This window comes from Nostoc sp. UCD121 (assembly GCF_014222285.1).
Taxonomy (GTDB): domain Bacteria; phylum Cyanobacteriota; class Cyanobacteriia; order Cyanobacteriales; family Nostocaceae; genus Nostoc.
In genome coordinates, this window is sequence record NZ_JACKZS010000014.1 from 1 (window position 1) to 57,671 (window position 57,671).

Here is a 57,671-nt window from a genome sequence, read left to right on the forward strand (position 1 = left end):
CGAAGACACCGTTCGACTTGCATGTGTTAAGCATACCGCCAGCGTTCATCCTGAGCCAGGATCAAACTCTCCGTTTTAATTTGGAAAGCTTTATAGCTCAATTTAGCTGCTCTTTTTTAACTTCAGCTTAGTTATCTTATTTTCTTGACGCAACACACTTGCTGTATTATTGCTTTCAAACTATAATATTTTCAAGGTTCAGTATCCCTTTTCGCGAGTCGCTTTTAAGCTCTCCGCTTCAGGCACTTATTCAATATAGCGAACACAACTCCTTGTGTCAACTATTTTTTCCAAAATTCTTTTGGACTGCTTTTCTGTCCCCTCTAACTCCCCACCGTACAGGCTTCTAGGCAACAATGGTTTATGCACTGTGTCGAGTAATAAGGGGGAAGTGTGAATTTTCAATCGGTTATAGCTTTGTTGCATCAGTTCTGGGGTGAGCGCGGTTGTCTCATTGCCCAGCCCTACGATATTGATATATCTAATGTAGTAATGCAGGTGGTGCATCTAAATAATAGATAGATAGTTGTAGATAGTTGCCGGAGTATTAGGATTACTGTTTCATTTTTGAAAAAGCACTATATATATATTGATGGCATCCATCTGTACTTAACCTTGTGGCACCGATTTAATAATATAAATTTATACAAGTAGTATGCCCTTTGCTTGGGTATTGATAACTCATATCTCTTGCCAAAAGCCGATCGCTCAATTTCACTCATTTCAGAATTTGGGCAGCTTACAGCTATGATCTGACAAAAATTAATATTGACTTAATATTAAAAATACTGTCTGCAATAAGCCGATAACAAAACCTAAAACACCACCTAAAGTCACAATGGCTTGCAATTCATTTTTGACAATTCCCTCGATAGCAGCTTCTAGATCCGCAGGTGAAGTTGATTTCACGCGGTCAACTATCACTTGATCTATCGATAAAATCGGAATTGCCTGTGCCACAATTATTTCTAAATCTTTTTCCAAATACTTGTCTAAAATTAGAGCCAACTCTTGACTCATCACTTCTAAAGAAGTACTGACAACCGGTGAAGTACTAAGACGATTCAGTAGCACTACAGCAATATTTTCCCAATCAACAGAATCAGTTAATCCTTGTAAAAAATCGCTGCCACTGTTTTGGAGGTAATGGCGGACACTTTCGCGGGTGGTCTTTCGCAGTTGGCGCACCGTACCCATCGGCAAGTTTTGTAATGATAAATTTTGCAGGAATTTCCTGATGCGATCGCGTATTTGCAAATCTTGAGTCAATTCCTGCAAACGATTATTGGTAGCTTCTTTCTCATCTAAGCAAAAAGTTCGTAGCCGTGTAAGAGTGTTACGTAAGCCAAACAAATTTGCTACAACCCAATAAGTACCACTGGTTTTTTCGCGGAACCCTTCATCAATAATTTGAATCGTGCGATCGGTCAAAAAATCAACTATCGCTTGGCGCAGCATATCCGGTGGTAAAACTACTTCTAACAACCAATCAGCAAGCCTTGTCGCTTGTTCTTCACTCAGTTGAAATTCCAGCAATATCTGGTCAAAAATCTGATTGATTTGCGCTTCCAAAAAGTCTTCACGTCGCGCTAAAACCTTGAGTAACCGAGGTAAGGATTCCCCTAGCAAATCTCGCAAAATTCCCGCGACAATTTTGGCACTTTTCTCGTTTTTTTCTGTGTTGATTTGTTCAATCGCCAAACGCAACAGCCAGAGAATTGCTGCTTGCACGCGTTCTGTTTGCAACAAACGCCGCGCCAAATTTTGTAATTCTTGTGGTGTCAACAGTGACCCCATAATGGTCTTGGAAATGTTCAGAGCTAGACGTTCCTGGTTGCGGGGAATCAAGCCAGGCGTGAAGGGTACTCTTCGTCCAGCAATGTAAATTGCTTTGTAAGGACGGAACAACATTTTGATGGCTATATCATTTGTGAAATAGCCAATAATTCCACCCAGTACCGGGGGAGACACATAAAGCCAAAGATGAGACCAGTCCACAGGATTTTGGATTTTGGATTTTGGATTGTGAATTCTAGATTAGAAATTAGGGATTGGGGATTGGTAATTGGCGGTTATTAGTTATAAGTTGTTTTTCCACTAACTACTAACGATTTTCCATTAGCCATTACCTACTCCGCAGTCCCCAATCTAAAAGACGTTCGCAGACTCGCTCTAAGCGAATCTATGCCATTGGCAAAGCCTCTCGTTCGCGTTAGCGTCTCTGAAAGAGAAGAGAAGGCTTTACGCCACGCTATCCCAAATCTAAAATCTAAAATTTGCTGACTACCAGCACTCCCATCATACCGTTCGCAATGGGGTAGTGTGTGGCAAGAGCAAAACCAACTTGACGCGCTAACTCTATTTGCTCTTGGCCTATGGGAAAGCGGTCTAAGCTGGGACTGATGTAAGCATATTCTTCTTTTAACCCTAAATAATTGGCAACTGGCACCACGAAACTATCCAGATACAACTGCTGAAAGGCACGTAACTGAGGATTGCTCGGTCGATGAAAGTCCAAAATTGCAGCTTTAGCACCCGGTTTCAAAACACGGTATAACTCTTGGAGACTGCGAGGAATATCTTTAACATTCCTTAAACCATAGCCCATTGTTGCGGCATCAAATTGGTTGTCGTCAAAGGGTAAATTTAGTACATCTGCTTCTACCCAGGCGATGCCTACGGCGGGCAAAGCCAACGCAGGTTGAGGGTATTGTTTTTGGGAACGTTCTTTAGCAGTTTCTAGTAGGTTGCAGGAAAAGTCCACTCCATATACATATCCTGTAGCTCCCACGCGCCTTGCCAAACGTAAAGCTAGATCGCCACTACCGCAGCACAAATCTAATGCAGTATCACCCGATTTAGCTGCACTCCATTTAACTGCCATTTCCTTCCAAATTCGATGCTGTCCCAAACTCAACCAATCGTTCAATTGGTCATAAACTGGAGCAATACGGTTAAAAATGGATTGAACTTCGTTAGTCATTGGTCAATAATTCATTGGTCATTGGTCATTAGTCATTCGTCATTTGCCAAGGGTAAAAGACAAATGACAAAGGACAAATGACAACTACACAATGGTTTGATGGTATCCACTGCTAGTCAGAGCGATCGCTACCAGTTGTGCTGATAAATTAATTAGCATTAATTCATCTTCCCGCAAAGTGCAAGGTTGTTTCCACTGTAGCGATAATACGCCCAAAAGTTGATTATGGTAGCTAATTGGGATAACTAAATGTGCTTGCACACCAGTATTTTGGTAGTGAGTAGCATCAATTAGTTTAGTGTCTTTAGGTATATTTAAAGAAACTTGCATTTGCCCAGTGGCGATCGCTTGCGTTGTTAGTGGATCAAGAGATAGCCAATTCTCTATTTTACCTGTATCGCTGTAAGTTCCTTGAGTTGCAATCAGAGTATTTCCATCTGTAAGTTGTAAGATACAGCCTTCTGTCCCAAAAGTATCACTCACAGCCTTAGCGATTGGAGCGAGAGTTTCCTCTAAACTAGAAGCTGCTTGAGTTACCTGCACCAAAACACTCAGCAGCGCCATTTGAGCATGAGCGCGGCGTAATTCTTCTGTACGTTGCTTGAGCAAGTCGTAGGTTTCTGCTGCTCTTTGCACCACTGCCTTGAGTTCTCCTGGGTCCCAAGGCTTGGTGATATATTTGTAGACTTGTCCAGCATTAATTGCCTCTACCAAGTCTTCAATATCAGTAAATCCAGTGAGAATTATCCTCACCGTATCGGGAAACTGAGGTACAGTTTTGCTCAGAAATTCAGTTCCTTTCATTTCTGGCATCCGTTGATCGGAGATAATCACAGCTACCTCCCCTTCTGCTGCCAAAACTTGTAGAGCGTTCACTCCACTATCAGCTTTCAGAACATTAAAGTCGCGTCGAAAGGTGCGATAAAGGAGATCGAGATTATCTGGCTCATCGTCAACTACCAATATTTTCAGCTTTTTTGGCCGTTCGAGAGTCATTACTTGATATTGGACTTTATCAATTTCGACACTGGGATTATCCATAAGATATTTCCTTTAAATATTCACTATCTTGTTATATTCCATACCAAGCTTAGTTGAGAATAGCTAAAAATTGCCAAGGGTTTATACGGAGCTATTTTGCATATTTTAAAACTATAACAGTGAGCTATACAGAGAAAAATTACCTGCCAAAATATCTGAATTAGGAAAGACCGCACCAGAAGAACCAACTAAATCAGCGTCACTATGGCGATTTTCATCATAGTAGGGCTGACGCAAAACTACACGCGGTAGGGGCTAATACCCTGTGGGAAATTCTACGCCCAGGGCTACGCTAACGCCAGTTCCTTGATGCTGGCGAACCCGTCCATCGGACTAGCTCATCACTTTGCGTCTACATGAATTGCTCTAAGAAGAAAATTAGGGTTTCAGCTAAAGTTTTGCATAGATTAAGGTAGGTTTATAAATCTCCTTTGGATACAACACGCAGTAGAGGCGCACAGATGTGCGTAGTGTTACTTGTAGAAGGGCTTATAATTATATGGGTTGAAATTCCAACCTCCTGGCTTTTTCTAAACTCAAGGCAGTAGGTCTGGGTAATTCTATAGATTAGAATAAGACTTGCTCATGAGGTGTTAATCATCCTCTCAAGTTGAAGCTCGCATCCCGATTATGACTGATCTACCACCCAACGCTCAGAATCCCGAAGACAATGCTACTAACGATGTAGCACAAGAGTTACTACGAAGACTGAGGCAAAAACAAGGCAACTGGGTGGAATGGGGAACGGCGATCGCCTCGTTGCTAAAAACCGGTTACAACCCCCAAGAAATTTTTGAGGCGACTGGATTTGAGCCAATTCAACAAAATCAGGTAGTTGTTGGTTCTCAAGTTTACAATTCTTTGGAAAACTCTGGAGTATCGGAAGAAACGCGATCGCACTATGCCACACGCGGCAGTGATGTTTTATACGAACTCCGTTTGCTCACCCAAGAAGAACGCGCCGCCGCTGCCGAACTGATCTTTTTCCATAATGTTGATGCTGATGAGGCACGGGATATAGCAAAAGCACTTAAAGAGTTCTCTTATTACCGCACTTTGCCAGAAGGGTTTTCTGCCCATCCTGGAGATGCTGTTGCTCATCAAGTTTGGAAACTGGCACGCCAAAATGCAGATTTACAACAGCGATCGCGCCTGATCGCCAAAGGTTTACGTTTTGCTCACACGCCAGCAGCAAGGCAAAAAATCGAACACCTACTGACTGATTTTACTACCGTTCCCCAGCGTCCAGCGCCAATTTTACCCTTTTACCGCCTGGAATTCGAAGAACAATTACCCCGAATTTTGCCCGTAGTAGGTGAGTTGCCATTATCACGGCAAGATTTGCAAGCTGTGCCGATATTGACAGAAATTGAACCATTTCGTCTGGTTAAGTTTTCTGGAGAGCAAGCTTGGGTTCCATTACCAGGATGGCAAGTGCTATTGGCGGCAGAAGATCCAGTAGTGATTTTAGCGAATAGCGATCGCTTTCCCATCCAAACCCAAAGCCAAGTCGGGCCCGTCGTAGTTGTGATAGATCGTGCCAAACGAGAATGGGATGCCTCTAGCTATTTTGTTGTTGAAAAGGGTGGTGAATTAGATTTTCAGTGGTTTGAAACTGAGCCAGAAATTCCTTTACTAGGACAAATTATTATCATTGTGCGTCCTAAGAAAATTCTGGATGAAGAATTAACTAAGGATTCCTGGCAGATTGACGAATAATTGCAGAAGAATTCAGAATTCAGAATTCTGAATTCTGTTTCGATAAAATTTCGTGTTAATTTTCTAAATCTTTACTGATAACAGTTGTGCTGCCCATTTGTTCTCGCAGAATTGCAACTTGAGAAATCATGATTTTCTCTAGTCCCCCAGTTTCCATTGCTCCCATCCAACTAATCATTGACGAGAGAAATAATTCTTTGAGGTAGGCAAAAGAAAAGCCTTCTGTCAATGCAGCCATCTGACTTACAACCTCCTCAGATAATCCCATTCCACTGTTTAATTTATCATTCCACAATGTGATGTAGGTTTCTCGTTCGGGAAACGCTGGCAGATCAAAATGATATTTCCGATCAAAGCGGCTGGGGCGATCGCTAATTGCTGAATCTAAACGTTCTGGATGATTAGTGGTTGCAATAGTCACAATTCCTTGATTAGAGGCAAACCCATCAAGCTCATTCAAAAAGAAAGAGCGGTTTTCATCATTCAATAGAGAGTCAATATCTTCTAATACCAAAACACAAGGGGCAGATTGCCGTGCTTGTTTGAATACTTTACGGATATTGTCGCTATCAGTAGCATACTCAGACTTAAAGCTTTTAACGTACAAGCAAGGCTGCTGCATTTGATTAATTAATGCTTTCACCGTATGCGTTTTTCCATTTCCTGGTGAGCCAATAAATAAAATGCCACGTTTCCAAGGAACACTGTAATTTGCGTAAGTTTCGCGGGAGGCAAAGAAGTTTATTAGGTCATCTTGAATATCTTGTTTAAGGGTTTTATGCAAAACTAGATTCTCAAAAGTTGAGTCTTGAATAGATTGAAAAAGTTCGGGATTTTTATCCCAGTAACCATCTTCAAAAACTAACAGTTCATCACGAATTTCTGAGTTCCACTCACAAACTGCGGCGAAAAAGTTTTCAGCTACTTCTGAACTATCTGCCAAAATCCAAGAATAACGAGTTTTACAATAACCTTCATTCCAACTCATTAAGACGACATCAAGTTTATTTCCTTGCCATGAAACTTGAAATCTGGCATTTTCATTATATTTATAAATCTCGTTATACATGCCATTCCAACCAGTAAGTATCTGGTTATGGATATGATTATCATGTTTAATTTTGCAGAAATTTGCCTCAGCGTACTTTTCTAAATTGAAAGAACTATCATTACTTTCTAACAATGCTTTTTTAGGATAAATAGCTGCTAGCTCCTGACTAACATGATAGGAAATAGCATTATTAGATAAGCTAAGACCTTGTGTAATTATTTTTTGAATTTTCATCTTTATTTATTTTTCTGGTTAGTTAGAGCTTAGAAAGATATCAAATTAAGCTAATCTAACATTAAGATGGCTGAATTGCGAATTCCGGCTTAAAGAATTATTCTTCCAAATATAAAGTTTGATATGTCAGACTCTAAATTTACTACTCCAATAGCTCAATCACTCCATTCAGAATTGTCTGAGCGATCGCCTGTTTCTAACCTGGGGGAGAAGATTCTCGCAATTCGTAATAGTCTACGCCCTGGACAACAACAAATGGCTGACTGGGGATCTGGCCCTTTGGCTATTTCTGCCGTTCCTGGTGCAGGCAAATCTACTGGGATGGCGGCGGCGGCGGCGATCGCAATCGCGCGTCAATATGAACGTTATGCCCAGTCGCGCCCATCCTCGCGTCGTCATTTGGTAGTCGTCACCTTTACTCGCTCTGCTGCTGCCAATATTAAAGCGAAGATCCGCAAATTCTTACGAGATGATTTATCTCTCCCTCAGACTGGATTCTTTGTCTATACCCTACATGGTCTAGCGTTGAATATTGCTAGCCGCCATTCTGATTTATCCGGTTTGCAGTTAGAAAATGTCACATTAATTACACCGACCCAAAGCCACCGTTTTATCCGAACAGCCGTAGAGCAATGGATTGCAAATAATCCAGGAATATATTTGCGGTTATTAGAAGGTCATCAATTTGATGGAGAAGAGACAGAAAGATTGCGTCGCCAATCGGTGCTACGAACAGAAGTATTACCGGAATTGGCGAATACGGTAATTCATGAAGCCAAAAGTTCGGGGATATCACCAGAAAAACTGCGGGAGTGGAGTAAACAAACCACAGATGAATATACAATTTTGAGCGTAGCGGCGGGATTGTATGAACAATATCAAAACTTAATGCGATCGCGTGACTTCATCGATTACGACGATATGATTTTAGCCGCACTGCGCGTTTTAGAAAACGACAGCGCCCGTCGCATTGAGCAAAACCAAGTTTTCGCCGTCTTTGAAGATGAAGCCCAAGATTCTAGTCCCCTACAGACGCAACTGTTAGAAATTTTGGCGAGTGATGGGTACAAAGGTGATAAATCCTCAATCCTGGCTCCTCACACCTCACTCAATCTAGTCCGAGTCGGCGACCCCAACCAAGCAATTAACTCTACCTTTACCCCAGCCGATCCGATTTATTTCCGGCAATTTTGCGAAGAGTGCGATCGCATTGAACGATTGGCAACGATGGATCAAGCCGGTCGCAGTACTAGAATTATCATTGAAGCTGCTAACTTTGCCCTCAAATGGATCAATAATCAATCTTTAGCAAAAACGAATAACGGACAACAGATTCCTGACAACCGACAAGTACCATTTCGCTTGCAGACAATTCGCCCTGTTGAAACTGGCGATCCACAAAAGAACGCCAACCCAGCACCTATAGGACGGGGATTAGAACTTTATACACCACGTGATATTCATCACACCGTTGAATTGTTATCTCAAAGAGTAATTGAGTTATTTGGTGAAGACCCAACACAAAATAGTGCAGCGATTTTAGTGCGAGAAAATCGCCAAGGAAGATGGCTATCAGAGGCTCTAGCACCTGTATGCAAAGAGCATAATATTACACTCTACGATGTGGGAGAACGCGATCGCCGTTCTCATGTTCCTCAAGAGATTTTAGCATTGCTGCAATTTTGCGATCGCCCTCACTCCCCCGATTACCTCAAAGCCGCCTTGGAAGCATTAGTACAGCGCCAATTAATTCCTACTCAAGACCTCAACGCCCTTGCTAGTCTACCAGAAGAATTTTTGTATCCTGGCCCCCTAGCAGCACCCCAGACAGAAACAGTCCAAAAGGCTGCACGCTTGTGTCGCAATTTACTTCGCGCCCGCTTGGAATTGCCCCTGTATCAGCTAATTTCCTTTCTTGCCTTGACCTTAAATTACGACCAGGCAGAATTAGCAACTGCTGACAAACTTGCAGAACGGGTAAATCAGCAGATAGCTGGCAATAGTTCAATGGGGGGAATGCTGTCAGCTTTAAGTGAAATCGTCAGTTCCGAAAGGTTTGAACCAGTGGAAACCGAAGATTCGGAAGAACGTTACACTCGTCGCGGTCAACTGACCATTATTACCATGCACAAAGCCAAAGGGCTAGATTGGGACTATGTATTTCTTCCATTTCTCCACGAAAACTTGATTCCTGGTAGATTTTGGGTTCCTCCCCAAAGCCAGTTTTTAGGTGATTTTACCTTATCAGAAGTAGCCCGCGCCCAAATTCGTGCTGCTCTCCACGGAGAATCCACCATACCAGATGTTACGCAAGCATGGGAACAAGCAAAGCACTTGAAAATATCTGAGGAGTACCGTTTACTCTACGTTGCGATGACACGGGCCAAACGTCTGGTATGGATGTCAGCAGCGCAGAAAGCTCCATTTACTTGGAGTAAACCAGATAATTTACAAGAACAAGCGCCTTGCCCAGTATTCCCAGCATTAAAGCGCCAATTTCCTGAATGTGTGGCGAATTTAGCGGTAATGGCTAAATAAAGGCGATCAAAATTTTTAAGAAATTGAAGAAATTTAAAGTGATTAGCGATCGCAGCATCCCAGAATATCTGTATAAAATAAATTATCTCTTGTGGAATTTGCCATTTCAAAATTGGTGTTATACATTGGTGTTCAGCTTTTAATCAGAAATATATTTATCAATGAAAACCCAACAAATCAGTTCCACCACAATAGTAAATAGACCCACCAAAACGAAAAAACAGTCTTTTCCTGGCATGAATATTGGTAGCCCCAAAGCACCATTCCGCCAATGCAAGAAAACAGTACAACAGCATGAATTACTCAGTGATTGGGAACATGCGAGTTAATTTATTGACATAATTTTATGCCAAATTACGGTTATCATGTTGACTTCTGTGCAACTCCCAGTATTTGATTGGGCATTAACTAAGAAACCATTTTAAATTAGGGGTGCAACGAATTTTTTCGGTCTATTGCCATAAGCCAACAATCAGAGTATTTCCCTTCATGCAGTTCATGTGCCGGCAATAACTTTAATTTCACAAAACCACATTTTTCATAGCAGCGAATGGCGCGAGGATTGTCAACATGCGGGTCTATGACAATTTTATGAGCTTGCAGATGTTCAAAAAGATAGGTGATAATTGCTGACAGGATTTTTGTACCAATTCCCTTGTTCCAATAGTCGGTTTCGCCTATGAACAAATCAATTCCGTAGACATAATCAGTATGTTCGAGATGATACAATCGCCTGTCAGTTTGGGATAAGTCATTGAGCGCACAATACTGCAAATAACCAATGGGAATATTTTGATAGTAGAACACGCACGGAACAACCGGATCATTTCCCTCGATCATAGGTTTGTAAGTTTCTATAATTCTTTCTAAAGGAAAAGGATTATCTCTTCCTTCATAAAATTCCAAAACTTGTGCATCAGTTAACCATTTTGCTATCAACTCATAATCATAGATTTCATCTTGCATTAGACGAATAGTTATTTCGTCTTGTTGAATTAACATATCCTGTGTAGATTTTTCTAGACCGTATTTAAACAATTATAGTTTGTTCAAAATGTTTATTGTTTTCTAAAAATTATGAAAAAGCAAATATGAAAAAGCAAAAGGGAATTCCATGCCCGCTTTGTAAAAATGGAATTCCCTTGAATTTTGCCTTATCTCTACCAAAAGATACCTATGATGAGCTTAAATTTACTCAATTACCACCAGACGTAACAGCTTTATTATGTATAGCAGTGTCTTCAGCCTTTCTCTGCCATTTGCCATCGCTGCCTGGTTCGTATTCATTCTTCACACTATTCCAAGCAATTTCACGCGCACCCTCTTCATTTGAACCATTACTTTGAGCAGCATTAAATGCAGCTAGAAAAATCTGCTGTGCGTGTTCAGGCAACTGCTCTCTAATATCATTGGGCAATTCATTTATTGTTTTATCAGCCATAAACTTATCTCCAATTATTTCAACTTAAGTTCATACTAAAAAACTTGCAGTATGATTTCCTCTTTCTAGAAGAATAGAAGTAAATAATCATACTTTTGGCTGAGTCAGACAATTTTAAATCAGCGATGCAATGATATTGATACTCATGGCTAAAATGGTGGTATTGAAAAAGAATGATAATATGCTATGTAACAAAGTCAAGCGTCTCATCTCGTGCGATCTCGTCTCCACATCTGAAACTTGGCTTGTCATGCCAATTACAAACGAATAATATAAAAATTCCCAATAGTCTGGAGAGTCGTTATTAGGAAAATCTAAACCTGCGGTAATTTCTTCACTATGATTACGATTAATATATTTGTAATAACTGTGTGCATATTGCACTGCAAACATTGTATGCACTAATAGCCAGGAACCGACAATGGTTATAATTGCAAGTATGACATGTAGAATAAGCAGAATTGTTGACAACTCTTTTTTATCAGTTAGCAAAAACCCAATGGCTAAAACACTCGCACAAGCCGCAGCTATCACTAGCATGAATATAGCCAAATGTCCTTCATATTCACTCTCCGCATAACGGCGAATTTTTTCTGGTGTAGCCTCGATCATTTTCCACCAAGTTACGGCTAAGAAAAAGTCAGCACCAAAATTCCAAGCGCAGAGAGTGCGAGTTGCTAAGTGCAGCCAACGGGGAAGTATTACTGAAATTAATACAGCGAGTGCGACAGCAATTATAAGTCTGGGTCGAGGGTCAAAGTTTTTAAATAAGTTAAGTTTCACAAATATTGCGATCGCAGATGTTATCCAGTTAAATTTAATTAATTTGTAATCTCTCTTAAAAGGCTACGGTGTAAACACAAGTAAGATCCAGAAAGCCCTCATGTAGAGACGCAATTCATCGCGTCTGAAAGACTGACACGCTAGAGAGACGCGATAAATCGCCGTCTCTACAAAGAATCTACTCCTCAATTATTCCTTGACAAACTACTATTTCCAACTTGTGTGTACACCGTAGCCTTTTAGGAGAGAGGTTAAAATGTATTGCACCCCAACGAGAACCTCTATAGTACTCAACTAATTACGAATTACGAATTACGAATTACGAATTATTTCAACTTGCCTCTAATCGTTTCTATTCGTTGACGATTAACACCCAAATCGCTTTGACCTAAGCGTGAAGCGGAACGCACTTGGATCGCATTGGCATTTCGGTCTAGATAAAACTCTACATCATCCACAAATCCCAGTAAAGCACTTTTAAATTCTGCATACAAATAATCTTGGCTTTCGGTAATGATTTGAGTTCTTGGTAAAGACTGAATAATTTGTTTAAGATTATTAATTGCTTCTTCTGGAGTAGATGTAAAAGTCAATGGTGCAATTTTGTGGGCTACATCTGTACTCTGACTAGAAACACAGTTAGGAGAATTAGGACAGGATGCTAATTTACCGTTGCTAACACCTAAATTATTCGGTCGTTTGCCAGCAAAAACCATAATTACGTCTCCAGGTAAGTAAATAACTATACTCTCACACATTTACTTGAACCACTGTAATGCTTTCCCGCGATCGCATCTTCTGGCAAATGACAGATTCCTTAAAACATCAGTGATGCGTTCGCTCTATGATTCGGTAAGTATCGTCTAGGCGAAGACAGATTATGACGCAAACAATTTCAATCAACGACTCCGGGCGTTTGCAACTCACACCGCTAGAAATCCCATCCCGCCTACTGTTAGGGCCTGGGCCATCCAATGCCCATCCCACAGTTCTCCAAGCGATGAATACTTCACCAGTTGGGCATCTTGACCCAGCTTTTCTCGCCCTCATGGATGAAATTCAGTCGTTGCTACGCTACGTATGGCAAACAGAAAACCCACTCACCATTGCAGTTAGTGGTACGGGAACAGCTGCAATGGAAGCAACGATCGCTAATGCTGTTGAACCTGGTGATATAGTTTTGATTGGTGTGGCTGGTTATTTTGGTAATCGCCTTGTAGATATGGCTGGACGTTATGGTGCTGATGTACGAACCATTACCAAGCCTTGGGGACAAGTCTTTAACCTTGATGAACTCAAAACAGCCCTAGAAACTCATCGCCCAACTATTTTAGCTCTAGTTCATGCCGAAACTTCCACCGGCGCACGGCAACCGTTAGAAGGAGTTGCTGATTTGTGCAATGAATTTGGCACTTTGCTGCTAGTGGATACTGTGACAAGTTTGGGTGGCGTTCCGTTGTTTTTGGATGCTTGGGGAGTTGACTTAGCCTATAGTTGTAGCCAAAAAGGGTTAGGTTGCCCGCCTGGTGCTTCGCCTTTTACGATGAGTGCGCGTGCAGTTGAGAAATTGCAACAGCGCCAAAGTAAGGTTGCAAACTGGTATTTGGATATGTTGTTACTGGGTAAGTATTGGGGGGCTGAACGCACCTATCACCATACAGCACCCATTAATTTATATTATGCATTGCGGGAAGCACTGCGTTTGCTTTCAGAAGAGGGGTTAGCCAACTCCTGGCAACGTCATCAGAAAAACGTGGAGTATCTCTGGGAAGGGTTGGAGAATTTAGGACTGAGTATGCACGTGGAACAAGAGTATAGACTACCAACGCTTACCACTGTCCGCATTCCAGCAGGAGTAGATGGGAAAGCGATCGCACGGCAGTTACTCAATGAATATAATATTGAAATTGGCGGTGGTCTTGGCGAACTAGCGGGTAAAGTTTGGCGTGTCGGATTGATGGGCTTTAATAGTCGAAAGGAAAGTGCTGACCAACTTTTAGCAGCACTGCGGCAGGTTTTACCTAAATAATTTTTGGGTGAAAATAGTGCGCTAACAGTAGCTTAACGCACTTAATCTGGCACTACAATTATTACCAATTACAAGAAGCAACCAAGTTGGCTACTATCTCAACTAGTTCGTCTGGATCAATTGGTTTAGATACATGAGTGTCAAAGCCACCTTCCAAGGCACGGATACGAGCCTCAGCATCAGCATAAGCTGTTAAAGCAATAGCTGGGACTCGTCCACAATTGTTTGATTTGAGCGCACGGAATTTGCGGATGAAAGTGTAGCCATCCTCTCCAGGCAACCCAATATCAGAAATTAAAACATCGGGCTGTAATTCGGATAATACCTTGTGTGCCGCATCCGCCGATATTACTGGTATAACTTTTGCTCCATCCATTTCCAACACAGTAGTGATGAAAAAGCGAGTATCATTATCATCCTCAATTACCAGAATATCTAAACCAGCAAGAGTTCCAGAAGGTTCCATAAATGAAATTTTATCGTAAATTAAGGGTTTAAATCCCCATTTTGAAAATGTCTTTATGGTCTTTCCTACATGGCTTAAAAAGTCAGATACCTATCCCTAAAGTAATTAATCATTCGTAATTACAAATTACGAATTGTGAACTAACTCCTCACTTGTCTAAAGTTCTTACACTCAGTACTTGGGGTGGTGTCGAATCTGGCGGATAAATCACATCTACCTGTACTATCCGCTTAGTGGCAGGTGGAAGTACAAGCTTTACCAATGGTTCTAACACCTGACCAGTTCTGTGCCATAGATGTACATAACGCGTCTTTTGTTCACCTTGGTCATCGAAGTAACGTAGCCGCAGCGTACCACGGAAGAAAGGAAAATCTAAGGATGGTTTCCTAAAACGTAAACCACCTTGGGATAATTTATCTTCCTTCAAAGGCGTTTCTAAAGTCACAGTCACGGTTTGATTTTGGTTGGTATTGTTGCTTAAAGGTAAGGTAAGTTTATATTCCACCCCATAATTACCATGTGCTTCATAAGCCGTATCTGGATAACGTACTAGCATTTTGGCCGTTTGGATTTGTTGAGTACCCAATCGACCACTCCGCAATGTGTCTAAAACATAAGAAATAGCTTTGCCGCGTTGGGGAATAGTCAGATTTGTGCTTTGGGGATTATCCAGCAACTTTGCTTGCCATTGGGAACCTTGTGAAACACCAGCTACACGCCCATAAATTAGTGCGCCACTGGTAGTATTTGGAGGAGTCGGGGTTTTATCTCGCGGCCCGGCGAAGTTCCCGTTATCTAGTAAAGCTTGCCATTCTGCAAGAGTTGGTGGGCGTTCTGTATTATCAGAATTTTTCTTGGCAAACATTGCTAAACTTGCCGCATAAACTCGATCGCTACTACGCAACCGCATAAAGCTAGAACGCCCATTCACAGGCTTTTCTAGATTTCGTACAGGAATCGGATGATTTAGTAACATCCGGCTTTGCCCTGGGGGAATTATCAGCTTTGTGGGGAAATCAGCTTGTCGAACACCTCGGAGTACATCACCAACAGCGCGATCGCCTGGCCCGGAATAAGCTTTACCATCGTTATTTTCTACGTAGGGTGGTAAGGTAACAAATGGCGCATCTTGCATCAAATAACTCGCTGCTTGTAACACATCTACTGTTACAGGTTTTTTACCAGGGTTATACACAATTACGCCCAAATATAGCGTTTGTAAATCCTTGGGAGTGTGGCTGTAGTGGTGCGCGAATAAGTCAAAGCGTCCCTGAAAAGGAAAATTGAGGTGTGCTGCTGGAACTTTTTTATCGTTTGTAGGAAAGGTGGAAAGTAAAATACCCTCAGTTTTAACCCACTCTGGGCTATTGCTGTTAAAAACGGGTATTGTATCCAACTTACCTGGTAGAGATCGAACTTCTCCTGGTTGGACGATTTCTTGGGGTGCTGGCTTTGGTGAAGTTTGAGCGATCGCTGAATTCTTTTTATCTACTGTGCATCCAAAGGTTTGAGTTATGGCAAGTCCTAATAGAAGTGTGAATACAGGTAGTGGTAATTTGGCTAGCATCAATTTGATCGTCAATCAAGGTGTAGTTATAATTACAAGTTAATTTAAGGAAATTTCTGAGAATGCGATCGCAATCTTATTTGAGTTGTAAAAATTCTCATAGACGCGCCAGCCTTTCTCCGTCAAGAGTTCAGATAATACCAAAACACTTGTAGAGACGGCGATTTATCGCGTCTCTTTCGAAAACCCCAAAATTTTACCAGTAGCGATTCACGAGATTGGATTAAAATAACACGGCAAAATAAAATCCGACTCATTCGCATTTCGTGAACAACGTCGGGAAAATATATATCTGTTGATTATCCTTTACTAACTCACTGCGAGAAAAAACCAACAAACAGTAGAGGCAAAAGTATTAGAAGGGACACAATTAATACGAGGGTTGCCGGCTCGACTTTAATCTGGTTCTTTTGTGGATCGCGCATTTGGCTTGCTCTCGAAAAATAAGTATATTAACTCAGCCTAAAGGATATTTATCCCTTATTCCAAGCCCAATAAGGTTGAAAAACGTAAATTTTTCGCAACTTTATCGTCCTATCAGCTTATTTCTTCCAAGGTAGTTTAGTTCCCATTTCAGTCAATGCAGAAAAAATGAGATAGAGGATGAGTAACCCAGCACCCGCAAAGAAAGCCAGTAAATCGTTATCCATAAATGCTATGTGCTAAAACTTTGCTAATCATAGCGAAATCTACTAATCTTTAGCATTTTTCTGAGCCTGCAATCTTTGGTCTTGTGGATGCAAACTGTACCAGCCATACCAGTGACGAACTGCTAGCCAAACGGCTGAAAGCAAACCCGCTAGGCTGAGAGTGAGGCCGCTAAATGGTACTAATAATCCAAAAATTGGTAATACTGCTCCAGCAATAGTGCAGATAATAGCAGCCAAAGAAGCACTGCGACTGGCTCCCAATCCCCATGTCAAAAACAGTAAGATGATGGAAATTAAAGTCCAAGCCAACTGAGCATTGATGACACGAGCCAAATAGGTCAAAACCAATAGACAAGCAAAGAAAATACTACCAGCGATCGCAACATTTCTGAAACTCATTGGTAGTGATAAATACAACAACAATATCCACCACAAAAATATTGCTGGTGCTAGCAATAAAAGACGCGGAATTACCCCCGTATGACGAATCGGTTCGGTGTTGGTAAACACTCCGAATGGATTTTTGACTGAAACATTCTCGTCAAATTTCCAAGTAAATTGCGTACTACGTCCGTCAGATTTAATATCGTCAGGTTCAATACCACTGGCAAAATTAGCCGGAGCAAAGTTAGCAATTGCTATGAGGCGGAAGTTAGATAAAATCTGTCCCCCTGCACTATAAACCCAGCGAGGCCCGCCTCTAGCCTGGTAGGTGACTTTAAAGGTAGTTTCTTCTCCTGGTTGCAGCCGAAAGGGAAAACCATAATCTTCTGGATTGATTTGTTGCAATCTTGTCCCGTCACGCTCGATTTTATAGCTAGAAAGAAGTGTGTAGCCGTTAGGTGGCGGTGCTTCAAAGAAAAAATTATTAATATCCTTGAGTTTGTTAACTACTTTATAATCGGCAGTATAATCTGCCCGATAAATTGAGCTACGCCCTGGAACATCTACGCTTTGGTCAAGCTTGACTTGAATTTGCGAACCAGCCAAGCTCAAAAAGCGGTTAATTTGTCTTGTCTCATTTACTTTGACTATTTTGTTACCGACTTGAGTGTTATATGAGTATGGCTCCTGAATGGTGTAGCGCACTTGCGGGGCAAGTTGTTCGAGCTTTTCACCTGCCACACTTTCAGCCACTTGAGCTACCTTTGCCTGTTCCCAATAGTGGTAGCGATTGCTTAAAGTTGAACAGAGAAAAAATCCTGGTACTAAGAGAACTAATACTAGAGTTAAATGCTGTAATCCGCGCAACAGTTGAGAATAGCCAACAGCCCATTCACCGATGAATATAAGCTGTTCCGGCTGGCTGCGACGGAGAGAAAAACTTATCAGTGCGATCGCAACTCCCAAAGCTACGATCAAAAATACTAATAACAGTGAAGCTTTGAGCGCCTGGGTTCCAAATTGAACAAGCTCAATCGGATGCGTCAAATCGGGTAATCCGGGAATACCTTGAGCAGAAGATGACATTGGCTAAATTTATTGCAGAATTTGAAGAACCAGACCGATAAATTTGCTTAAAAGTTTCTGAATAATAGTTTTATTTAATACGCAGATATTTTCAATAAGTGCTGCTGAATTGCTCAACGGTAACTGAGAACTTACACAAAAAATTGCTCAAATTCTTATTTATCTGTGTTCTCTGTAGTTCTGCGTTAGCCTGTTACAAGTCTTATTGAGTCTACATCTTTCTATTAATCATCCCTAAGCCTAATTATCTCAACATCAAAAACCCGGTCATGATGGCCGGGTTTTTGAGTGGAAACATGGGGCTATATTGCCCAAAGGTTAGTTATAGAAGTTCAGTATAAAATCGATGCTCTGATTAGGGATACCGCTTGACTGTTATCGATTTCGGAAAATTAGCTAAAAATTTTTGAGTAGTCTTCCTTTCTCTTCCAAGCGGCAACCGACTGGTAGCGCCAGAGTGTAGGATTGATAAATATTGATTTTCCGGCTTTTGCTGATGAATAATGGATTTGGTAGCTGGCAAGAATGGTTAACGGTATTTGCCTATCTAGGTTTGACGGTATTTATTATCTGGCGCGTGTTTACCGCCGAGAAGAATTAAAAAAGCTACATATCATTTCACCAGGGTCTTTTTGCTCAAAGGGCAAAACAGCCCCACCTTGTTGAACCTTGACTCGTTCCCGGCAATTGTAAACCTCGGTGGGTCTTTTTACTCCATCTACACTAACGGTTGCTTTGTATTCCCAATAGTTTTTAGCACTTCGGTTGATGCTGAGAATGCAAATCTGGTGGTGTTGGCGTAGCCCGTTGTAGAAATCGTAATTGCGACACACTGATGCAAAAGCTGGATGTGCTACGGACAAGCTTAGTATCAATAGCAACGTAAATATTCCTACTTTTATCCTGTTCATAAAAAATTATTTAACATTAGGAACTCCGTAAAAATAAAATACCAGCTATAGGAGAGTCCTATAGACAATTTGTATTGAGCAGAAAAGTCTCAAACTTGATGGTGTTCATGTACCATACCCTAAGACCAATTCGTAATATCTTGCGGGAAGCCGGACTTCGTGCATCTACGTAACTGAGAAAGCCAGATTACATCTAGCTGGGTTTCCAGCATTTTTGTCTGTAGTCTTATTTTGAAGAATTGATATAACAATAATTTGCAAGAAAAAGCCAGTCTTAAGGACGATAAAATTGCGACTAAAAACAAATTTTGAGCAATCTCAGATTGCACGCTGTTGTGCGGCAGTGCTGCTTTTCGGTCAAGTGTGGCTACATTTTATTCAGGGAAAAACTTACTACCGCAAAATTATGCAACATCTGGTAACTGCTGGGCCCGGTTCTATCTCTCCAGTTCTGCTGGTTAGCGGTTTTGCAGGAATGATTTTTACTATTCAGACGGCAAGAGAATTAGTGCAATTTGGGGCTGAAAATGCTGTGGGAGGGGCTTTTGCCTTAGCTTTTTGTAGAGAATTAGCTCCAATTTTAACCGCTAGTATTATGGCAGGACAAGTGGGTTCTGCTTTTGCAGCAGAAATAGGTGCAATGCGGGTAACTGAGCAAATTGATGCACTTTATATGCTCAAAACTGATCCCATTGATTATCTAGTACTTCCTAGAGTAATTGCTTGTTGTTTGATGGTGCCTTTGATGACGATTTTGGCTTTAGTTACTGGGATTATCGGCGGAGTTTTTGCCGGATCATACTTTTACAAAATTATTCCTGAAACATTTTTAGAATCAGTCAGAAATTTTTTAGACCCATCAGATTTGTTTATTATTTTGTTAAAAGGGTTTATTTTTGGTTTGCTGGTTGCTGTCATCGGCTGTAGTTGGGGTTTAACTACTAAGGGGGGAGCTAAGGAAGTAGGAGAATCGGCAACAAAGGCAGTTGTTACTAGTTGGGTATCCATTTTTATCATGGATTTTTTCCTTTCTCTACTACTATTTGACCAGCCTGCATTTTGAAGGGGGCAGGGCAGGAAAATTAGTGGTAACAGAGCTTGTCTATTCGCATAGAGTCCATAGGGAAGTACAGTTTTCCTCCTGCCTTCTGCCTCCTGCTCCTACTTTCATTTATAAATCTTTAGGTAAGAAATATCAGTTCTGAAGGTTTGGTGCAGCCCACCACAGACATCCCTAATTTTTTTGAATATACTTCATAAATTTACGAGAACGTGGGAATATATTAACTCGTAGATTAGCGCACCCAAAGCTAAACCTGCAAATGAAAAGATAGACGCAGTAAAAAAAGCTAGCCCTTCTCTAAGACCTGCTCTTTGGAAATCTATCCTGACTAATATAGTTGCCGAAATGATGAGTAAAGTATCAAGAAATACCCGAAACCAGGCAATCATCAGAAAAAATAAGAAAGCTGCTAAGACGGCAACGCCAAAAGACCTGATGTTTGATTTAAGCAAAATACTGAGGTAATAGGTCATTTTCGGCCAAGGAGTGGTCAACGTCACTATTAAAAGCAAGATTGCAACCACAGTCAGCACCCATACAAACAGAGGAGCGTGTGTTTCAGATATTACCCAGCCCAAGGTACTGTAACTAAGCAGTACTAACGCCAGGGACACCCAAGGAACTCTTTTAAAAATTGACATGGGTTAATATTCCTAGTACAGGGTCAAGGTATTATTCCATTATTAAATTTTATATAGGAATGCGCTTTAATTTTTGTTCGCGCAGCGTGGCGTAGCCATAATTATTTGGCTTAAGAGGCAACAGGAAAAAAGGCTCTTTGAGTTGCACCTAGCTTCGCAAAAATCAAAAATAAGCTTTATAGAAGGCAGACTATTATAACTATTGATTAATAGCTAAACAATCATTTTCTGCCCACCAAGCATAGATTGGCGTGTCGCTGTCTGGTAAAGCAACAAAAGTATTAGGTTGCAATACATTTATCCTAATACCATTTGTTAATTCCACAACATAATTAACGTGTGTGCCCAAATACATAACATTAATCAGCCGCCCTTCAAAGCAGTTAGCTGGCAAATTGGGTGGATAAAGCGAAAGCTGTATTTTTTCTGGGCGCACACTCACTACTACCGCTTGTGATAATTGAGATGGTGTATCTTCAGCGCGGCTAATGATAATTGAGAGTCCTGTTTTTGTGGAAATTTTAACACTAGAGGAGTCTACCGCTACGATTTCACCACTAAATAAATTAGTATCGCCAATAAAATCAGCAACAAAAGATGTCTGGGGACGTTCGTAAATTTGGCTGGGAGTGCCAACTTGTTCAATTTTGCCTTGGTTCATGACGGCAATGCGATCGCTCAAAGATAATGCTTCTTCTTGGTCGTGTGTCACCATCACAAAGGTTACTCCCAAGTCTTTGTGTAAATTTGATAACTCAACCTGCATTTCTTTACGTAGTTTTAAATCTAACGCCCCTAAAGGTTCATCCAGTAGTACCACAGTGGGACGGTTGACTAAAGCCCTTGCTAAGGCGACTCGCTGCTGTTGACCACCAGAAAGTTGACTGGGAAAGCGCGATCGCAAACTTTCCATTTTCACTAACTTTAAAGCTTCTTGAACTCTAATTTCAATTTCCGATTTGTGGATTTTTTTTAACCGTAGTCCAAAGGCGATGTTATCCCAGACATTCAAGTGATTGAATAGAGCGTAACTTTGAAATACAGTATTGACGGGTCGACGGTAAGGCGGCACATTAGTCATAGACTGACCCTGAATCAACACTTTGCCAGCATCAGCGATTTCAAAGCCAGCAATTAAACGTAGTGTTGTTGTTTTGCCACAACCGGAGGGGCCTAAAATACTAAAAAATTCTCCTTGTCTGACATCCAAGTCTATTCCGTGTACTGCTGGTTCTTGGTTAAAAAACTTGAACACGTTACGCAGTTCAACATCAAGTGGCTGAAAAGTTGTTATCCCCCTCTGATTCTGCATGACAATTTGAGCCATAATCCTTAGTAGAATGCCGTGATCTTACGTAACTTTGTCAGTAGTCTATTGGGCAGACTATATTTGACACTTTGGTTTATTGTATCCGCCAAAAACAATTGTTCAAGAATATACTTGCCCGATTTTTTCATACCCAGTCTTGGGCATGAGTTTAGGGTAATTGTATACAGATAATACCGCTCTTAGAATCATTCTTTGTCTTATGTCTTTATTCCCATCAATTGGCAGTAAAAAAGATACACGTACAGTTGGACGTGGTTTCCAATCAATATTTTTAATCGTATTTACCCTCTTAATAACCACTGGAATTGAGGCTCGTTTGGCCTATTTGCAAATTGTTGAAGGCCCAAAACTCCGAGAACGAGCCGAAGCGAACCGTATTCGGATGATTTCTAAACAACCAGAGCGAGGTAATATTTTTGACCGCAATGGTAAACTTTTAGCCAGTACTCGCTATCCTAGTTCTGTATATTTGTGGCCGATGGCACATACTAAGCCTTCTTGGTCTGTAGTCGGGCCGCGTCTAACACAAATTCTCAACATTCCGCAAGATGAGATGGAAAAGAAGTTAGAACAAGCAGGTGCTAATTCTTCTTCACTTATTCGCATTGCTCGCGATCTCAATGAAGCAGAAATCACGGCGCTTAAGGAGTATAAAAATGAACTCCCAGAAGTGGAAATTAATACAGATTCTGTACGTTATTATCCTCATGGGAAGCAATTGGCTCATGTATTAGGCTATACGCGAGAGTTGACCGCCGATCAGTTAAAGGATAAGAAGCAGGAAGGCTATCGCCTGGGGGATGTAATCGGTCAGATGGGGGTGGAAAAAGCTTATGAGAAAGTGCTACGAGGTGAATGGGGTGGTCAGCAGGTGGAAGTGGATGGTGCGGGTAGACCAATCCGAGTTGTGGGCGAGAAACAGGCAAAAGCTGGTAACGATTTGCATCTGACCATAGATTTGGATGTGCAACAGGCAGCAGAAAAAGCATTAGGTAATCAACGAGGTGCGATCGCAGCACTTGATCCAAATAACGGTGCTGTTTTAGCGCTGGTCTCTTACCCCACCTTTGATCCGAATATCTTCTCAAAACAAAAACTCTCCCAGAAAGATTGGGAAAGCGTGCAAGGGAAAGATCATCCCTTGGTCAATCGGGCTTTGAGTGCCTTTCCACCCGCCAGTACTTTTAAAGTTGTCACCACGACAGCCGGATTGGAATCAGGTGAATTTTCTCCTGACTCGATATTACAGACCTTTGGTTCTCTTACCGTTGGTGGGGTGACTTTTGGTGAGTGGAACCACGCCGGATTCGGGCCATTAGGATTTCCACGAGCGATCGCTATGAGTAGTGATACTTTCTTCTATCAAGTTGGTAGAAAAGTCGGTGGCCCAACTTTAATCCAATGGAGCCGCAAATACGGATTTGGTCAAAAAACTGGCATTGAATTTCCTAACGAAGAGTCAAAAGGCTTGGTTCCAGATGAAACATGGAAGCAAAAAACTTGGAAGATACCTTGGACTATAGGAGACACCATTAATATGTCAATTGGTCAAGGTGCTTTACAAGTTACACCCCTGCAATCGGCGATTATGTTTTCTGTCCCTGCTAATGGCGGGTATCGAGTTCAGCCGCATTTGCTCAAAGACAATGAAGAAGCAAAAAGTTGGCGAGAATCGTTAAATATGAAGTCGTCAACTATCAAAGTTCTCCGCGATGGACTGCGGAAGGTTGTAAGTGAGGGCACTGGTAAGCGCTTGGATGTGCCGACAATTGCCCCAGCTTCTGGAAAGAGTGGCACTGCTGAAGCTGGTGCGGGTCGTCCAAATCATACTTGGTTTGGTGCTTATGCCCCTAGTAATAAGCCGGAAATTGTGGTTGTGGCCTTTGGTGAAAACTCTGGCGAACACGGCGGTACTATTTGTGGGCCTATGGTTTTACAAGTGCTAGAAGCTTATTTTCAGCACAAGTATCCAGGTAAGTATAAAAAATCTCAGCCAGATCCATCAGAAGCAAAAACTCAGAATTCAGGACATGGCACTGGAGATTAGTATGCAAAGTTCAAAATTCAACGAAGGAGTAGGAGTAGGGGGCATAGGGCATTAATTATTCTCCTGTAACCTTTATCTGCCCATCACCAAACAAAAATCAAGTCAATAATATATGATTGACGACTATATTCAAGCCATAATGACTCAAAATCAGATTCCTGGACTTTCTGTTGCAGTGGTGCAGGAAGGTGAACCTGTTTTAGTTAAGGGCTATGGACTGGCGAATGTTGAACACTCTGTTCCAGCTACTGAACATACAGTTTATGAAATTGCGTCTGTTGGTAAAACTTTCACCGCTACAGCCATAATGATGCTGGTGGAACAAGAGATAATTTCGCTCGAAGATGCGATCGCAGACTATCTCGATAATTTACCCCTAACATGGCAAAATGTCACAATTGAGCATATTCTGTCCCATCAGTCTGGAATTCCCAGTTATACTGATGCCCCAAACTACTGGGAAATTACCCATCTTAAATTATCTAAATCTGAAATTTTGGCTTTAGTTACTCACCTACCCCTCAAATTCCAACCAGGTGAGTTTAGCGCCTATGACAACACAGGCTACTATTTACTGGGTTTGATCCTAGAAAAAGTAACTGGACAATCTTATGGAGATTTGTTGCAAGAGTGCATTTTTGCTCCTTTGGGAATGAACGCAACCCTGATGAATGATCCCAAAGACATAGTGCCGCATCGGGCTGCTGGCTATCGGTTGCCGAACAGCAAACTCATTAACAAACCTTACTACAGTCCTTCTGTTACCTATTCTGCTGGAGGTCAACTATCCAGTGTGACAGATATGGTGAAGTGGGAACAGGCCCTTTGTGATGCAACTTTGTTAAAGCAATCAACCCTTAATTTAATGTGGACTCCTCATTTTCCCAATCAGGGCAATGATTGGGAAAAGCTGAGATATGTTGCAGGTTTAGGTTGGTGGATATTCAATTATGGCGATCGCCGAGTAGTTGGTCATAATGGTTCAATTTTAGGGTTCGCAAGTAACATTACTCGCTTTATTGATGACAAAATTACCGTGATTTTACTTTGCAATCTAGATAAAATTTCCCGACCAGATGCGATCGCTAAGAAAATTGCTGAATACTATTATCCAGTTCTTACGGAACTAGTGCTTCAGCCTCCATTAGTAGAGAGGGAGTAAAACCAATTACTCATGACTCTGCTAACCCTCAGAAATAAGGGATTTCCAAAAAAAAATATCCATCCCTACGGGACGCTATGCGTAGCAAGATCCCCAAAGGATACAGGGAGCAGGGGGAGGCAAAGAAAGTCGTAGTGAAGTTCAGGAATTGGATAATTTATTTTTTAGAGTTCTCTAATGGGCAGGCTACTAGTGTGCAAAGTTCAAAATTCAAAAAGCCTTTGGGCAAGTAATGGAAGAGATGAGCTTATGGTATCAATTGAAAATAATTAATCACTGCCGATTAATTGCCGTTAAATACCTGCTAAGAATTTAGCAGAGTTGTTTGTTTACAGATAATCTTAATTTTGAAATCTTCTTTATCTTATGACTATATTTAAATCATCTCCACTTGGCGGGCAAAAAAATACACGTACAGTTGGACAGAGTTTCCAGCCGATATTTTTGATTATATTTACTCTATTAATGCTGACGGGAATCAGTGTTCGTTTGGCATATTTGCAAATTACTGAAGGAGCAAGCCACCGAAAACGAGCTGAGTCAAATAGAATTCGGATGATTGCCAAACAACCAGAACGGGGTAACATTTTTGACCGTAATGGCAAACTTTTAGCCAGTACTAGCTATCCTCGCTCCGTATATTTGTGGCCAATGGCACATACTAAGCCTGCGTGGTCAGTTGTGGGGGCACGTCTATCTCAAATTCTTGAGATTCCTCAAGAAGAGATGGAGAAGAAATTAGAAGAGGCGGGAGCTAACTCTTCTTCACTTATACGGATTGCTCGTAACTTGAATGAAGCACAAATTACGGCATTGAAGGAGTATCAAACAGAACTTAAAGACGTAGAAATTCATACAGAAGCCGTTCGCTACTACCCCCACGGCAAGGAATTAGCTCATGTATTAGGCTATACGCGAGAACTGACCGCCGACCAGTTAAAAGAAAAGAAGCAGGAGGGCTACCGATTAGGTGATGTGATTGGTCAAATGGGAGTTGAAAAAGCTTATGAGATGAGTCTGCGAGGCGAATGGGGGGGTCAGCAGGTAGAAGTCGATGGTGCAGGTCGACCGCTCCGGGTTTTGGGGGAGAAGCAAGCGAAGCCTGGTAAAGATTTGCACTTGACCCTAGATTTAAATATGCAAAAGACAGCAGAAAAAGCTTTAGGCGATCGCGACGGTGCGATCGTGGCACTTGACCCAAAGAACGGTGCCGTTTTAGCAATGGTATCTCACCCCACCTTTGACCCCAATATTTTCTCAAAGCAGAAACTCAGCCAAAAAGATTGGGAAACTGTACAAGGTGCAGATCATCCCTTGGTGAATCGCGCCCTCAGCGCCTTTCCACCTGCTAGTACCTTCAAAATTGTCACTACCACAGCTGGTCTAGAATCAGGTAAATTTTCTCCTAGTACAGTCTTGCAAACCTACGGTTCCTTAACTTTTGGTGGTACCCGATTTGGTGAATGGAATCACGCCGGATTCGGGCCGTTGGGTTTTATTGGCGCATTACAGTGGAGTAGTGATACATTCTTCTATCAAATTGGTCGGGGAGTCGGTGGCCCGACTTTAATAGAATGGACTCGCAAGTATGGATTTGGTAAAAAAACCGGCTTTGAATTTGCCAACGAAGAGGCAAAAGGTTTAGTACCAGATGAGACATGGAAGCAGAAAGCTTGGAAGATACCTTGGACTGTAGGAGACAGCATCAATATGTCAATTGGTCAAGGTGCTTTACAAACTACACCCCTGCAAGTCGCCATCATGTTTGCTGTGCCAGCGAATGGTGGCTATAGAGTCCAGCCGCATTTGCTTAAAGACAATGAAGAAGCAAAAAGCTGGCGAGAATCTTTAAATATGAAGCCGGCAACTATAAGTGTTCTCCGGCAAGGACTACGGAAAGTAGTAGCTGAAGGGACTGGTAAGGCTTTGAATCAGCCAACAGTTCCCCCAGTCGCGGGTAAGAGTGGTACTGCCGAAGCCTGGAAGGGACGTGTTAAGCAAAATCACGCTTGGTTTGGTGCTTATGCACCTGCTGAACAGCCAGAATTTGTGATTGTGGCATTTGCAGAACATTCCGGCGGTGGCGGTGGTAGCATTGCTGCGCCAATGATCTTACAAATTATGGAAGAATATTTTCAGCGCAAGTATCCAGGTAAGTATCAGAAACCAGCGCCGAAGAAAGTATAAAATTGCAAATTGGGACTACCGTAATTTTACTTTGTCATCAAGATAAAATTTCCCGACCAGATGCGATCGCTAAAAAAATTGCTGAATACTACTATCCAGCCCTTGAGGTACTTCCAGTTTGGGTAGGGGTACAAGGTCTTGCGCCCCTACAAATATACAAATAATTTTGGATTGAAGGAAAAATCTAAAATCTAAAATCTAAAATCTAAAATCGAACAACTCCTATGGCGATATCTTAGCGGGTTTCAAGTTTCTGGCTTTGTAGAACATTTCTAAACTACTGCGATCGCCAACAAAACGCCAGTGCCAAGGCTCATAACTCACACCCTGAACATTATCTTTAGGAAAAGACATTTCAAAGCTAAAACGTGCTGCATTTGCTTGCAGCCATTGATAAGCTTTCGTCTTGTCAAAATTGGTTTGGAGATTAGTTGCTGGTACCGATCCATCCCCAACATCCACAGCATAACCTGTGTGATGTTCGCTATGACCAGGAGGAGCGCTGAGGGCAGCCCGTTCTGCTGGCGTTTGATTGCGTTGGGCACCGACACCAAAAAACAATTGTTCCTGGTCTTTAAGTGAACGAAAGCCAGAAATTGGCACTAAAGTTACACCTGCACTCCGGGCTGTTGCTACCATCTCCTCAAACTTTTGGGCAGCAGATTTTCGCATTCTAATGCCCCTATTTGCGGAGATGGTTACTAGTTCTGACTGAGGCGCTTCTGGGTAAGGAAAATGCCCTAATATAGTTTCGCTAGAATTATTAGATGGTGCTGGAGTCGGAGGAGTAGAAGTAGCTGGTAAAGGTTGAGAATCGGCGATTTTTTTGGGTGCAGTGACGAAAAACAAAAAGCCGCTAATTAAAGCCAGCAGGATAAATCCCACCACTCCGCCAATCAGCATAATTTGGGGCTGCAACCAGATTTTGCGTGTTGCAACAGGTGTATCACGTACAGCCACTGGAATATCATCACCAAGGTCATTCGATGAGTTTTGCGGTTTTCCAGAAAACCCTGCCTTATTCAAGGGTAAACTCCTGTTTTTGTGGAATAGCCATAACAGATTTTGCACTGGACAAAAATAGACGTAACAGGTAGCATTTTACATCTGTGGTTTTTAGGCGCAATCTTGACAAACCTTTTAGAACTATACGTCAAGCTGGGAGGATTAGTCCTGGTAGGTTTTGTTCTGGGACGCAAACTACCTATAACAGTTCCTACACGTTTGGGACAGTTTCTTTTTTGGGTGGGAGTACCCATAAGCATAGTATCGTTTTTGCGTCAATCCAGCTTCTCGGGACAAATTTGGATCGCACCTGCGATCGCTTACCTAGCCATTTTACTAGGAGCATTTTTAGCTTGGTTAGGAATTAAAGCGCAAGCCTATTTTAGAAATACTGTCCTCCAACCACCAACTCAGGCTAGCTTGATATTAGCCGCAATCTTGGGTAATACAGGTTATCTTGGTTTTCCCATTACCTTAGCAATGGTAGGCAAGGAATACTTCGCTTGGGCGTTATTTTACGATTTGTTAGGTTCATTCCCAGGAACTTACGGTTTGGGTGTATTACTAGCAGCGCGTTTTGGCGGCGGTGTCCAGAATCATTGGCAGATTGCCAAGTCTATCTTAATTAATCCTGCGCTGTGGGGTTTCGGATTTGGCTTGCTGTTTCGGCAGGTAACAATTCCTACAGTCGCGGAATTCTGGTTAGAAAAATTTGCTTGGAGTAGTGTAGCTTTATCCCTAGTATTAATTGGAATGCGACTGGCGCTGCTCAAATCTTGGCGTAACCTACCACAAGTAGGGATGAGCTTGGGAATCAAAATGCTGCTAGTTCCCTTGATATTGGGTAGCGCTTTACCAATGTTTGGATTAACTGGGGCGATCGCAAAAGTAATTGTCTTACAAATGGCCATGCCTCCAGCTTTTGCCACACTCGTAATTGCTGAGGCATTCAATCTTGATCGCGATCTGGCAGTTACCGCCTTAGCTGCTGGGGCTATACTATTGCTGCTTACTCTCCCAGTTTGGCTGTGGCTGTTTTGATTATCACTAAACCAACAAGTTTTTCTCCAAAAAGCGATCGCTATTTTTATGAACAGTTAGAATTATTGAATAATTTTCTCATACAAGAATGGAGAAAACAAGGAAATTCAATCGAAAGTTTCAAGGATAATTCGGCAAAAATACTTGTTATCTTAGATAATGCTAGTTTCCATAAGAGAAAAGACATTTTAGCTCATTTGGTCATACAGGGCAGACATAACTATTGAGACTAAGCTTGTACTTTGCCCAAGTTCAAGCTGTATCAATATTGCTCAAGTTGACAAATAAAATCCAATATGAGTGATGTAAATTTCTCAGGATACCAGAGTCCCCATTCGTGGAAACCTTCTTCTACAGTAATTAATTTAGAGTCTGGAATAATTGCCGCCATTTCTTGAGCGTTACTTAATGGTGTAGTTAGGTCTTTTTCTGACCATAATAACAAACAGGGAGCTGGGATTTTTGGTAGCAGATGGTTGATATTTTCGTATAAAGAAATTAGCAATCCTTGAATAACATTTACTGTGTTGAACAACAAATTATAGGAGAAAACCAAAGGAATATCAACTAATTTCAATCTGCGTCTTGGGAGAAACATTTGAGCCGTCATTTCGATTGCCCTTCGCGGTATCATCTCTGGTATAGATGGCGTGGTCAGCCCAGTGCTATCTACCAGAATTACACTTCTGACTTTTTCTGGAACAAGTGTAGATAAAGTAATGGCAATACCTCCGCCGAATGAGTGTCCTACTATATGAAATTGTTGTAAATCCAAAACCTCCAGAAACGAAAAGAGACATTTGCTATAGCTAAGGTAATCGGGAAGTAGCCCAGAGTAAGTTGATCTCCTAAAACTGGGTAAATCAGGAGCAATTATAGTATAGTGCTGTGCTAGTAGTTTCAGTACTTCTTGATAAGGCTCAGTAGAGATTCCCCAGCCGTGTAGAAATAGGATAGGGATTGAACTCGACTCCAACCTACTTTGCTGATAAAAAATAGTGCAATCTTGTAAATCGACCCGATGATTAGTTAATTGGGATTTCAAAACCACAACCTCATTTACTATGGCTTGGTAAACTACTTCTACTGGTAGTTTTTCAATCTCCCCCGCACCCTTTCATCTAGGAATACCAGGGATATACGCTTTTCGCCCTTACCCAAAGGAATAATTGTATTGCCCATCTCTTCTTTTGAGCGATGGCGCAAGCGCCCGCCATAGGCGATCGCCAGCCGTAGGCAGAGGCTAAAAATGCTTTTAAAAACCTCAAACTAGGAAAATTGAGAACTTAAGTTTTTATTTGGGTTGCCACAATGGAGTGATATCAAGGCCTTTAGCAGCAGACACGGCATTTCCAACCTACGTCGGTACGGTTTACACCCTTTAATTTTTGTAAAGTCATCGTAACATTTATTTATATAAAGCAATATTTGCTTACATAAGCAAACTCAAATAAAAGAGTAGGTAATAAAAGTGATGAATCAACCCATTGAATTATCTTTAGAACAAGAATTTAGCCTTAGAACTTTCTCTGATCAAGTGAAGCAGATGTCGCGTGAACAAGCTCAAGAGTTTTTGCTGATGTTCTATAAGCAGATGATGGTAAGGGAAAAGACTTACCAGGAATTGCTCAAACATCAGTGGGAAGTTGGTTCAGGTTGAACGCACCCCATCTATAATCTCTGATTTAGATGGGGATTCGTGCGCTAAGAAGCTGTAATACTTCTCAGCGTTTCCAGAGTTACTGGCGTTCTCAGTGTGTCGTTAGAACTTTGGCTGACGAACACTCTAGAAAAAGTTTTATCGCCTTGAATCAGACAATACCAATATCTAGCACCGATGTTATAAGATGCTGATAAATCACAATTATATTGCTTGCCACTTTTAAAGACAGCAAGAGAATAATTAGTTTTACTTCGCTTAACCCTACCACTTCCATCGAAGGCATAAGCACTGGTGTATTTGGGATTGATAGCTTGAACTTGTCCCCCTAATTCAGAGTATAGTACATAAATACTAAATAAAGGATAAAGGCAGCGATCGCGTTCCTGAACGTTGCTGAACTAATCGGTTCAGTTTAGCTGTTTGAGGAATTCGCCAACGGTATCCGTTAGTTGCGACAACGCTCTTAACCCACGCAACGCACTAGCTTCTAAATCACCTCTTTGTTCTCACCGTCAAAACCTGTGGTGGTGTAGAATCTGGAGGATACAAAAAGTCTATCTGTACTTGTCGCTTTTCACTCGCCAACATCTTCAGTGTCACTAATGGTTCGCCCCTTTGTCCTCGACGCTGTACCAAATGCACATAGCGCGTCTTTTCCACGCCATTATCATCGATGTAACGCACCCGCACTATAGATTTTGAGATGAAACTCTAATTGCCGGCTTACCATCTAGCAAAGTTAGGGTCAGACAACACTTTCCGATTAAGTCAGAATTCCAACAGTAGATTGGAACTCCTCCGTAACAGCAAGAAAACTCTTTAACCGTTTGTGGTAAGTCTTGAAAAGTAATATTTGTTTGAACTGAATTCACTGCCGAAAGAGCTTCTGCTAGTATAAATATTGAACCGATTTCACCTAATCTTCTGTTTTCTAGCGAAATAGTATTGCCAAATGCAAGTTGATCTAGTTCCAATTGTGTAATCTGTAATCCTATAAGTTTCATCCCTTTCTGAACTTCGCTTGTTTCCAGACCTTTTTTTAATTGTGTTAACTTAGATACAGTAGGCATAGTTTTTAAACCTGTAATAATAAAAGATTAGGTTTATAGGTTTGTATGATTTTCAAAAGCATGGGTTTACATCTGTCATTGTGCAAATAATTTTGGCTCTTAGTAACTTTTAGCAATTATGAAGAATTACGCAGTTTAATGCAGGAAGCAGTTCGTGCAAGCCTTGCCGAAAGACTAGGCAAAATAGTTTTAAACTTGATTCCCTATGTTCGTGAAACTGGTAACAAAGGCTAAAATCAACTTCAAGACAGGATTGTAATGCAGATGTTCTATAACCTTTGCATCGCAAGAATCTATAGAGTTTTTTTCTTTCTTCCTTCTCCCTTTAGCAGCCCGTTATTGATCACCAAAATCTGATAAAAACCATGATTTTGCTGGTAATTTCATCAACTTTTGAAATAATGCTTGTTTACTTACCGACATTGGTTCTACAAACAATAACGCTTCAGTTGCTAACAACTTAGTGCTTCGTTCAACTCAGACGTTAACTGAGCAGACTTAATACCACTGCCATCATCAGTGGTAATGTGAAAATAATTTGCTCTCTTAACTTTTCTTTGTCTTTCTTGATGAAAATTGCGGTGGCTCCAAACTTGATAGTTTTAGAGGAAGTTTGAAAAATCCTATTGTCGGTATCAAAGGTCTGGATTCCCTGTTTTTTGGCGCGAAAAGTAGCCATTTTGACAACTCATTGTCTTGCTATCTTTGCTCCTCAACTTTATGTCTAGCGCTTTCTTTTTGCTAAGTTGACATCAATGAAAGCTACTAAGGATTCTACTAGGGCTTGAGCGTTCAAATTTTTTATTAGCAACAGGACAGCTAAAAATTTAAGGAAATCCTAAACCACTACTAACTTTAGATGGAGATGAATATGTTTAATAGCTCACCAATGAGATAGCTTTTGGCTTTAGATTTGTACTATTGTTGTGAGACGAACGACCAAAGAATTTACTTAGGGCAGTTATTTCGTGCATTAATTCCTTAAATCCTTCCAATGTAAGTGATTGGGGCCCATCAGAAAGTGCTTTAGCTGGATTGGGGTGAACTTCAATCATCAAGGAATCTGCGCCAGCAGCTATTGATGCCATTGTCATAGTTGGCACAAATTCGGACTTACCTGTGGCATGACTAGGATCAATCATGATAGGTAAGTGGGTTAGAGTTCGCAAAACTGGAATTGCAGATATATCAAGCGTGTTTCTTGTAAACTGTCGGTCAAAAGTACGAATTCCTCGCTCACATAGTATAACGTTTGGATTACCTCCGGCTAAAATATACTCTGCTGACATCAACCAATCTTCGATAGTGGCTGACAGTCCCCGCTTCAGTAGCACTGGCTTAGTGGTAGCTCCTAGTTTTTTGAGAAGTGAAAAATTCTGCATATTTCGGGCCCCAATTTGCAACACATCTGCTACTTCGATGAGCTTGTCTAAGTCATCTGTGTCCATGATTTCTGTAATGATTCCTAAACCTGTAGCTTCTTTAGCTTTTGCTAACAAAGCTAGAGCGCTCTCACCGTGACCTTGGAAAGCATAAGGTGATGTACGGGGTTTATATGCTCCACCACGTAAAAATTGTACACCGCATTCTTTCACCGCTTGGGCTGTCTCGACGATCATTTCTTCGTTTTCTACCGAGCAAGGGCCTGCAACTACAACTACAGGATGGTTTTGCCCAAAAGTTATAGGCCCATTAGGTGTTGGTACTACAACCTCACTATGTTCTCCGTAACGAAATTCTAAAGAAGCTCGTTTGAAAGGCTTTTTAATCCTAATTACTTGCTCTATAAAAGGGTTCAAATTTTGAATCTGGCGTGGATCAAGTTCTGAGGTATCTCCCACCAAACCGATTACTACTTTATGATGCCCTACACAGATTTCTGGTGTAAGTTTATGGCGACGAATTTCTTCATTTACTTGTTCTATTTCCGCAGATGGGGTGAAGGGTTTCATTACAATAATCACAAGTTTATCTACTCCTTAAATAGTGCAAAAATTGATAATTTTTAGCGAAAAAGTTGATCCAGGTTCGCTGATTTATTGTTAAATACTAATCAGTTAAATATTGTAGGTTTATGCAACTAGAGAAGAATTATTTTTAGGTCAGGTTCTAGGTCTAGCGTACCAAAAGTTCCCTTCCCTTATAGTCATAAACATTGTCATAAGGGAAAAGGAATGAGATAGTCTAACCTTGACAGAGCTAACCTTAACTTTTACGTTTTTAAGGTTTTGAGATGTTTGCTATACCATGTCAAAGTGTGCCGGATAGCTTCACGTAAAGGGGTAGCATGGTTGCCAAATGCTTGAACGTATTTATCATGATTTACAACAAATGGCTCATCAAACTCATACATCATCTCGACGGTTTCACGAGCTTCTGGAATAAAAATCCCGCCTAGTCGCATCATGAACTTACCCATTTTACTGATTTTTGGTGGGTGTCCAGCTTCCTCAAAAGCTATGTTAATAAATTGTCGAGTAGTGATAGTCTCAGCATTAGGTACGTGCCAAATTTGACCAAATGCTTTATCCTGTTCTCCTAATACCACCAATGCCTTGCCAAAGTCATCGATAAAAGTATAAGTATGAGGGAGGTCAATTTCACCGATCGCTGATGCAGGCTTCCCAGTCAGTACAGAGGGAAAAATGCGATCGCCCATTACAGAATCAAGTACTAGTGGCCCATAGAAGTCCGATGCTCGACCAATAGCAACTCTTACAATACCTCTACGGTGTGCATCCAAAAGCGCCTCTGCCATCTGCCCACGGACGCGCCCTTTGCGGGTGGTTGCAGCATTCGGCATATCTTCTTGCAACGCACCATTGACAGGGCCATACATATAGAGATTATCTCCCACAACGAGCTTTGCGCCACTGGCGGCTACCCCTTCGACAATGCTAGCTTGCAATGAGGGAAAAAACTCTGGCCATTGGGTGTAGGCTGGTTGCGCGCATTGGTAAACGACTGTCGCCCCAGTAGTAACCGCTCGTGTATTTTCGGAATTAGAAGCATCGCTGGCGATGATTTCCACATTAGAGGGTATGTCTGCTTTACCACTGCGGTTAATCATACGCACCCGTTTGTTCCGAGCTAGCAGTTCGCGCATGACGGCTTGTGCTAGGGGGCCAGTACCAAAAATTACATGGAGTTCTTCTGTTGTGTTCATCGGTTGATTTTGATATCAAAAAAATTATTTTTTCGGAAAATAATGTAGGATTTCATTTAAGCTTGGACATTTTTGTGTCTTAATAAGGTCACACCTGCGGCTAAAAACCAGAGTTGGAGCATAGTTACTGACACGCTGATAAATGCCCCCAAATCCACCCCAAATAGTTCTAATAATTGAGTTGCCAGAAACAGAGCAGCGACGATCCCAAATATTCCTAACCAACGTGGTAGTATTCTTGAACGTAATAAGTAAATTGAGATGATTACTAACCACAGTACGGTAAATAGGCTAACACCTAATACTTCACCGACCGAGCCAGCGTAGTCATTGAGGGTTTTATAGACAACAGCGATCGCTTCACGAGTTTGTGCAGAGATTGAAGGATCAGCATAAACTTGCGCTAAAGCTGGCATTGCTACTAGCCAGCGAATAATGCCCAGGCAACGAGTGACAGTAGATGCAATTCCAAAACCTGTTGCCACTTGGAGCCATATAGAGTTGGTTTCCCCATTGCTAATGACACGAGCAGTTAATAAGGCCACTACCCAAAAAAGTAGTGAATAAAGAAGATAGATCAGATAACCAATTCTGACTGGTTCAGCTTTTTCAATTAGTAATGGCAGCATTATACTAGCCGGTTCACCAAGACTAGCTGGCCAATTAATTGCTGCACCAAGAATAAAAACCGGCACAAACAGCAGTAGACTTTCAACAATTAATACCAGACCAGCAGTTCGGTAAAGTGCTTTGATAGACATAAAGGAATTTATTTTTGACATGATTACATGAGATAAGGAACACCTGATTAGGTAGTAGAGACGTTGCAATACAATGTCTCTACTTGGAACAATTGGGATAATTTTGATAACTAAAATTAATTATGGGTAATTGTCAGTTCTGTAGTTTCTTGCACTGGGACACAGCAACCAAAACTCCAAACATAAATATTCCCCAAGAAAAAGAAGCTTCTGGAACTGCTTTCAGCGCAACTGCGCGAATTTGCATCGGGTATGGCAGAAGTATCATATCGTATCCATTCCCGCTTGCAAAATTAATATCCAGTTCTCCAAAGTTCTCGTTAACTATCTGCACTCCACCACCAGCAGCATTAACATCATTTAAAAAAGCTGTGGCTAAACCTGCCAGCAATGGATCTAAGTCAGATGCTTTTTTTGCTGCAATTGGGTCGGTAAAACTACTTTCAAAATCATCATCAAATGATGGTGTAGAACCATAATCGACAATTGAATAAAAATCAGAATATCCAAAGTCGACTATTTTATTATTGCCACTGTAGAGTGCTATTTCAACATCATTTGGATTAGCTTTATAAATTCTTTCCTCAAGCGGTGTATTAGGATTAGCGTACCAATCTTGACCGAATATATCTGCACCTAAATTCCAAGTTTGGTTAAAATCGCGATCGCTCTTTTGACCAAACACAAAGCCAATATCATTGAGTGGGATGCCGTAATTTGTCAGGTATTGACCAAAGGTAGGGAAGCTATTAATGCTAATCAAACTTGTCATTCTGGTAGCGCCGCTAGCAGGTTCTTCCGGACTTCCTTGGCGACCAGTCCCGTAATATGGGGCATTGTTGAAACCTGGGAAATCTCGGCGCGAATTTAGACCGATTTCCTTATGACCGTGATCTGGAGCCGAAGGATCTGGATTATAGAAAGGCACAAAACCTTGATTTTCAGTCGGTGATCCATTTAACCCCAGAAAATTACTAGACGCTATTGGTCGTGATTTAATAAATTGTAGTTGGTTGTAGTCAAAGCTTAAGTTTGCGGCTTGAGCTGGTGCAGTTGCAGATAAGGCTACAAAGGTGGTGAGTCCAATAAGTTTAGACAGTTGATAAGTACGCATATTTAAGGTTTTAACGAAGCTTTCTTGACATTTTCAGCATCATATTATCACTGGTGTGATATTTTGTAGAGATACCGCAATCTAGCTTGAAATAGGTAGTGCGGAAGGTGTACAGACGCGATTAATTGCGTCTGTACTAGAGAATGGGGGAAAGACTGATGGAAAGTTTGCCGCCCTAGTAGGGTTTGTGAAAGTGATTTGTCACTTCTACACCATTACCTACTAAAGATACAACGGCTAGCATCTCTGCCATTAGTTCCAAATAGCGATCGCCAAGTCTGCGAATAGTTGCAGGTAGGTGGAAATTGCGAGAGTATTCGATTTCTAAGTGAACAGTGCCATCGGTAATGGAGAAGAAAAACTCTAATAACGCTGTACGTTTCTGCTCAGGGGAGGACAACCGACTATCTCTATCTTCCTCAATAAACTCAAACAGTTCTAAGGCGGGAGCAGTACGATTTCCTAAGTAGTTAGCTCTGACTGGTGTGAGATTATTATCGGGATAAACATGATGAGGAAGTTGCTCAGAAATCCAATCAAAAGTTACACCATTCATCGGCAACTCGTTAAATTTGGCTTGGATTTCCTTGGTGGTTTGCTCCCACTTGATGGAACGTCCTACATTAACCCCGACAGGGAAATTCATCGCAAAGTTACCAACACTATTTAAAAACGTGTGCGTGCTATCTAGATTTCTGCCGTGGCTGCGATGGCTAACGACTACCCAATGTTGTCCACTCCACTCAGCCATCAACTGATACAAGGTAGAAAGTAGCAACGTGTAGACATTACATTTGTAATACTGTTTAGCTTCACGTAAGAGAATGTTACTACTGTTTTTGGACAGGGTAAATTTTTCGCTGGCGGCGGAAGCCTCTAAATTAGAACCTTTTTGATGATCAAAGGGAACTTGGAAGGTATATTCTTGAGAAGGAAATTGAGATTTCCAATAATCTACATGACTTCTCAAAGCTCCTTGTTGTTCCGCCTGCATCAGTACACGCACATAGTCTATATAAGAAGGTGTCGGAGTGAGAGGCTGAGAACTCTGAGTTCTGTTCCCCAGCAATTCGCTGTAGGTCAACCATAAAAGATTAAAAATCACCCCAGTACTCAGCAAATCACCGATGATATGATGCCCAACCAGCGAGATATCGTAGCAGGATTCATTCACCTTGATCGCGATTACTTTCATCAGCGGCCATTGGTCGATTTGAAACTGTTGAGCTATTTCTTGTATCCGGTTGTGGATTTCACTGTCTCGCTGTGCAGATGTAAGATGACTACCATCGTAGAATTCAGCACTCAACTTTTGCTCTGGGGAAATTAACTGTTGCCACCATTGTTGATCTCTTTGTACAAACACAGTCCGTAGAGCAGGATGAGTTTCCAGTACAACATTGAGAGCTTGGTTAAATATCTGTGCGTCTAATGGTTGATGGAAAAGAAAACGCGTGTACCCATTCCATTGATATGGAGCCTCAAAGTATTTCACTAACCAACGTTGAGCAGGGCCTAGAGGTAAGTATTCCTGGGATACTGTTGGCTTTTCTTGGGTGATAGCTGCCAAAATAGCCTTGCGGTCTAGCTTACCATTGTGGGTTTTAGGTAGACTGGCTAGCCATTCCCATCGGTGAGGAATCATGTAATCAGGCAAGCGTTGAGCCAGAAATTCCTTAATATGTTGATTGTCTACTTGAGAACCAGCCAAGCAAGCTATTAACCGTTTTTGACCATTTTCGTAATCTAGAGCTAAAACGGCAGCTTCATTAATTGCGGGATGGCTATTGAGAACACTTTCGATTTCACCCAGTTCTACACGGAAACCACGTATTTTAATTTGGTGGTCAATGCGTCCATGATACTCGAAACTGCCATCGGGCAATTCCATAGCTAAATCGCCGGTTTTGTATAAATATTCCCCTGGGACGTGAGAAAAGGGATTCAGGCGGAATGCGTCTGCTGTGCGTTGTGGATCTTTGAGATAACCTTTAGCCAATTGCACACCGCCAATCCAGAGTTCTCCCATTTTTCCTGGGGCTAATGGCTGCATCTGTTCATCCAAAATTAATATATACACATTATCTATAGCTTTACCTATAGGAATGCAGATTTCTTGCCCGCCTGGACGTTGACGAATAATGTGTGCGGTGACATCGATAGAAGCTTCAGTAGGGCCATAAAGATTGGCTAAACCAACACTCATACCATACTTATCAATCCAACGTTGTACAAAAGGTACAGGTAAAGCTTCGCCACTAAAGACTAACCAACGCAAATCGGGAAAAGTCCATGATTCTGATTCTAAAGCGTTACAAAATTCTCCAAATAGGGAAGGAACAAAGTGCATGACATTGATTTGGTTGTCTTTAATCCACTGTGCTAAGAGCCAAGGATTTTTGACTGTTTCTGTTTCCACAGAATAAACAGTAGCTCCCACCATCAAAGGCCAGAATATTTCCCATACTGATATATCAAAACAGCAAGATGTTTTTTGGGCAACGCGATCGCCATAACGCAATTGAAAAGCATTCTGCATCCAAACCAGGCGATTCATGTAACCCCGATGGTTGAGCATCACTCCTTTAGGTTTACCTGTAGAACCAGAGGTGTACAGTACTGTCATCAAGTCATCAGGAGTATTAACATTGGCAGGAGCTATGTCTGAACAACGCGCCCAAGTCTTTTTGTTTAACTGTGTCCAAGCTTTACCTTGCTCAAAAATACCCTCATCTAAGAACATCAAAGTATTTAACGGTAACTGCTCAGCCAGGCATTCTGCTAACTTGTTTGTCAAGCGATTTTCTGTTAGTAAAATTCCGATTTCAGCGTGTTCTAGTATGTACTTAATCCGTTCATGAGGATATATAGGATCTAAAGGAACGTAAGTTCCGCCTGCTTTGAGAATACCGAGAATCCCCACAAACATCAAAGGCCCGCGTCGTGTCATGATCCCCACAAACACGCCTGGTTGAACTCCCTGAGCCTGCAAATAATTAGCCACCTGATTGGAAAGACGGTTCAACTCTGCGTAGGTAATTTGAGTTTCCCCATCCGTCACCGCGATGGCATTGGGAGTACGCTTGGCTTGCTCGATAATTTCCCAGTAAGGAATTTCTTGGGGTTGTTGATTGTTGAGAACTGATTGGTTGTGTAAAGAAGATGATTGTTTCTTTCCAAGTAGCACAGCCATTTCTTGGAGGCTGCGACAAGAAAGCAAGGCTTGACGATTTACTTTGCCTAACCGTTTTTCTAGCCTCGTAACAATGCGGATGAGTTCTAAAGAATCCATTCCCAATTCTGCTTCCAAATCCTTAGCCATATCATTGTCAGTAATCTGGGAATGGCAGATTTCTGTGGCGATTTCTTGCAGAAGCTGGGTGATATTTACATCTGTGTGTGTCTTGGAGAGTGGCTGCGTTAGTTGCTGAGATGGGATTTTTAGTGCAGCTAATTCTTTGATTTGGGTAATGTATTCCTGCATCAATTCATCGATGACAGACTCAGGGAAAAAGTTACTGTCGTAGCTAGCGAACAAATGTAAACTGTCGTCAAATATTTCTTGCAATATATCAATTGTTCCCGCCGCATTAATACCACCTGCGCGATAATCGATGACATCTATGGGGCCATATTTGTTTTTAATATTAGTCTGTCCTGTAAATGGACAGTATAAATTTGATTTCAGTATGCGGCGATACATAGGTAACATCCGCTCCGGGATTTTGCCATCTTCTAAAACAATATTGTCTCGGAAAGCGATCGCCATTTGACGAGTTTGGGCGCGGTCATAACCATTAACTAACCCTTGTTGGATTTCCTGATGAACGCGGTTTAACAGCCGTTGCCAATCTTCATTCGGTGCTGGTAAGTCTAGGCTAATGGACAAATTCTGAGCAAAACTACCCACCACATCAGAAGCATCTATGCCTGGATAAACCCGCCCACTGGTGGGAACTTGAACCATAATCGGTTCGTTTTTAGACTTCTCAAACTTGGCAACAGCCCGCACAAACGCACCTACTAGGAGAGAGTTCAGTGGTAATCGCCATTCACGAGTTTGGGCAATTAGTTGATTAGTAATGGCCTTTCCTAAAGAAAATCTTCGGTTATGGAATTTTGGACACAGGGATGTGATGGCATTTCCTGTAGGGTTCCACAAGTAAGAATCTTTGCCCCGCCGATTTACATACTCGACCAGCGCTTTGTCTTCTTCTGGGTCTTGCCAGGCATTAATTGATTGCACCAATTCGCTGTAATCTTGAACGGTTGTAGGTGGCTGTAAATTAGGTTGTTCATTGCAAATATGGGCCCGGTAAATTTCCATAAATTCGCGTAAGATGACATGACAGCCCAGGGCATCAGAAATGAGATGCTCGTTGGCTAACACCAATTGATAGACTGAATCTTCCAGCCGAAAAACAAAAAATCGATGTAGGGGCCACTCTGTCATTTGCCATTCATAATTGAGGCAGCGATGCAATTCATCATTAATTAATTGTTCTTGAGCCTCACTATGAAGATGTCTGATATCAGTAACGGGTATATCAGGAGGAGTGGGGTTTTCCATAACTACCATTTCGTAATCCTTGAATCTGGTAGTATCGGGAGGAATGATAAAGCGCGATCGCAACATAGGATGACGAGCCAGTAAGTCTTTCCAAGACTGCCAAGCAACGTTTGAATCAAAATAACCTCGTAAACGGAGAGTAGAAAATAAGCTAATTGAGTTTACTACCCAATGACCGAGTAAATGAAAATACTGTCCAGAAAGAATCTCAACTTTCTCTGTTTTCTGCTCTTCTTGATTGATAATATTTGCAGTTGGGGAAGAATCAGAATTATCTATTTGGGAAACTAAGCATTTATCAGCTATTTGCACGACATCGCCCAAAGTTTGCAATTGCATCAAATTTTGCAAAGGCAACGTTTCCATAAATTTGGGTTGTATTTCTTGGGGAATTAGTGCAACTAATCCATTCAATAATTCCATCATTTTGATGGAATCTAATCCTAAGTTACCCTCCAAAAACATATCTCGTTCTAATTCTTCGGCATCATGTCCAGTAATTTTGGCAACTAGGGAGAAAATAGGCAATTCTAAGCTCTTAATACTCATTGCATCCTCTAAAAAAAATAATGTTCGCAATAAAAAATTCCAAAATCTTACTTAATTAAGTAAGTATTGTTTTTAAGTCTAGTTATTCATACAAAACTAAATTTGAATGGATAAGAATTACGAGAAAAATTAATCTTCGCTCTTGTTATGTTACTTATCGCCTTTATCTGGGCTATTTATGCAAAAAGTTAGGAGCAATAAAACAAAGAGTTAGCTTTCTTTGTCTATTGCTTCCTAACTAATTTTGAAAGTTTTATTGCTCTGTGGGTGTTATACCGTTTCTTTGTGAAGGTGCATCTATTTACCCCCCGGCTACGCCGTTCCCCCTTGGTAAGGCTACGGTGTATACACCTGACTTTTCACGGCATCTGGAAAACCTCATTTCTATTTCTCTCTCCTTTTAGGCTACGGTGTACACACAAGTCTGAAGTTGTTCAAGAATCTGGGTTTTACCCCACCTTAACCACTGCTTGAATTCAATAAACGACTACCCGAATTCAATAAACGACTACCCGAATTCAATAAACAACCGCCCGAATTCAATAAACGACCGCCCGAATTCAATAAACGACTACCCGAATTCAATAAACAACCGCCCGAATTCAATAAACGACCACCTGAATTCAATAAACGACTACCCGAATTCAATAAACGACCACCCGAATTCAATAAACATTCTGCCACTGACTACAGACCTTTGACGAAACTTTACCCACAAGGGGGTAGAGTTTTTTATACTAATAACTTCAGCCTATTTACTAAATCTCTGCAAATCCTGAGCCAGCTTGATGTAACTTGACTGGCGTTGACTGTCTGTGAGTGGAGATGATTGTTCCATTCGCAACAGTCGAGTTTGGGCTACTGCTACCGGATGCCTTGGCTGTTGGCTATTGTCCACAATCTTCAAGTCCTCAGCCAGCTTGGCGTAGCTTGACTGGCGTTGACTGTCTGTGAGTGGGGATGGTTGTTCCATTGGCACTAGTCGTTGCTGTTGGCTATTGTCCACAATCTTCAAGTCCTGAGTCAACTTAGCGTAACTTGACTGGCGTTGGCTATCGGTGAGTGGAGATAGTTGTTCCATTGGCAACAGTCGAGTTTGGGCTACTGTTACTGGATGGGTTTCCAAAACTTTGGCATTTGACTGATGCTGATTGTCTAGGCGTGGTGGTAATAATTCAGCCGCAGGTATGGAGGTTGCTTGATTTTCCTGAGAGCTATCAACTAATGATACTCTGTAGGTTTTACGCTCGAAAGGATAAGTAGGCAGCAGCACCCGACGTAGACCTTGAGGAAATAAGGGTATGCTATTAAACCTCACCCCGGCTACATAAGACCTGGCCAGACTTGTCAACACACGTCCCACCACTGGTTGTCCTTTATCTAGATATATCCAGACTCCCAGTTCATCCAAACTTGCTAATTTTTCTTTGAGAGTTAATGAATCTCCTAAGTGTAAATAAACACTTTCTTTGGAGATGACATCTTGACACACGTCTACATTTAACTGTTCAGATACTTGCACCAGGGCTACCAGTTGAGCCGTGGAAATTATGTCAGAATGGCTGAAAATTCCTTGTGAAGTAACTAATGGGCAAGTCCAGGTTGATGCTGACTGTTCTTTTGCGGACACATCATGAGCAATCAGACCTTTTTGTCCTTCTATTTGTAGGAGCAAAGCGATCGCTTGCTCTAGTGTCAACATTCCCCGCAGCGTAGCTCCTACTAGGATACTGGTTTTTTCTACTAATAAACTAGTGGGTTGTAATTCCAAAGACATCAACAAGCGTCCCCAAGCGTACTGCACCGCAAATATATGTGCCTGTTCGCTCATCTCATTTAATCCGGCACGCACGCTATTGTAAGCTACTTGGAATTGGGGGAAACGTTTACCTAGAGTTTCTACTTCTGCGGGAGCGATCGCACTAGTTCCATCTAATACCAAGTGAAACGGTGTTGTGCGCTGGGGGTTAGCTCGACCTGTATATATCTCTGCTGGTGTTTGTGCCGAACAGATAGTGTCTAAGTAATTGAGCAGATGTTGACGGTCATTGACTACTAAAGCCGCCTTGTAAGGTAATTCCTTCTGGGCATTATTCTGAGTAAAGCAGATTTGAGAAGATTCTTGTTCAGGATGATGAATGATGTGTTCGCGTAGTTGTCTAGCTACTTCTTGAAGTGCTTGTTGATTGCGTGCAGTCAGACATAACAAATCAGGAGATGAACTTGTGACCTGGGACTGTAAATTAGCTGCTACTGGGGATTCCTCAAGAATAACGTGACAATTCGTGCCACCAAATCCAAATCCATTCACACCTGCACGTAATGGGTTGCCATTTGGCGACCAGGGTATACTCTTACCCGCCACAGCAAAAGGTGTGTCCGCAAAATTGATATGGGGATTAGGCTCCTCAAAACCTACAGTTTGGGGAATTTTGCCGTTCTGCATCGCCAGTACCACTTTGATCAGGCTGACAATACCGGAAGCAGACAGCAAATGACCAATTGAGGATTTAACTGAACCAATGGTACAAAATCCCTTTTCATCAGTAAAGCTACGGAAAGCTTTTGTCATCCCTTCTACTTCGACTGGATCGCCCAGGAGAGTACCTGTACCGTGGGTTTCAATGTAGGAGACAGTCCGGGGGTCTACGCCACAACTGTTGTAAGCTTGGCGGATAGCTTCTGCTTGACCTTTGGGATTGGGAGCAGTTATTCCCTGGGAGTGACCATCATTATTGACTGCGGAACCTTTAATCACAGCATGAATCAAGTCACCATCTGCCAAAGCCTGTTTGAGAGGTTTGATAACTAATACGCCTGCACCTTCTCCTAAAACGATGCCATTAGCACGGCGGTCAAAGGGATAGCAGGTTCCACTCAAAGAAAGAGCTTGTGCCTTACGTAAAAAAGTAAAGGGGCTAGGACTGAGATTTAAATTTACCCCACCGACTATTGCCATGCCAGTTTGACCAGAACGCAGGCTTTCGCAAGCAATATGTAATGCCACCAGAGAAGAAGAACAAGCAGTGCTAACTGCCATACTTGGCCCCTTGAGGTTCAGGCAATGGCTAACTCGTGCCGCTAATTCGTTGACCTCGTTACCTGCTGCTGACTCAGGGAGAATTTCACTTGGTTGCAGTACTTGTGAGAGTGTCTTGAGCAAATGCTGACGATCTTCAGCAGGAAGCTGATCAAACCAAGAACTCTCTTGCAAACGCTGACGTAATTCCTCGTAATACTGATAATTGGTGAAGTGTTCGATGTAAGTATTTTGTCCACAACCAACAAACACACCGATATTATCTGGGCGATATTTGCCGCCGTAGCCTGCCTGTTGTAAGGCCTGCATAGAAAGCTCTAGGAACAACCTTTGTTGTGGATCCATCGCCGTAGCTTCCTTGGGAGAAATGCCAAAGAACATCGGGTCAAAGTCGAAGGGACTATCTACAAAGCATCCACGTTTGGATATTTTTGCTTGCGGAGAGTTTCCTTTGGCTTCAAAGTAGTGTTGGTTAAACCAACGGTCTTGAGGCACATCTTGAATGACAGAGCGGCCTGCATTGAGTAAATCCCAGTACTGCTCTAAGTTATCAGCTCCTGGTATTTTACAAGCCATGCCGATGATAGCAATGTCTTGTTCGGGAACGTCTTGGTATTTTTCCTGGGTAGCGACATTTGGGGGCGCTGATTTTTCTGCTTCCGGGCTAGATGTTTCTTCTGGAGCGATCACCAAAGGTGGGGCGTAGTCCATCGCGCTCGTACTAGTTTTCACAGAATAACCGTACTTGCTTTGTAAATAATCTACCAGGTCATCTGGTGTTTGATATTCAAACAGTAAAGTCGGAAATAATTCCTCACCCAGAGTTGTCCCTAAATGTTGGACAACTTCTACAGTCCCAACAGAATCTAACCCCATTTCTTGGAAAGTTTTGTGTCCTTCCACCTGTGCTTCCGGAATACGTAAATGTTGCAGTAAAACTTCTCGGACAAGCTGTCGCAGATTGCGAGGTTTAGCTTGTGGTTGGCTTGCGGAGGATTTTGGTGCTATTTCTGGGGTGGCTTGAGCAATTAAGTCAATGATGTGAATTACACCAGAAGCATCCAAAGATAGAGCCTTAATAAAAGCATTAGCAGCTGGCTCTGGTTCCAGAGGATTTAAACCTTTGGATTTTACCATTAATAAAGTTGATGCCCCTAAAAGAGCGCCCATACCGCGATCGCTCCATAGGGAATAATTCAGAGCCAAGGAGCGTCCCTGACCACCATGCTGTGTCCGGTAGACAGCATAACTATCGAGAAAGGTATTGGCTGCGGCATAATCGCCCATGCCGGTTCCCCATTCGGCTTTGGAAGCGGAAACCGAGGACAACAACACAAAATATTTTAGGGGTTCGTTACGGGTAACAGTATCAAGGATGATGGTTCCCTGGACTTTCGGGGCTAAAACTTTGGTGACTGAGGCAGGTTGTTTTTGTAGTAGTTTAAATGTGCTGTGGTCAACTGCACCCGCCGCATGAATGACTCCATCCAGATTACCAAAGCGGGACTTGATGCTCTCAATTAATTGCTTCATCCCCAAGGCATCCGTTACATCCACAGCCTGATACATGACTGTGGCTCCGAGTTGCTCTAATTGCTGAATTGCCTGGATACGTTGCTGGGTAGACGCATCATGACTAGCAGATTGCCATTCTTGTTTGGGGGGGAGTGGATGGCGACCTGTTAGCACCAAATTGATGGGTACTTGTCGAACCAAAGCTAAGGCTATTTCTGTCCCGACAGCACTGGTACCACCAGTAATCAACCAGGTTTCTCCTGCCGACAAAGGTAGAGAATTGTTATCTGTAGGTACATTAATTCTTTCCAGGGTACGACTCAACCGTTGACCATTACGGATAGCAACAATACCTTCACCAGTAGGGGCTACCTTCATTTCCTGGAACAAAATATCGGCTAATTTTTCTGGCAGATAAACATCTTGGTTAAAATCTACGACTTTGGCTTGAATCTGAGGATTTTCTTGTGCCACCACCTGCGCCAGTACACCTGCCATAGATTGATGTACACCGTGTAAGGAATCATTTGGAGATATTGGATAAGCACCTTGAGTTACCACTAAGAAATTGAGGGGAGAGGCTGGGTAATGTTTGACTAGCGCCTGTGTCAAAAACAAAAGACTGTAAACGCGTTCATTGAGCAGGCGGTCATTTTCTAGTAGTTCTTCTGGGGATGTTGCCCACAAACTATAGTTCCACAGATGCACGGCTGCGGTGACTGTAACACCGTCTGCTTTGATATTTTTAATTAGCTGTTCGTAGTCTTCAATGGATGCCGGATTAATAGTGAAGTGTCCTGCTGTTTGGGTGAAACTTTCCCCTGGGGTGACAAAATATGTCGTGTACTTTTTAGAGTCGAACAGCTTTTCTAAATTTTCCCCTACTTGGTGGCGATCGCTAAAGATCAAAATTGCCCCTGAAGGAATATCTTGAGATTGGCTCAACACCTCTGGAGTCCATTGCCAACTATGAAACCAATTCGATGGTACAGCCAAGGGAATTCTTGGCAAAGGTTTGACTTGGGGAATAGCTGAAGTCAAACCTAACCCCCCAGCCCCCTTCCCTTGTAGGGAAGGGGGAGAATTCAAAGCCTCTCTCCTCGTAGGAGAGAGGTTTGGAGAGAGGTTTTCCACCCAGTAGCGTTGGCGTTGAAATGGGTAGGTTGGTAGTGCCAGGCGGCGACGCTGATAACCTTGGTCAAATGCAGTCCAATTGATTTTTATACCCCTGATGTACAACTCACTTAAACTAGCAAGCAATTGTGACCAGTCCGGTTGTCCTTTTTTCAGAGAAGTTAGCCAAGTGCCTGTACCTTCTGGCAAGCATCTTTTACCCATGCCTACTAATGTGGTACTCGGCCCCATTTCTACAAAGATTTCATACCCTTGTTCATGTAGCGTCTTGATGCCGGCATAAAATCTTACTCCTTCTCTGAGATGCTGTCGCCAGTAAGTTGCATTGGGAATTTCTTGGTATTTAAGTATTTGTCCAGTCAAATTCGAGATTAGGGGAATACGCGGCGCTTGAAACTGCACCGAGCTAGCTATCTGCTCAAAGGGATCGAGAATACTAGCCATTAAAGGGGAGTGGAAAGCGTGAGAAACCTGCAATGCTTGGGCGTTAATTCCTTGAGTTGCTAATTCTTTCAGCACGGCTTGGACAGCTTCTCTGGCTCCCGAAATAACGATATTTTCTGGGCCATTAATCCCGGCAATTGCCACTTGCCCTGTGTAAGCAGCTAGAATGCCGTTCATCCGTGCTTCATTGGTGAACACTGCCGCCATCATGCCATTTTGGGGTAGAGATTGAATTAAGCGCCCCCGCTCGGCGATTAATTTCAGCCCATCTTCCAAGCTGAACACTCCAGCAACGCAAGCGGCTACATATTCACCCACACTGTGACCCATAACGGCATCTGGTACAATTCCCCAAGATTTCCACATTTGGGCGAGTGAGTACTCTAAAGCAAACAGTGCTGGTTGAGTATATGCTGTTTCATTCAAGGGGGAAACAACATCAGATGTAGGGTAAAGTACTGACAACAAAGGTTGCTGAAGATAGGGACGCAGAATTTTGTCGCATCGGTCTAAAGTCTTACGGAACGTCGGCTGGGTTTCGTAAAGTTGCCGTCCCATTTCCACATACTGAGAACCTTGCCCTGTAAACATGAACACAACTTTGTCACGCTTCTTCTGTGCTTGACCACTGACTAACGTGCTGGTCTGGTTTTGGCTAGCGAAAGCTGTTAGTTGTTCGCGCAAGCCTGTGTTAGATGCAGCGACAACAGCAAGACGGTGTTCAAAATGCGATCGCCCGGTGTTGGCTGTAAAACAAATATCTGCTAAAGATGTTTCTGGATGGGATGTTAAAAAAGATTCATAGCGGCTAGCCATTGCTAGTAGTGCGGCCTCAGTTTTGGCCGATAAACTCAGCAGGTGGAGTGGACGCTCAGTTTTCGGCGGCTCTAATTTCAATTTTGGTGCTTCTTCGATAATCAGATGGGCATTAGTGCCACTCATACCAAAGGAACTAACCCCAGCCAAGCGTTTCCCGTTGACTGCCGGCCATGGAGTTGGCTTAGTTGGCACAGCAACCGCAAGTTTGTCCCAAGGAATATGAGGGCTGGGCTGTTGTAAATGCAGATGTGGCGGTATCTCTGCGTTTTGTAAAGCCAGCACCACTTTCATTAAACTGGCAACTCCCGCAGCTGATTCTAAATGACCCAACTGAGTTTTTACGGAACCAATCAGCAAAGGTTGCTCTGGAGAACGTCCTTGACACAACACTGAGCCTAAAGCTCTCACTTCAATGGGATCTCCCAAAGATGTGCCTGTACCGTGGGTTTCTACATAACTAATTTGTTCTGGTGCTACCTTAGCGTTGGTGAGTGCCTGATTAATCAATTTCTCTTGAGCTAGCCCATTCGGTACTGTCAGACCACTGCTAGCACCGTCGTGATTAACTGCCGAGCCTCGCACCACAGCCAAGATATTATCATTGTTAGCGATCGCATCTGATAAACGCTTGAGTACGACTATGCCGCAGCCTTCTCCACGTACATAACCATCGGCTTTGGCATCAAAGGTCTTACAACGACCATCTGGAGCCAGCGCCCTCATTCTGCTCAGACCAATGGAGGCTTCCGGTGCTAATATCAAATTGACTCCACCAGCTAAAGCCATATTGCACTCACCTGAACGCAAGCTCTGACACGCCAGGTGAACTGCTAGCAACGAAGAAGAACAAGCCGTGTCTAACTGCATCACAGGGCCTTGCAAGCCGAGGACATAAGCTAGGCGACCGATGGCAATACTCCGAGCATTTCCTAAACTGCTGTAAGCATCAATGCGGTTATGATCGCCGGAATATAGGTTAAATCGGGAATAATCTTCCATAAAGAGTCCCATAAAGACTCCCGTCTGGCTGCCGTTTAATTCCTCTGGGGATTGTCCGGCGTTTTCGATGGCTTCCCAGCCTACTTCCAAAAGTAGCCGATGTTGGGGATCCATGCTGGCTGCTTCTAGAGGGGAAAGTCCAAAGAAATGAGGATCAAATTGATCTACCTGTTTAATAAAGCCACCATAGCGGGTGTAAATTTTCCCTAGAGTGTTGGGATTTGCATTGTAATACTCATCTACGTCCCATCTGTCAGCCGGAACTTCAGTGATAGTGTCTACCCCATTGTGGAGTAATTCCCAGAATTTCTCAGGGTAGTCGGCTCCCCCAGGAAAGCGACAGTTCATCCCAATAATAGCGATTGGTTCTGTCTTGGCGTTCTCCACTGCGTCCAACTTGGCACGCATTTCTTTTAAGGCTAAAACTGAACGTTGTAATGGAGATAATTGGTTGATGTCTGAAGTGTTACTCATTTTAAGAAATTGCGTAATTAATAGACAAAGAAATTGAGTCTGAAGCCAGACTCATTTAGCTGTGTAAGTAAATAAATAAATGTCTTTTGTAGACTTATCGGAGTTAAGCAGGTGATTTACGCAAGTTCACAAGTATTTACTTCAGACACCCAGCAAAGCCTCTAATTCTTGGTCAACTAATGCTGCTAATTCGTCTTCAGAATATTGCTGAATATCTATTAACAAATTAGTTTGCACTTCAGTCTCTATTTGCGGCTCCACCACAACTGGCTCTGCTACATTCAAGGAAATTACATTGTTGAGCAGATATTCAGCCAAGGATTCAATTGTGGGATATTCAAAGGTCAAAGTCGAAGGTAGAGAACTTCCTAAGCTGGTTTCCAGTCGGTTCTTCAACTCGATGGACATGAGAGAGTCCATCCCCATATCGAAAAAGCCCTGTTGCGGATTTGGTTGATAAGCTGCTTCAAACCTGAGAACTTGGGCAACCTCAGTTTGAATGTAAGCAATTAAAATATTCTGGCGAGTGCTAGCAATAGTTTCCTCTAATTGACACAGAAGTTCAAGTTGTTTGGCTGATTGTGCAGAATTCCCTTGTGGCTGGGTTTGGGGAGCTAAATCGGAAATTAAAGGTGCTGCGCCTCCTGGTGGGAATTGCTGGAGGAATTTCTCCCAATTGACTGACATCACACCAACTTGAGTGGCATCTTGTCTCAATAAATCTCCCAGTAGTTGCAATCCCAATTCTGAGGACATGGTAGCAAAACCACTCTCAGCTATGCGTTTTTGGCTACGACTATCTAAATCTGCTGCCATCCCCACTTCTGCCCAAGGCCCCCAGTTAATGCTCAAACCTGGCAAACCCAAACCTCGACGATAATGAACTAAGGCATCCATGAAGGCATTAGCGGCTGCATAGTTTCCTTGGCTGGGTGAACCAAGTAATGAGGCGACCGAGGAGAAGCAGACAAAGAAATCTAAAGGTAGGTCTTTGGTCAATGTGTGCAGGTTCCATGCCCCTTGCACCTTGGGAGCAAGCACTTTCGCAAAGCGGCTCCAATTTTGTTGTAGTAATACCCCGTCATCTAAAACACCAGCCGCGTGAAAAATACCCCGTAGAGGTGGATAGTTAGTTTTGATTCCCTCTAACATCTGAGCCACATCTTCCGTGTTGGACACATCTGCTGTGACAACTAGAACTTTTGCCCCTGCTTGCTGTAGTTGATTGATAGCTACTTGAGTATTACCAACTACTCCGCGCCTGCTAGTTAAAACTAAGTTTTTGGCTCCTTGTGCTACCATCCACTGGGCAACTTGTAGCCCCAGCGCCCCTAAGCCACCCGTAATCAAATAAGTCCCATCTTCACCAATTGGCAGTTGATTCGCTGGGGTTTGAGCTTGGCGACGCACCAACCGGGAAACTTTCCGCACTCCTTGACGGAATGCAACTTCGTCTTCTTGGTCTGGGAAGCACAACTCTGCTAATAATTCTTCAATTTCGTTCCCATTACTAGCAGGGTCTAAATCCAACCGTACACATGATAATTCTGGATGTTCCAAGGGAATAACACGTCCCAAGCCCCACAAAGCAGCCTGAGTTATGGCTAAGGAATCGGACATTGCCTCTACTGGCTGGCTTCCTCTGGTAACTAACCACAGACGAGGAGACTTAGACCAGGTTGATTTTGCTAAGGCTTGAACCAAATGCAGCACATAAGCACAGCCAGTAACCTGCGTATCTTGGAAATCAACAATGCTTTCATGCTCCAGCCCCCACAGGTATACTACCCCACGGCAGGGAGGTTGGTTATTACCTAAGCTTGCTTGAATTAACCTCTGAAAATCTTGTGGTTCTGAGGGATTGATGTAGTAATGTTCTGCATCGGCTTGATATTCAGCACCAGGAGAAACTAAGATAGTGCGATCTCCACGTTCTTTGAGTAGTTTTGCTAACTTAACCGCCGTTCCTTGTTGGTCAGCAAATATCAGCCAACTCCCTTCTTGTGCCTGTGCCAACTGATGATTTTGCTCACGAGCCTTTGGTTGCCAAGCTACTTCATACAGCCAATCACCTAAATCTTTTTGCAGACTTTGCAGCAGAGTTGCCCGACGAACTTTCCTCACTTCAAAACCGATGATTTCGGCGATTAACTGCCCATTTTGGTCGAACAGATGTACGTCACCAATTAAGCTTTGCTGATTAGATGTTGGTGTTTTTTGACCATGACACCATAGTTGATGACCAGGATGGGAACGACCATAGAATCTAAAGCTACCGATGCTAAAAGGAATGTACATATAGTCATTCTCGACTTGCTCGGCAGGATTAACATCCCAGCAAACGTTGAGTAGTTGCAAGCATGAATCAATTAATCCCGGATAAAGTTGATAGTTATCGAGTTCGTCTGGTAATTGGGGCAGTTTCATTTGACATACAGCTTCTCCATCCTGATGCCAAATATTTTCTAGCCATTGAAATGAAGTTCCCCAACTGTAGCCAACTGCTTGAAAACTAGAGTAAAATTGCGTTCCCGATAAAACTTGAGAACATCTAGCCTTGACTTCTGCCACATCTACGAAATTGGGTACTGGCGAGAACAGCCGGACTTTTCCTGTGCCATGTGTTTTCCAAGAGTTAACCTCGTTTTCTGCTTCTCCACCTAAGAAACTAATAATTTGGAAGGAAGTCTCTTCTGTTGTTTGGGGTGTCAAAACTAGCTGAACTGTTGTACTGCTGTCATCTGGGCAAACTAGCGTATTTTGAAACAACAAATCTTCGATGATGCAAGATTCATTGGTGAAAGCCTCCTTAACTGCGGATAGAAGCATCGAGATATAAGATGCACCAGGAACAATTTTGACTTCGTTTAATTGATGATCCTCTAGGTAAGCAGGCGAATTGGAGCTAAATTGGGTTTCAAAGCGAATTTCTGGAGAAAATGGTAATTTTAGCCGTTGACCAAGTACAGGATGGAGAATTTTGCTAGCCTTGGCGGGTAAAGTCTGTTGGCGATGAGATGTCTCAACCCAGTAACGCTGGCGCTGGAAGGGATAATTTGGAAGTACTAGGTGATGACGGGGATAATCTTGATCAAAGCCAGACCAGTTGATTGATGCCCCACGCAAGTATAATTCCTGCAAGCTTTGAAGTAGCTGTTGCCAATCCGACTGTCCTGAGCGCAAACTAGGGAGCCACACTCCTACTCCTTCAGGGAGACACTTACGACCCATTCCCAGTAAAATTGGTTTTGGCCCGACCTCTAGAAAAATTTCGCAACCTTGCTGCTCAAGAGTTTCCATCCCAGAAGCAAATCTCACTGACTGGCGCAAATGTCTGACCCAATATTCCGCATTGGTGATTTCTGTGGTAACAACTGTGCCAGTAACATTAGAAATCAGCTTGATATTAGGTAATGAAAAGCTGACTTCTGAGGCAATGCGCGCAAATTCCGCCAACGCTGGTTCCATTAAAGGAGAGTGGAAGGCGTGGGAAACGTTTAACTTGACACTATTAACGCCTTCACTTTGGAGAGTAGACACCGCAGCTTCTACTGCTTGATGCTGTCCAGAAATAACAACACTTTCCGGGCCGTTAATGGCAGCAATCGATACTTGATTGGCATAAGGTTGAATAGCTGCCAATACTCGCGCTTCTGAAGCGAATATATTGACCATTGCCCCATCTTGAGGTAAGTCCTGCATGAGGCGAGCGCGGGCAGCAACCAATTTTAGTCCATCTTCCAGACTAAAAACTCCTGCTATACAAGCAGCAACATACTCACCCAAGCTATGACCCATAACTACCGTGGGTTCTATGCCCCAAGATTTCCATAACTGGGAGACTGCATACTCTAGGGCAAATAAAGCTGGTTGGGTGTAGGCAGTCTCATTCAGAGGGCTAGTCCCAGATTCAGGATAGAGAATTGATAGTAAAGGTTGTTCTAAATAAGGACGGAGAATTTCATCACAACGATTTAAAGTTTCCCGGAATGTCGGTTGGGTTTCGTAGAGTTCTCGCCCCATACCTATATACTGAGAACCCTGTCCGGTAAATAGAAAGGCAATTTTCGGGCGCTTTTTGTTGTGTAATTGTCCACTCACACCTGGAGTTTTACCTGCTGCAAAAGCTGCCAATTGTTGACGTAAGTCCTGAGTAGATTCAGCGACAACAGCAAAACGATGGTCAAAATGCGATCGCCCTGTATTCGCACTGAAACAAATATCTGCCAGATTTGCTTTGCTATCACCTGCCAAAAAAGATTCGTAGCGGCTGACAAGTGACTGTAGTGCTGATTCAGTTTTCGCCGATAAACTCAAAAGATGAAGCGGACGCTCAGTTTTTGCCTGTACTAATTTAATTTCTGGTGCTGCTTCCAAAATCAGATGGACATTTGTACCACTCATGCCAAAGGAACTGACCCCAGCTAGTCGTCGTCCATCTGCCCCTAATGGCCATTGTGTGGGCTGAGTCGGCACTACAAGCGGCAGTTTTTCCCAAGGAATATAGGGATTAGGTTGTTGAAAATGTAAATGTGGTGGTATCTCTGCGTGCTGGAGAGCTAACACAACTTTCATTAACCCGGCAACTCCGGCGGCTGATTCCAAATGACCAACCTGAGTTTTGACAGAACCGATAGTTAGGGGATTGTCTTCTGAGCGACCTTGACCTAATACTGCTCCCAAGGCTAACACCTCGATGGGATCGCCTAAAGGTGTACCAGTCCCGTGAGTTTCCACATATTGAATCTGATGGGCTTGGACGTTGGCATTTTCTAAGGCTTTGCGAAGTAATTTTTCTTGAGCAGAACCATTTGGGGCTGTCAAACCATTACTAGAGCCATCATGGTTGTATGCTGAACCCCGAATCAATGCCAGGATAGGATCGCCATCAGTTAAAGCATCGGATAAACGTTTGAGTACTACTATGCCACATCCTTCTCCACGTCCGTAACCATCGGCGCTGGCATCAAAAGTTTTACAGCGACCATCGGTAGATAAGGCTTTTAATTTACACAGACCAATGGAAGGATCTGGTGAGAGAATCAGGTTGACACCACCAGCTAAAGCCATATTGCATTCTTGAGAACGGAGGCTTTGGCAAGCTAGATGCACCCCTAACAGCGAAGACGAGCAAGCTGTATCTAACTGCATGGTAGCTCCTTGCAGACCCAAGACGTAAGCCAAACGCCCAGCCGCCATACTTCTGAGAATACTTAAAGTATTGTAGGCATCAATTTGAGTGCGATCGCCATAAAAGCTCAGTTGTGAGTAGTCATCCATAGACAGCCCGACGAATACACCTGTAGGACTGCCATTTAACTTTTCTGGTGCTTGTCCAGCATTTTCTAGCGCTTCCCAGCTTACTTCCAAAAGTAGCCTCTGTTGAGGGTCGAGGCTGACGGCTTCGCGGGGAGAGATGCCAAAGAACTGAGCATCGAACTTGTCTACCTCATTTAAAAAACCGCCGTGCTGGGTGTACATTTTCCCCAATACATCGGGGTCTGGATGATAAAACTCATCTACTGGCCATCTTTGTGCAGGAATTTTGCTAATGGCATCTACCCCATTATGTAATAGATTCCAGTAATCCTCTGGGTTATTGACACCCCCAGGTAAACGGCAAGACATTCCAATAATAGCGATGGGTTCTTTCTGTAATTGCTCAACAGTATCAACTTCAGACCGCATCCGCCGCAATTCTAAAATGGCATTTTCTAGTAACAAGCGGTAATTTGTGTTCTCTGAATTAGGACTCATACTAATCTCCTTTGTTTAACTGTGGCAATTTCTTTGGTTAGTAATTCAGCTATTTCCGCGTCTGAGAGTGCTTTTAAGTATGCTGATTCGGTCAGTTCTGCTTTGTTTGCAGGCAATTCTACAGACACCAACAGACTTTCTGTGTGCAAATTAGACTCTGGCTTTGTCTTGGCTAATTCTGTCGATTGGGGAATTTTTTGACTGGCTAGGTGGCGTGCTAAAGATTCGATGGTGGAGAAGTTCCAAACTATAGTTGCTTCTAAGGGATATCCCAACCATTCACTCAATTCTTGGGCTAACTTGACAGCCCTAACGGAATCTAATCCATAATCAGCAAATGACTTACTTTGGTCGATTGACTGGGCTGCTACTGCCAATTTTCTCACGACCCAATCCATAATCCAGTTTTCGATCAATTCGGCAGTTTGATAAGAGACATTTACCGACGCAGATGTCTGAGTTTTGCTAACCACAGTACTATGGGAAGGTGTAGCAGAATTTTCTTGCCTTAGTAGCCGCTTGAGTATTTTGCCAGTCGGGTTCTTGGGGATCGAGGAGACAAATTCGACGGCACTAGGAACTTTATATTTAGCCAATTTCTGGTAACAGAAGGCAATTATTTCTTCTTCTGTAACCGCTTGGTCTGGTTTGAGGACAACACTAGCCTTAACCTGTTCACCTAATACTGAATCTGGTACACCGTAGACAGCTACCTCTGCAACACCTGGATGCTGGTAAATAACATTTTCAACTTCGGCTGGGTATACCTTTAATCCACCGTTGTTGATCATATCTTTGAGGCGGTCAACGATGTAAAAGTAGCCCAATTCGTCTATTTGACCAATGTCACCGGTGTGAAACCATCCGTTCTTAATGGCTTTGGCAGTTTCAGCCGGTCGATTCCAGTAACCTAGCATGACATTGACACCGCGAATAACAATTTCGCCGAGTTCACCAGGGGCAACTTCGCAACCATCATCGAGGCTGACAATCTTCATCTCGACATTTTCAATTGGTGAACCAATAGAACCCAGTTTGTACCTCAATTCGTGGTTATAACTAGCTAAGGGTGATGTTTCTGTAAGGCCATACCCTTGGTTGATGACTTTACCAAACTTGTCTTGCCAACGTTTGGCAATTTCTACAGGCAAACCTGCGGCCGCAGAGAAGTAGTAACGCACTGAATCCAAATCGCGGATAGATGCTTTATCGCATAAAAGAATAAAAGTAGTGGGAA

General features: G+C 42.5%; 40 protein-coding genes, 1 rRNA gene and 1 pseudogene (1 of these 42 running past the window's edge). 13 read left to right on the plus strand and 29 right to left on the minus strand.

Translation table 11 applies throughout. The features are described 5' to 3' along the window. Nucleotides 1-77: ribosomal RNA gene (locus GNF10_RS04995) — 16S ribosomal RNA — on the minus strand; the annotation flags it as partial. Nucleotides 78-393: 316 nt separating this feature from the next. On the opposite strand from GNF10_RS04995, the gene GNF10_RS38365 reads away from it, so the two are divergent. Then, nucleotides 394-522, plus strand: coding sequence for a glycine--tRNA ligase subunit alpha (locus GNF10_RS38365; RefSeq protein WP_311774106.1), 129 nt, complete (start codon nt 394-396; stop codon nt 520-522). Nucleotides 523-762: 240 nt separating this feature from the next. On the opposite strand, the gene GNF10_RS05005 is transcribed toward GNF10_RS38365, so the two are convergent. The 4 genes from GNF10_RS05005 to GNF10_RS38370 form a co-directional block, all read right to left on the minus strand. Next, the gene (locus tag GNF10_RS05005) at nt 763-1,998 is read right to left on the minus strand and encodes a DUF445 domain-containing protein (protein WP_185581169.1); all 1,236 of its coding nucleotides are present in this window, start codon (nt 1,996-1,998) and stop codon (nt 763-765) included. Between the two features lie 271 nt (nt 1,999-2,269). Beyond that, complete coding sequence (gene ubiE, locus GNF10_RS05010; protein WP_185581170.1) at nt 2,270-2,983, minus strand: bifunctional demethylmenaquinone methyltransferase/2-methoxy-6-polyprenyl-1,4-benzoquinol methylase UbiE; 714 nt, start codon at nt 2,981-2,983, stop codon at nt 2,270-2,272. 84 nt (nt 2,984-3,067) lie between these two features. After that, nucleotides 3,068-4,024 carry a response regulator gene (locus GNF10_RS05015; RefSeq protein WP_185581171.1) on the minus strand — a complete coding sequence of 319 codons (957 nt, stop codon included), beginning with the start codon at nt 4,022-4,024 and terminating at the stop codon, nt 3,068-3,070. Between the two features lie 111 nt (nt 4,025-4,135). Beyond that, entirely contained in the window at nt 4,136-4,261 is a 126-nt protein-coding gene (locus GNF10_RS38370; RefSeq protein ID WP_260446136.1) for a hypothetical protein, read from the minus strand. Nucleotides 4,262-4,654: 393 nt separating this feature from the next. Between GNF10_RS38370 and GNF10_RS05020 the strand changes: the two genes are divergently transcribed. Further along, the gene (locus GNF10_RS05020; protein WP_185581172.1) at nt 4,655-5,743 is read left to right on the plus strand and encodes a RuBisCO accumulation factor 1; all 1,089 of its coding nucleotides are present in this window, start codon (nt 4,655-4,657) and stop codon (nt 5,741-5,743) included. 55 nt (nt 5,744-5,798) lie between these two features. Here GNF10_RS05020 and GNF10_RS05025 read toward each other — a convergent pair whose 3' ends face one another. Beyond that, the gene (locus GNF10_RS05025; protein ID WP_185581173.1) at nt 5,799-7,028 is read right to left on the minus strand and encodes an ATP-binding protein; all 1,230 of its coding nucleotides are present in this window, start codon (nt 7,026-7,028) and stop codon (nt 5,799-5,801) included. A gap of 123 nt (nt 7,029-7,151) precedes the next feature. Between GNF10_RS05025 and GNF10_RS05030 the strand changes: the two genes are divergently transcribed. Both GNF10_RS05030 and GNF10_RS05035 read left to right on the plus strand, forming a co-directional pair. Next, a complete protein-coding gene (locus tag GNF10_RS05030) occupies nt 7,152-9,566 on the plus strand; it encodes an ATP-dependent helicase (protein ID WP_185581174.1) in 2,415 nt (804 codons plus the stop codon). Between the two features lie 161 nt (nt 9,567-9,727). Beyond that, complete coding sequence (locus GNF10_RS05035) at nt 9,728-9,895, plus strand: hypothetical protein (protein WP_185581175.1); 168 nt, start codon at nt 9,728-9,730, stop codon at nt 9,893-9,895. A 97-nt stretch (nt 9,896-9,992) separates the two neighbouring features. On the opposite strand, the gene GNF10_RS05040 is transcribed toward GNF10_RS05035, so the two are convergent. The 4 genes from GNF10_RS05040 to GNF10_RS05055 all read right to left on the minus strand — a co-directional run bounded on the left by GNF10_RS05040 (nt 9,993) and on the right by GNF10_RS05055 (nt 12,506). Next, nucleotides 9,993-10,568 (minus strand): GNAT family N-acetyltransferase, encoded by a 576-nt coding sequence (locus GNF10_RS05040; RefSeq protein WP_185581176.1) that lies wholly within the window; start codon nt 10,566-10,568, stop codon nt 9,993-9,995. Between the two features lie 193 nt (nt 10,569-10,761). Next, complete coding sequence (locus GNF10_RS05045; protein WP_185584137.1) at nt 10,762-11,007, minus strand: ChaB family protein; 246 nt, start codon at nt 11,005-11,007, stop codon at nt 10,762-10,764. 114 nt (nt 11,008-11,121) lie between these two features. After that, nucleotides 11,122-11,790, minus strand: a complete 669-nt coding sequence (locus tag GNF10_RS05050; protein WP_185584140.1) for a DUF1345 domain-containing protein — start codon at nt 11,788-11,790, stop codon at nt 11,122-11,124. A 326-nt stretch (nt 11,791-12,116) separates the two neighbouring features. Further along, nucleotides 12,117-12,506 (minus strand): DUF1499 domain-containing protein, encoded by a 390-nt coding sequence (locus GNF10_RS05055; RefSeq protein ID WP_185584191.1) that lies wholly within the window; start codon nt 12,504-12,506, stop codon nt 12,117-12,119. Between the two features lie 164 nt (nt 12,507-12,670). Between GNF10_RS05055 and GNF10_RS05060 the strand changes: the two genes are divergently transcribed. Further along, nucleotides 12,671-13,819: an alanine--glyoxylate aminotransferase family protein gene (locus tag GNF10_RS05060; RefSeq protein WP_185584142.1), complete on the plus strand. Its 1,149-nt coding sequence runs from the start codon at nt 12,671-12,673 to the stop codon at nt 13,817-13,819. A 61-nt stretch (nt 13,820-13,880) separates the two neighbouring features. On the opposite strand, the gene GNF10_RS05065 is transcribed toward GNF10_RS05060, so the two are convergent. The 4 genes from GNF10_RS05065 to GNF10_RS05080 all read right to left on the minus strand — a co-directional run bounded on the left by GNF10_RS05065 (nt 13,881) and on the right by GNF10_RS05080 (nt 18,883). Next, nucleotides 13,881-14,285, minus strand: coding sequence for a response regulator (locus GNF10_RS05065; RefSeq protein ID WP_185584144.1), 405 nt, complete (start codon nt 14,283-14,285; stop codon nt 13,881-13,883). 148 nt (nt 14,286-14,433) lie between these two features. After that, nucleotides 14,434-15,852 (minus strand): DUF3370 domain-containing protein, encoded by a 1,419-nt coding sequence (locus GNF10_RS05070; protein ID WP_185584146.1) that lies wholly within the window; start codon nt 15,850-15,852, stop codon nt 14,434-14,436. A 692-nt stretch (nt 15,853-16,544) separates the two neighbouring features. Then, nucleotides 16,545-17,972: a hypothetical protein gene (locus GNF10_RS05075; RefSeq protein ID WP_185584148.1), complete on the minus strand. Its 1,428-nt coding sequence runs from the start codon at nt 17,970-17,972 to the stop codon at nt 16,545-16,547. Between the two features lie 581 nt (nt 17,973-18,553). Continuing rightward, nucleotides 18,554-18,883: a hypothetical protein gene (locus tag GNF10_RS05080; protein ID WP_185584150.1), complete on the minus strand. Its 330-nt coding sequence runs from the start codon at nt 18,881-18,883 to the stop codon at nt 18,554-18,556. 289 nt (nt 18,884-19,172) lie between these two features. Between GNF10_RS05080 and GNF10_RS05085 the strand changes: the two genes are divergently transcribed. Next, nucleotides 19,173-19,946 (plus strand): ABC transporter permease, encoded by a 774-nt coding sequence (locus GNF10_RS05085; RefSeq protein ID WP_185584152.1) that lies wholly within the window; start codon nt 19,173-19,175, stop codon nt 19,944-19,946. 191 nt (nt 19,947-20,137) lie between these two features. Here GNF10_RS05085 and GNF10_RS05090 read toward each other — a convergent pair whose 3' ends face one another. Together GNF10_RS05090 and GNF10_RS05095 are read right to left on the minus strand one after the other, a co-directional pair. Next, the gene (locus tag GNF10_RS05090) at nt 20,138-20,587 is read right to left on the minus strand and encodes a hypothetical protein (RefSeq protein WP_185584154.1); all 450 of its coding nucleotides are present in this window, start codon (nt 20,585-20,587) and stop codon (nt 20,138-20,140) included. Nucleotides 20,588-20,786: 199 nt separating this feature from the next. After that, the gene (locus GNF10_RS05095) at nt 20,787-21,914 is read right to left on the minus strand and encodes an ABC transporter ATP-binding protein (protein WP_185584156.1); all 1,128 of its coding nucleotides are present in this window, start codon (nt 21,912-21,914) and stop codon (nt 20,787-20,789) included. A 202-nt stretch (nt 21,915-22,116) separates the two neighbouring features. Here GNF10_RS05095 and mrdA (GNF10_RS05100) point away from each other — a divergent pair, with 202 nt between their 5' ends. From mrdA (GNF10_RS05100) to GNF10_RS05115, 4 genes are all read left to right on the plus strand, one after another. Then, the gene (mrdA, locus tag GNF10_RS05100) at nt 22,117-23,964 is read left to right on the plus strand and encodes a penicillin-binding protein 2 (protein ID WP_185584158.1); all 1,848 of its coding nucleotides are present in this window, start codon (nt 22,117-22,119) and stop codon (nt 23,962-23,964) included. A 112-nt stretch (nt 23,965-24,076) separates the two neighbouring features. Beyond that, nucleotides 24,077-25,126 (plus strand): serine hydrolase, encoded by a 1,050-nt coding sequence (locus tag GNF10_RS05105; protein ID WP_185584160.1) that lies wholly within the window; start codon nt 24,077-24,079, stop codon nt 25,124-25,126. A 366-nt stretch (nt 25,127-25,492) separates the two neighbouring features. Next, nucleotides 25,493-27,313: a penicillin-binding protein 2 gene (gene mrdA, locus GNF10_RS05110; RefSeq protein ID WP_185584162.1), complete on the plus strand. Its 1,821-nt coding sequence runs from the start codon at nt 25,493-25,495 to the stop codon at nt 27,311-27,313. Between the two features lie 2 nt (nt 27,314-27,315). Then, nucleotides 27,316-27,477 (plus strand): hypothetical protein, encoded by a 162-nt coding sequence (locus tag GNF10_RS05115; RefSeq protein ID WP_185584164.1) that lies wholly within the window; start codon nt 27,316-27,318, stop codon nt 27,475-27,477. Nucleotides 27,478-27,535: 58 nt separating this feature from the next. Here the strand turns inward: GNF10_RS05115 and GNF10_RS05120 are convergent, their stop codons facing one another. Then, the gene (locus GNF10_RS05120) at nt 27,536-28,339 is read right to left on the minus strand and encodes a D-alanyl-D-alanine carboxypeptidase family protein (RefSeq protein WP_185584166.1); all 804 of its coding nucleotides are present in this window, start codon (nt 28,337-28,339) and stop codon (nt 27,536-27,538) included. A gap of 102 nt (nt 28,340-28,441) precedes the next feature. Here GNF10_RS05120 and GNF10_RS05125 point away from each other — a divergent pair, with 102 nt between their 5' ends. Beyond that, nucleotides 28,442-29,359, plus strand: coding sequence for an AEC family transporter (locus GNF10_RS05125; RefSeq protein ID WP_185584193.1), 918 nt, complete (start codon nt 28,442-28,444; stop codon nt 29,357-29,359). Next, a complete protein-coding gene (locus GNF10_RS05130) occupies nt 29,347-29,586 on the plus strand; it encodes a hypothetical protein (protein ID WP_185591902.1) in 240 nt (79 codons plus the stop codon). The genes GNF10_RS05125 and GNF10_RS05130 overlap by 13 nt, the downstream gene beginning before the upstream one ends. A 35-nt stretch (nt 29,587-29,621) precedes the next feature. Here GNF10_RS05130 and GNF10_RS05135 read toward each other — a convergent pair whose 3' ends face one another. Continuing rightward, a complete protein-coding gene (locus GNF10_RS05135) occupies nt 29,622-30,410 on the minus strand; it encodes an alpha/beta hydrolase (protein ID WP_311774107.1) in 789 nt (262 codons plus the stop codon). A gap of 423 nt (nt 30,411-30,833) precedes the next feature. Between GNF10_RS05135 and GNF10_RS05140 the strand changes: the two genes are divergently transcribed. Then, nucleotides 30,834-31,019, plus strand: coding sequence for an NblA/ycf18 family protein (locus GNF10_RS05140; protein ID WP_185584168.1), 186 nt, complete (start codon nt 30,834-30,836; stop codon nt 31,017-31,019). A gap of 495 nt (nt 31,020-31,514) precedes the next feature. On the opposite strand, the pseudogene GNF10_RS05145 reads toward GNF10_RS05140, so the two are convergent. From GNF10_RS05145 to GNF10_RS05195, 11 genes and pseudogenes are all read right to left on the minus strand, one after another. Further along, a pseudogene (locus GNF10_RS05145) lies at nt 31,515-31,712 on the minus strand (DUF3370 family protein); the annotation flags it as partial. After that, nucleotides 31,712-32,092, minus strand: a complete 381-nt coding sequence (locus GNF10_RS05150; RefSeq protein WP_185584170.1) for a hypothetical protein — start codon at nt 32,090-32,092, stop codon at nt 31,712-31,714. The pseudogene GNF10_RS05145 and the gene GNF10_RS05150, both read right to left, overlap by 1 nt. A 484-nt stretch (nt 32,093-32,576) precedes the next feature. Further along, on the minus strand, nt 32,577-32,771 hold the full coding sequence (locus GNF10_RS05155) for a hypothetical protein (protein WP_185584172.1): 195 nt from the start codon (nt 32,769-32,771) through the stop codon (nt 32,577-32,579). Between the two features lie 196 nt (nt 32,772-32,967). Then, on the minus strand, nt 32,968-34,056 hold the full coding sequence (gene aroF, locus GNF10_RS05160; RefSeq protein WP_185584174.1) for a 3-deoxy-7-phosphoheptulonate synthase: 1,089 nt from the start codon (nt 34,054-34,056) through the stop codon (nt 32,968-32,970). A 248-nt stretch (nt 34,057-34,304) separates the two neighbouring features. Continuing rightward, nucleotides 34,305-35,258: an SDR family oxidoreductase gene (locus GNF10_RS05165; RefSeq protein WP_185584176.1), complete on the minus strand. Its 954-nt coding sequence runs from the start codon at nt 35,256-35,258 to the stop codon at nt 34,305-34,307. 56 nt (nt 35,259-35,314) lie between these two features. Further along, on the minus strand, nt 35,315-36,019 hold the full coding sequence (locus GNF10_RS05170) for a DUF4386 family protein (protein WP_185584177.1): 705 nt from the start codon (nt 36,017-36,019) through the stop codon (nt 35,315-35,317). A gap of 133 nt (nt 36,020-36,152) precedes the next feature. Then, nucleotides 36,153-37,133, minus strand: coding sequence for a hypothetical protein (locus GNF10_RS05175; protein WP_185584179.1), 981 nt, complete (start codon nt 37,131-37,133; stop codon nt 36,153-36,155). A 175-nt stretch (nt 37,134-37,308) separates the two neighbouring features. Next, nucleotides 37,309-42,252: a non-ribosomal peptide synthetase gene (locus GNF10_RS05180; RefSeq protein WP_185584181.1), complete on the minus strand. Its 4,944-nt coding sequence runs from the start codon at nt 42,250-42,252 to the stop codon at nt 37,309-37,311. 751 nt (nt 42,253-43,003) lie between these two features. Continuing rightward, nucleotides 43,004-50,677, minus strand: coding sequence for a type I polyketide synthase (locus tag GNF10_RS05185; protein WP_185584183.1), 7,674 nt, complete (start codon nt 50,675-50,677; stop codon nt 43,004-43,006). A gap of 141 nt (nt 50,678-50,818) precedes the next feature. Then, the gene (locus GNF10_RS05190; RefSeq protein ID WP_185584185.1) at nt 50,819-56,434 is read right to left on the minus strand and encodes a type I polyketide synthase; all 5,616 of its coding nucleotides are present in this window, start codon (nt 56,432-56,434) and stop codon (nt 50,819-50,821) included. After that, nucleotides 56,431-57,671: the 3' portion of a long-chain-fatty-acid--CoA ligase gene (locus tag GNF10_RS05195; protein ID WP_185584187.1), read on the minus strand. 751 nt of this gene lie beyond the right edge of the window; only the last 1,241 of its 1,992 coding nucleotides appear in the window; its start codon lies off the right edge, out of view; the stop codon is at nt 56,431-56,433. Before GNF10_RS05195 ends, GNF10_RS05190 begins: the two co-directional genes overlap by 4 nt.

Coding starts and splice junctions, on each gene's coding strand:
- GNF10_RS05165 (WP_185584176.1), bottom strand. CDS start 35,258: ATGAACACAACAGAAGAACTCCATGTAATTTTTGGTACTGGCCCCCTA.
- GNF10_RS05035 (WP_185581175.1), top strand. CDS start 9,728: ATGAAAACCCAACAAATCAGTTCCACCACAATAGTAAATAGACCCACC.
- GNF10_RS05105 (WP_185584160.1), top strand. CDS start 24,077: ATGATTGACGACTATATTCAAGCCATAATGACTCAAAATCAGATTCCT.
- GNF10_RS05140 (WP_185584168.1), top strand. CDS start 30,834: ATGAATCAACCCATTGAATTATCTTTAGAACAAGAATTTAGCCTTAGA.
- ubiE (WP_185581170.1), bottom strand. CDS start 2,983: ATGACTAACGAAGTTCAATCCATTTTTAACCGTATTGCTCCAGTTTAT.
- GNF10_RS05190 (WP_185584185.1), bottom strand. CDS start 56,434: ATGAGTCCTAATTCAGAGAACACAAATTACCGCTTGTTACTAGAAAAT.
- GNF10_RS05080 (WP_185584150.1), bottom strand. CDS start 18,883: ATGAACAGGATAAAAGTAGGAATATTTACGTTGCTATTGATACTAAGC.
- GNF10_RS05090 (WP_185584154.1), bottom strand. CDS start 20,587: ATGTCAATTTTTAAAAGAGTTCCTTGGGTGTCCCTGGCGTTAGTACTG.
- GNF10_RS05075 (WP_185584148.1), bottom strand. CDS start 17,972: ATGTCATCTTCTGCTCAAGGTATTCCCGGATTACCCGATTTGACGCAT.
- GNF10_RS05025 (WP_185581173.1), bottom strand. CDS start 7,028: ATGAAAATTCAAAAAATAATTACACAAGGTCTTAGCTTATCTAATAAT.
- GNF10_RS05045 (WP_185584137.1), bottom strand. CDS start 11,007: ATGGCTGATAAAACAATAAATGAATTGCCCAATGATATTAGAGAGCAG.
- GNF10_RS05175 (WP_185584179.1), bottom strand. CDS start 37,133: ATGCGTACTTATCAACTGTCTAAACTTATTGGACTCACCACCTTTGTA.
- GNF10_RS05030 (WP_185581174.1), top strand. CDS start 7,152: ATGTCAGACTCTAAATTTACTACTCCAATAGCTCAATCACTCCATTCA.
- GNF10_RS05060 (WP_185584142.1), top strand. CDS start 12,671: ATGACGCAAACAATTTCAATCAACGACTCCGGGCGTTTGCAACTCACA.
- GNF10_RS05095 (WP_185584156.1), bottom strand. CDS start 21,914: ATGGCTCAAATTGTCATGCAGAATCAGAGGGGGATAACAACTTTTCAG.
- GNF10_RS05055 (WP_185584191.1), bottom strand. CDS start 12,506: ATGGTTTTTGCTGGCAAACGACCGAATAATTTAGGTGTTAGCAACGGT.
- GNF10_RS05020 (WP_185581172.1), top strand. CDS start 4,655: ATGACTGATCTACCACCCAACGCTCAGAATCCCGAAGACAATGCTACT.
- GNF10_RS05170 (WP_185584177.1), bottom strand. CDS start 36,019: ATGTCTATCAAAGCACTTTACCGAACTGCTGGTCTGGTATTAATTGTT.
- GNF10_RS05185 (WP_185584183.1), bottom strand. CDS start 50,677: ATGAGTAACACTTCAGACATCAACCAATTATCTCCATTACAACGTTCA.
- GNF10_RS05040 (WP_185581176.1), bottom strand. CDS start 10,568: ATGTTAATTCAACAAGACGAAATAACTATTCGTCTAATGCAAGATGAA.
- GNF10_RS05150 (WP_185584170.1), bottom strand. CDS start 32,092: ATGCCTACTGTATCTAAGTTAACACAATTAAAAAAAGGTCTGGAAACA.
- GNF10_RS05015 (WP_185581171.1), bottom strand. CDS start 4,024: ATGGATAATCCCAGTGTCGAAATTGATAAAGTCCAATATCAAGTAATG.
- GNF10_RS05155 (WP_185584172.1), bottom strand. CDS start 32,771: ATGGCTACTTTTCGCGCCAAAAAACAGGGAATCCAGACCTTTGATACC.
- GNF10_RS05180 (WP_185584181.1), bottom strand. CDS start 42,252: ATGAGTATTAAGAGCTTAGAATTGCCTATTTTCTCCCTAGTTGCCAAA.
- mrdA (WP_185584158.1), top strand. CDS start 22,117: ATGTCTTTATTCCCATCAATTGGCAGTAAAAAAGATACACGTACAGTT.
- mrdA (WP_185584162.1), top strand. CDS start 25,493: ATGACTATATTTAAATCATCTCCACTTGGCGGGCAAAAAAATACACGT.
- GNF10_RS05065 (WP_185584144.1), bottom strand. CDS start 14,285: ATGGAACCTTCTGGAACTCTTGCTGGTTTAGATATTCTGGTAATTGAG.
- GNF10_RS05070 (WP_185584146.1), bottom strand. CDS start 15,852: ATGCTAGCCAAATTACCACTACCTGTATTCACACTTCTATTAGGACTT.